The 57,111-nt window shown below is 64.6% G+C and carries 49 protein-coding genes and 2 tRNA genes (1 of these 51 running past the window's edge); 21 read left to right on the forward strand and 30 right to left on the reverse strand.

Annotated elements, in window-relative coordinates:
- The 7 genes from dusB to hflX all read left to right on the forward strand — a co-directional run.
- Nucleotides 1–87, forward strand: partial view of a tRNA dihydrouridine synthase DusB gene (gene dusB, locus L286_RS33755; RefSeq protein ID WP_020820861.1) — the 3' end only. 933 nt of this gene lie to the left of the window's left edge; the window shows 87 of its 1,020 coding nt (coding positions 934–1,020); its start codon lies off the left edge, out of view; it ends in the stop codon at nt 85–87.
- Nucleotides 84–1,193 carry a two-component system sensor histidine kinase NtrB gene (locus L286_RS33760; RefSeq protein ID WP_007689189.1) on the forward strand — a complete coding sequence of 370 codons (1,110 nt, stop codon included), beginning with the start codon at nt 84–86 and terminating at the stop codon, nt 1,191–1,193. The genes dusB and L286_RS33760 overlap by 4 nt, the downstream gene beginning before the upstream one ends.
- On the forward strand, nt 1,193–2,638 hold the full coding sequence (gene ntrC / locus L286_RS33765) for a nitrogen regulation protein NR(I) (RefSeq protein ID WP_020820862.1): 1,446 nt from the start codon (nt 1,193–1,195) through the stop codon (nt 2,636–2,638). Before L286_RS33760 ends, ntrC begins: the two co-directional genes overlap by 1 nt.
- A gap of 95 nt (nt 2,639–2,733) precedes the next feature.
- A complete protein-coding gene (locus L286_RS33770; protein WP_013040003.1) occupies nt 2,734–4,998 on the forward strand; it encodes a HAMP domain-containing histidine kinase in 2,265 nt (754 codons plus the stop codon).
- The gene (gene ntrX / locus L286_RS33775) at nt 4,988–6,361 is read left to right on the forward strand and encodes a nitrogen assimilation response regulator NtrX (RefSeq protein ID WP_007689171.1); all 1,374 of its coding nucleotides are present in this window, start codon (nt 4,988–4,990) and stop codon (nt 6,359–6,361) included. Before L286_RS33770 ends, ntrX begins: the two co-directional genes overlap by 11 nt.
- 143 nt (nt 6,362–6,504) lie before the next feature.
- Complete coding sequence (gene hfq, locus L286_RS33780; RefSeq protein WP_013040002.1) at nt 6,505–6,999, forward strand: RNA chaperone Hfq; 495 nt, start codon at nt 6,505–6,507, stop codon at nt 6,997–6,999.
- Between the two features lie 65 nt (nt 7,000–7,064).
- Nucleotides 7,065–8,396 carry a GTPase HflX gene (gene hflX, locus L286_RS33785; protein ID WP_020820863.1) on the forward strand — a complete coding sequence of 444 codons (1,332 nt, stop codon included), beginning with the start codon at nt 7,065–7,067 and terminating at the stop codon, nt 8,394–8,396.
- A 42-nt stretch (nt 8,397–8,438) separates the two neighbouring features.
- On the opposite strand, the gene mazG is transcribed toward hflX, so the two are convergent.
- The 10 genes from mazG to L286_RS33835 form a co-directional block, all read right to left on the reverse strand.
- Nucleotides 8,439–9,230, reverse strand: coding sequence for a nucleoside triphosphate pyrophosphohydrolase (mazG, locus tag L286_RS33790; RefSeq protein WP_020820864.1), 792 nt, complete (start codon nt 9,228–9,230; stop codon nt 8,439–8,441).
- Nucleotides 9,231–9,360: 130 nt separating this feature from the next.
- Entirely contained in the window at nt 9,361–10,656 is a 1,296-nt protein-coding gene (locus L286_RS33795) for an MFS transporter (RefSeq protein ID WP_020820865.1), read from the reverse strand.
- On the reverse strand, nt 10,653–11,288 hold the full coding sequence (locus L286_RS33800; protein WP_020820866.1) for a retropepsin-like aspartic protease family protein: 636 nt from the start codon (nt 11,286–11,288) through the stop codon (nt 10,653–10,655). The genes L286_RS33795 and L286_RS33800 overlap by 4 nt, the downstream gene beginning before the upstream one ends.
- 16 nt (nt 11,289–11,304) lie before the next feature.
- Nucleotides 11,305–12,084, reverse strand: a complete 780-nt coding sequence (locus tag L286_RS33805) for an MBL fold metallo-hydrolase (protein ID WP_020820867.1) — start codon at nt 12,082–12,084, stop codon at nt 11,305–11,307.
- Entirely contained in the window at nt 12,081–12,854 is a 774-nt protein-coding gene (locus L286_RS33810; RefSeq protein ID WP_020820868.1) for a TatD family hydrolase, read from the reverse strand. Before L286_RS33810 ends, L286_RS33805 begins: the two co-directional genes overlap by 4 nt.
- A 1-nt stretch (nt 12,855) precedes the next feature.
- Nucleotides 12,856–14,418, reverse strand: a complete 1,563-nt coding sequence (gene metG / locus L286_RS33815; RefSeq protein ID WP_020820869.1) for a methionine--tRNA ligase — start codon at nt 14,416–14,418, stop codon at nt 12,856–12,858.
- A 43-nt stretch (nt 14,419–14,461) separates the two neighbouring features.
- Nucleotides 14,462–15,424 carry an AAA family ATPase gene (locus L286_RS33820; protein ID WP_020820870.1) on the reverse strand — a complete coding sequence of 321 codons (963 nt, stop codon included), beginning with the start codon at nt 15,422–15,424 and terminating at the stop codon, nt 14,462–14,464.
- Nucleotides 15,421–16,044, reverse strand: coding sequence for a dTMP kinase (gene tmk / locus L286_RS33825; RefSeq protein ID WP_025160486.1), 624 nt, complete (start codon nt 16,042–16,044; stop codon nt 15,421–15,423). Before tmk ends, L286_RS33820 begins: the two co-directional genes overlap by 4 nt.
- 14 nt (nt 16,045–16,058) lie before the next feature.
- Complete coding sequence (locus tag L286_RS33830; RefSeq protein ID WP_007689136.1) at nt 16,059–17,222, reverse strand: D-alanyl-D-alanine carboxypeptidase family protein; 1,164 nt, start codon at nt 17,220–17,222, stop codon at nt 16,059–16,061.
- Nucleotides 17,223–17,302: 80 nt separating this feature from the next.
- On the reverse strand, nt 17,303–18,340 hold the full coding sequence (locus L286_RS33835) for a lytic murein transglycosylase (RefSeq protein ID WP_020820872.1): 1,038 nt from the start codon (nt 18,338–18,340) through the stop codon (nt 17,303–17,305).
- Between the two features lie 250 nt (nt 18,341–18,590).
- On the opposite strand from L286_RS33835, the gene L286_RS33840 reads away from it, so the two are divergent.
- The 3 genes from L286_RS33840 to L286_RS33850 all read left to right on the forward strand — a co-directional run bounded on the left by L286_RS33840 (nt 18,591) and on the right by L286_RS33850 (nt 19,711).
- Nucleotides 18,591–18,680, forward strand: a tRNA-Ser gene (locus L286_RS33840).
- 74 nt (nt 18,681–18,754) lie between these two features.
- The gene (locus L286_RS33845; RefSeq protein ID WP_013039990.1) at nt 18,755–18,955 is read left to right on the forward strand and encodes a hypothetical protein; all 201 of its coding nucleotides are present in this window, start codon (nt 18,755–18,757) and stop codon (nt 18,953–18,955) included.
- Nucleotides 18,956–19,258: 303 nt separating this feature from the next.
- On the forward strand, nt 19,259–19,711 hold the full coding sequence (locus L286_RS33850) for a DUF983 domain-containing protein (RefSeq protein ID WP_197532073.1): 453 nt from the start codon (nt 19,259–19,261) through the stop codon (nt 19,709–19,711).
- Nucleotides 19,712–19,865: 154 nt separating this feature from the next.
- Here the strand turns inward: L286_RS33850 and secA are convergent, their stop codons facing one another.
- Nucleotides 19,866–22,595, reverse strand: a complete 2,730-nt coding sequence (secA, locus tag L286_RS33855) for a preprotein translocase subunit SecA (RefSeq protein WP_020820874.1) — start codon at nt 22,593–22,595, stop codon at nt 19,866–19,868.
- A gap of 216 nt (nt 22,596–22,811) precedes the next feature.
- Here secA and L286_RS33860 point away from each other — a divergent pair, with 216 nt between their 5' ends.
- Genes L286_RS33860 through L286_RS33875 form a run of 4 tightly spaced genes read left to right on the forward strand, consistent with a single transcriptional unit; the run spans nt 22,812 to nt 27,024 of the window.
- Nucleotides 22,812–24,323 (forward strand): ArnT family glycosyltransferase, encoded by a 1,512-nt coding sequence (locus L286_RS33860; protein ID WP_020820875.1) that lies wholly within the window; start codon nt 22,812–22,814, stop codon nt 24,321–24,323.
- A gap of 30 nt (nt 24,324–24,353) precedes the next feature.
- A complete protein-coding gene (gene argJ / locus L286_RS33865) occupies nt 24,354–25,580 on the forward strand; it encodes a bifunctional glutamate N-acetyltransferase/amino-acid acetyltransferase ArgJ (protein ID WP_020820876.1) in 1,227 nt (408 codons plus the stop codon).
- Nucleotides 25,581–25,596: 16 nt separating this feature from the next.
- Nucleotides 25,597–26,394 carry an inositol monophosphatase family protein gene (locus L286_RS33870; protein ID WP_020820877.1) on the forward strand — a complete coding sequence of 266 codons (798 nt, stop codon included), beginning with the start codon at nt 25,597–25,599 and terminating at the stop codon, nt 26,392–26,394.
- 18 nt (nt 26,395–26,412) lie between these two features.
- Nucleotides 26,413–27,024 carry a glutathione S-transferase family protein gene (locus tag L286_RS33875; RefSeq protein WP_020820878.1) on the forward strand — a complete coding sequence of 204 codons (612 nt, stop codon included), beginning with the start codon at nt 26,413–26,415 and terminating at the stop codon, nt 27,022–27,024.
- 106 nt (nt 27,025–27,130) lie between these two features.
- Here L286_RS33875 and trxA read toward each other — a convergent pair whose 3' ends face one another.
- The 8 genes from trxA to ettA all read right to left on the reverse strand — a co-directional run bounded on the left by trxA (nt 27,131) and on the right by ettA (nt 40,767).
- Nucleotides 27,131–27,451 (reverse strand): thioredoxin TrxA, encoded by a 321-nt coding sequence (gene trxA / locus L286_RS33880; protein WP_013039986.1) that lies wholly within the window; start codon nt 27,449–27,451, stop codon nt 27,131–27,133.
- Nucleotides 27,452–27,480: 29 nt separating this feature from the next.
- Nucleotides 27,481–30,924, reverse strand: a complete 3,444-nt coding sequence (gene addA / locus L286_RS33885; protein ID WP_020820879.1) for a double-strand break repair helicase AddA — start codon at nt 30,922–30,924, stop codon at nt 27,481–27,483.
- On the reverse strand, nt 30,905–33,880 hold the full coding sequence (gene addB, locus L286_RS33890) for a double-strand break repair protein AddB (RefSeq protein WP_021223331.1): 2,976 nt from the start codon (nt 33,878–33,880) through the stop codon (nt 30,905–30,907). Before addB ends, addA begins: the two co-directional genes overlap by 20 nt.
- The gene (locus tag L286_RS33895) at nt 33,873–34,583 is read right to left on the reverse strand and encodes a nucleotidyltransferase family protein (protein WP_007689105.1); all 711 of its coding nucleotides are present in this window, start codon (nt 34,581–34,583) and stop codon (nt 33,873–33,875) included. Before L286_RS33895 ends, addB begins: the two co-directional genes overlap by 8 nt.
- Nucleotides 34,580–35,566 (reverse strand): aminoglycoside phosphotransferase family protein, encoded by a 987-nt coding sequence (locus tag L286_RS33900; RefSeq protein ID WP_020820881.1) that lies wholly within the window; start codon nt 35,564–35,566, stop codon nt 34,580–34,582. The genes L286_RS33895 and L286_RS33900 overlap by 4 nt, the downstream gene beginning before the upstream one ends.
- The gene (gene tsaE, locus L286_RS33905; RefSeq protein WP_020820882.1) at nt 35,563–36,021 is read right to left on the reverse strand and encodes a tRNA (adenosine(37)-N6)-threonylcarbamoyltransferase complex ATPase subunit type 1 TsaE; all 459 of its coding nucleotides are present in this window, start codon (nt 36,019–36,021) and stop codon (nt 35,563–35,565) included. The genes L286_RS33900 and tsaE overlap by 4 nt, the downstream gene beginning before the upstream one ends.
- Nucleotides 36,014–38,359 (reverse strand): sensor histidine kinase, encoded by a 2,346-nt coding sequence (locus L286_RS33910; RefSeq protein WP_020820883.1) that lies wholly within the window; start codon nt 38,357–38,359, stop codon nt 36,014–36,016. Before L286_RS33910 ends, tsaE begins: the two co-directional genes overlap by 8 nt.
- 722 nt (nt 38,360–39,081) lie before the next feature.
- Entirely contained in the window at nt 39,082–40,767 is a 1,686-nt protein-coding gene (ettA, locus tag L286_RS33915) for an energy-dependent translational throttle protein EttA (protein WP_021223332.1), read from the reverse strand.
- A 102-nt stretch (nt 40,768–40,869) separates the two neighbouring features.
- Between ettA and L286_RS33920 the strand changes: the two genes are divergently transcribed.
- The 5 genes from L286_RS33920 to L286_RS33940 all read left to right on the forward strand — a co-directional run bounded on the left by L286_RS33920 (nt 40,870) and on the right by L286_RS33940 (nt 44,964).
- A complete protein-coding gene (locus L286_RS33920; RefSeq protein WP_020820885.1) occupies nt 40,870–42,240 on the forward strand; it encodes a M28 family peptidase in 1,371 nt (456 codons plus the stop codon).
- Between the two features lie 155 nt (nt 42,241–42,395).
- Nucleotides 42,396–42,608 carry a hypothetical protein gene (locus L286_RS33925; protein ID WP_007689093.1) on the forward strand — a complete coding sequence of 71 codons (213 nt, stop codon included), beginning with the start codon at nt 42,396–42,398 and terminating at the stop codon, nt 42,606–42,608.
- A 134-nt stretch (nt 42,609–42,742) separates the two neighbouring features.
- Nucleotides 42,743–42,819: transfer RNA gene (locus L286_RS33930), tRNA-Pro, on the forward strand.
- Nucleotides 42,820–42,977: 158 nt separating this feature from the next.
- Nucleotides 42,978–44,234: a tyrosine-type recombinase/integrase gene (locus tag L286_RS33935; RefSeq protein WP_020820886.1), complete on the forward strand. Its 1,257-nt coding sequence runs from the start codon at nt 42,978–42,980 to the stop codon at nt 44,232–44,234.
- Between the two features lie 19 nt (nt 44,235–44,253).
- Nucleotides 44,254–44,964, forward strand: a complete 711-nt coding sequence (locus L286_RS33940) for a hypothetical protein (RefSeq protein ID WP_020820887.1) — start codon at nt 44,254–44,256, stop codon at nt 44,962–44,964.
- 184 nt (nt 44,965–45,148) lie between these two features.
- Here the strand turns inward: L286_RS33940 and L286_RS33945 are convergent, their stop codons facing one another.
- Together L286_RS33945 and L286_RS33950 are read right to left on the reverse strand one after the other, a co-directional pair.
- On the reverse strand, nt 45,149–45,970 hold the full coding sequence (locus tag L286_RS33945) for a DNA adenine methylase (protein ID WP_020820888.1): 822 nt from the start codon (nt 45,968–45,970) through the stop codon (nt 45,149–45,151).
- Between the two features lie 162 nt (nt 45,971–46,132).
- Nucleotides 46,133–47,311 carry a tyrosine-type recombinase/integrase gene (locus L286_RS33950; RefSeq protein WP_020820889.1) on the reverse strand — a complete coding sequence of 393 codons (1,179 nt, stop codon included), beginning with the start codon at nt 47,309–47,311 and terminating at the stop codon, nt 46,133–46,135.
- 173 nt (nt 47,312–47,484) lie between these two features.
- Here L286_RS33950 and L286_RS48465 point away from each other — a divergent pair, with 173 nt between their 5' ends.
- Nucleotides 47,485–47,832 carry a hypothetical protein gene (locus L286_RS48465; RefSeq protein ID WP_125445791.1) on the forward strand — a complete coding sequence of 116 codons (348 nt, stop codon included), beginning with the start codon at nt 47,485–47,487 and terminating at the stop codon, nt 47,830–47,832.
- Between the two features lie 242 nt (nt 47,833–48,074).
- On the opposite strand, the gene L286_RS48955 is transcribed toward L286_RS48465, so the two are convergent.
- The 3 genes from L286_RS48955 to L286_RS33965 are packed head-to-tail and all read right to left on the reverse strand — an operon-like array spanning nt 48,075 to nt 48,969.
- A complete protein-coding gene (locus L286_RS48955) occupies nt 48,075–48,212 on the reverse strand; it encodes a hypothetical protein (protein WP_020820891.1) in 138 nt (45 codons plus the stop codon).
- Complete coding sequence (locus L286_RS33960) at nt 48,209–48,793, reverse strand: glycoside hydrolase family 108 protein (RefSeq protein WP_020820892.1); 585 nt, start codon at nt 48,791–48,793, stop codon at nt 48,209–48,211. Before L286_RS33960 ends, L286_RS48955 begins: the two co-directional genes overlap by 4 nt.
- A 5-nt stretch (nt 48,794–48,798) precedes the next feature.
- On the reverse strand, nt 48,799–48,969 hold the full coding sequence (locus tag L286_RS33965) for a hypothetical protein (RefSeq protein WP_020820893.1): 171 nt from the start codon (nt 48,967–48,969) through the stop codon (nt 48,799–48,801).
- Between the two features lie 271 nt (nt 48,970–49,240).
- Between L286_RS33965 and L286_RS33970 the strand changes: the two genes are divergently transcribed.
- Nucleotides 49,241–50,188 (forward strand): acyltransferase family protein, encoded by a 948-nt coding sequence (locus L286_RS33970; protein WP_020820894.1) that lies wholly within the window; start codon nt 49,241–49,243, stop codon nt 50,186–50,188.
- Here the strand turns inward: L286_RS33970 and L286_RS33975 are convergent.
- From L286_RS33975 to L286_RS0124500, 6 genes are read right to left on the reverse strand one after another with little or no spacing between them, the layout of a single operon-like run.
- A complete protein-coding gene (locus tag L286_RS33975; RefSeq protein WP_020820895.1) occupies nt 50,151–51,596 on the reverse strand; it encodes a LamG domain-containing protein in 1,446 nt (481 codons plus the stop codon). The genes L286_RS33970 and L286_RS33975 overlap by 38 nt on opposite strands.
- Nucleotides 51,593–52,120, reverse strand: a complete 528-nt coding sequence (locus tag L286_RS0124495; protein WP_020820896.1) for a hypothetical protein — start codon at nt 52,118–52,120, stop codon at nt 51,593–51,595. The genes L286_RS33975 and L286_RS0124495 overlap by 4 nt, the downstream gene beginning before the upstream one ends.
- Nucleotides 52,121–52,131: 11 nt before the next feature.
- Entirely contained in the window at nt 52,132–52,956 is an 825-nt protein-coding gene (locus L286_RS33980; RefSeq protein ID WP_020820897.1) for a hypothetical protein, read from the reverse strand.
- Nucleotides 52,956–54,005, reverse strand: a complete 1,050-nt coding sequence (locus tag L286_RS33985; protein ID WP_020820898.1) for a hypothetical protein — start codon at nt 54,003–54,005, stop codon at nt 52,956–52,958. The genes L286_RS33980 and L286_RS33985 overlap by 1 nt, the downstream gene beginning before the upstream one ends.
- Nucleotides 54,002–56,722, reverse strand: a complete 2,721-nt coding sequence (locus L286_RS33990; protein WP_020820899.1) for a hypothetical protein — start codon at nt 56,720–56,722, stop codon at nt 54,002–54,004. The genes L286_RS33985 and L286_RS33990 overlap by 4 nt, the downstream gene beginning before the upstream one ends.
- Nucleotides 56,723–56,731: 9 nt before the next feature.
- Nucleotides 56,732–57,091 (reverse strand): hypothetical protein, encoded by a 360-nt coding sequence (locus tag L286_RS0124500; protein WP_020820900.1) that lies wholly within the window; start codon nt 57,089–57,091, stop codon nt 56,732–56,734.
- Nucleotides 57,092–57,111 lie beyond the last annotated feature (20 nt).

Here is a 57,111-nt window from a genome sequence, read left to right on the forward strand (position 1 = left end):
GGCGATGTCGTGCTGGACATGCTGGCGCGCTTCTACGAACCGCTGATTGCCGACGATGAGCCGGTCGAGACGCGCAAGGCGGCATGACGGCGACCATGACGACCATCCCGTCGCTTCGACCGCAACAGGATGGGCCTTCGCTTTCCGAACTGATGACGGCGCTGCCCGTCGCGACCCTGGTGGTGCGGCCGGACAACAGCATCGCCGATGCCAATGTGCGCGCCGAAACGCTGCTCAACATGGCGCGGTCGGCCATCGTGGGCAGCGACATAGCGCGAACCATCCGCATGGCGGAAATGGGCGCGCGCTTCGATATATGGCACAGCAACAAGCCGATCGCCGCCTATGACATCCGCGTGCATGCCGGGCGCACGGCGGAGATGGAAATCGACCTGATGATCGCGCCCATCGTCGACCATGAAGGCTGGCGCGTGGTATCGATCCACACGCAGAGCCAGGCGCGCAAGATCGGCCATCGCGGCACGGCCGGCGGCGCGCGCTCCGCCATCGGCGCGGCGGCGATCCTGGCGCATGAGATCAAGAATCCGCTGTCGGGCATCAGGGGCGCGGCGCAGTTGCTGGAATCGGGCAATGACGGGCGGGATGCCGCCCTTACGCAACTCATCTGCAATGAGGTCGACCGGATCGCCGCGCTGATCGACAGGATGCAGGACTTCACCACCGACCGGACGCTGGAGTGCCGCAGCGGCAACATCTATCCACTGATCGACAGGGCGGCGAATATCGCGGCCGCCGGATTTGCAAAAGACATAAGAATCATAAAGAGTTATGATCCATCCCTGCCATTCGCCAACATCAACGAAGATGCCCTGGTGCAGGTGATGATCAACCTGCTCAAAAATGCTGCGGAGGCGCTGGAGCATAGCAGGAAGCCGAGAATAAGGGTCGAAACGGCGTTCCGCCATGGCGTTTCGGTGGTGGTCGGCAAGGGGAAGGGCAGCGCGGTGCTACCCATCGAAATCCTGGTCGTCGACAATGGGCCGGGCGTGCCGGAGCATATATTGGACCATCTGTTCAACCCCTTCATCACCGGAAGGCGGGATGGGACGGGGCTGGGGCTGGCGCTGGTGGACAAGCTGGTGCGCGACATGAGCGGGTTCGTGCAATATTCCCGCGATCATGAGGCGGGGGAATCGACCTTCCGAATCCTTCTGCCGATGGGAACGGGCTGATGGCGGCAACGGGCGCGATCTTGGTGGTGGATGACGATCCGGCGATCTGCGTGGTCGTCGGGGAAGCGCTGCGTCGGCAGGGATACAGGGTCAAGACGGCAGCCTCCATCCGGGAGCGCAGCGCCCTGCTGGAGAGTTTTTCGCCGGACGTCCTGATCACCGACGTCATGCTGCCGGACGGCGACGGACTGGACGGGATCGCGGAGATACTGGAACGGCGCCCCGCGCTCAGCATCATCATCCTGTCGGCCCAGAACACGCTGAACACCGCCATCCGCGCCACGGAGAAGGGGGCGTTCGAATATCTGCCCAAGCCCTTCGACCTCAACGAACTGACGCGGGCCGTGTCCGACGCGCTGGGATCGGGAAAGGGAGCAGACGAGGAGGCGGCCGATGCCGGCCTGCCGCATGACGGACTGCCGCTGGTGGGTCGTTCGCCGGCCATGCAGGAGGTCTATCGGACCATCGCGCGCGTGCTGTCGAACGACCTCAGCATATTGGTGCTGGGCGAATCCGGGACCGGCAAGGAACTGGTGGCGGAGGCGATCCACAGCCTGGGGCAGCGGCGGACCAAGCCCTTCGTGCCGATCAACATGGCCGCCATCCCCCGCGAACTGATCGAAGCGGAACTGTTCGGTTACGAAAAAGGGGCCTTCACCGGCGCCCATGCCCGCACCGCCGGCAAGTTCGAGCAGGCGCAGGGCGGCACGCTGTTCCTGGACGAGATCGGCGACATGCCGATGGAGGCGCAGACCCGGCTGCTGCGCGTCCTTCAGTCCGGAGAGGTCACGACCGTCGGCGGCTCCAAATCGGTCAAGGTGAACGTCCGCATCATCGCGGCCACCAACAAGGATCTGCCGAAGCTGATCGAGGACAATCGTTTCCGGCAGGATCTCTATTATCGGCTGAACGTGGTCCCCATCGCGCTGCCGGCGCTGCGCGAGCGGCGGGAGGACGTGATCCTGCTGGCGCGCCATTTCCTCGACCGCGCAGCGCAGGAGGGGCTGCCGCGCAAGTCGTTGTCCGACGACGCGGCGCAACTGCTGATGGCCTATCACTGGCCCGGCAATGTGCGCGAGCTGCAAAACCTCATGCAGCGGCTGGCGGTGCTGAGCCGCGAGAATATGATCACCGCCGACATGCTGCGCAACAGCCTGCCGCTGGAGGCCGTGCCCGCCGATTACGCCGCCCCCGGCGACCTGCTGGGCCAGGCGGTGCGGGAATGGGCCAAGCGGCAACTGGGCATTGGCCTCACCCAGCCGAACCGAAACCTGCACGACGACCTGCTGGCCGTGGTGGAACCCATATTGTTCCAGGAAACGCTGGCGAGCGTTGACGGAAACCAGATTCGCGCCGCCGGATTGCTGGGCATCAACCGCAACACGCTGCGCAAGAAGCTGACGGATTACGGGCTCGATCCGCTTCAGCTTCGGATCGCGGAATGAAGGGGCGACGAACCGACCGCCCTTTTCGACCGGAAGCGCCGTGCCGATCAATTACTGTGTTTGATCGGGCACATTAATGTTGTAACCAAGCCACTATGGAAGGCGCAGTGACTCTCCCGGCGCGGGGCCGGGCATGGAAAAGGCATTTTCCCCTTTTCCTGCGCCGCCGCCTTGCCGCGGTGGTGGAGGCGGTGACGCTTGTCCTGTTCCTGGGCATGGCGGGCATCACCTATTTCCTGCTGACGGTTCAGGGGCAATCATACACATTGCTGACGCCGCCCATCGTGGCGCTGCTGCTGGTCGCCAATCTGGTGCCGGCCATCGCCCTGCTCGTGCTGCTGGGGCGGCGGGTGGCGAAGCGGCGGGCCGCGCAATCGGCCATCGGCAGCGACGGGCAGCTGCACGTCCGGCTGGTCGCGATCTTCTCCATCGTGGCCAGCGTGCCGATGCTGCTGGTGGTGATCTTCGCGTCCCTGCTGTTCCAATATGGCGTGCAGTTCTGGTTTTCCGACAGCGCGCGGGGCATGCTGCAAAATGCGAGCGACCTGGCGCGGGGCTATTATGAGCAGAACCTGCGCGACGTGCGCGACGAAACCGTCACCATGGCGAGCGACCTGCGCGACTATCTGAGCCAGTCCAACGTCTCCAGCCCGCGCTTTGCGGAGGGCTATATCTATCAGGTGGTGACGCGGAAGCTGAACCGTTCCGCGATCATAGAAATCGGCAAGGACGGCGTGGCGCGCACGGCGGCGACGGTCGACCCGGAAAGCCGGCCCGCTTCGGAAATGCTGACGCCCGACGTGGTGAAGCGGCTAGCGTCGGGCGAGGACGTGGTGGTCGCGGCCAAGCCCAACCAGATCGAGGCGGTGACGCTGCTCTACCCCAATGCGAAAATCTATCTCTACGCCACCCGCGATTCCGGCTCGACGGCGTTCAGCAATGTGGAACGGGCGCAGAAGGTGTTGTCAGATTACGACATTTTCGCCGCGCAGTCCCGCGCCTTGCAGTTGCGCTTCAACATATTGCTGTTCGTGGGGTCGCTGCTGCTGGTGGGCGTGGCGGTCTATATCGCGCTGAAGGTCGCCGACTGGATGGTGCGGCCGGTGAACGAACTGGTGATGGCGGCGCGACGGATCACGGCGGGCGACCTGTCGGCGCGCGTGACCAGCCCGCAGAGCCGGGACGAGATCGGGACGCTGGCCGCCGCCTTCAACCGCATGACGCAGCGGCTGGAGGCGCAGACCGGCGCTCTGGTGGCGGCGAACAGCCAGCTGGATGAACGCCGCGCCTTCATAGAGGCGATCCTGTCGGGCGTGTCGGCCGGCGTGCTGTCGGTGGACCGCGACGGCATCGTCCTGCTGCTCAACAGTTCGGCCGCCGCCATATTGGTGCGGGAGGGCGACGATCCTGTGGGCCGGCCGCTGACCGAAGTGTCGCCCGAACTGGCGGCCCTGATCGCTTCGGAGGAGGATGCGGGCATCGTCCAGATCCGGGCCCATGGCGATGTGCGGACGCTGGCGGTCAAGGTTTCGGAGGACGCGTCGCGCCACATCCTGACCTTCGACGACATCACGCAGCAGCTTTCCGACCAACGTCGCGCCGCCTGGTCCGACGTGGCGCGGCGTATCGCGCATGAGATCAAGAACCCGCTGACCCCGATCCAGCTTGCCGCCGAACGGCTGCAACGCCGCTATGCCGAGGAGGTGACGAGCGACAAGGCCACCTTTACGCGCCTGACCGGCACCATCGTGCGCCAGGTTGGCGACCTGCGGCGGATCGTGGACGAATTCTCCTCCTTCGCGCGTATGCCAAAGCCCGTGTTCCGGCGCGAGCGGATCGACGACATCGCCCGCCATGCGCTGTTCCTGCACGAAGTCGCGCATCCCGACATCCGTTTCGAATATCATTCGACGGACGGCGAGGCGGAACTGGTCTGCGACCGCCGGCAATTGGGGCAGGCGCTCACCAACATCGTCAAGAATGCCGTGGAAGCCATCGAGCCCAAGCCTGCCGCGGATGACGGCGATTGGCGCGGTCAGGTGTCCATGACGGTGGAGCATGACGACGGCAATCTGCTGATCGCGGTGCAGGACAATGGCATCGGCCTGCCGCCGGAACGCGAACGCATATTGGAACCTTATATGACGACCCGGACCAAGGGCACGGGCCTGGGCCTCGCCATCGTGAAGAAGATCGTCGAGGAACATATGGGCGAAATCCGCTTCGACGATGCCGACGGCGGGGGCGCTCGCGTGACGCTGCGCTTCCCGGTGGCGGCGCTCGAGAAACTGGAAGAGGGGCAGGTGATCGCCATGCCCCATGGAAAAACCGCTGGAAAAGTGACGGCCAATGGCTCTTGATATTCTGATAGTCGATGATGAGGAGGACATTCGCGACCTGGTGGCGGGCGTGCTGGAGGATGAGGGCTTCACCACCCGCACCGCCGCCAACAGCGACAGCGCGATAGAGGCGCTGGACGCGCGGCGGCCTTCGCTGGTGCTGCTGGACGTGTGGTTGCAGGGATCGAAGCTCGACGGGCTGGAACTGCTGGACGAGATCAAGCGGCGGGACGCGACCATTCCGGTGCTGATGATCTCCGGCCACGGCAATATCGACACGGCCGTCGCCGCCATCCGGAAGGGGGCGGCGGACTTCATCGAAAAGCCGTTCGAAGCCGACCGGCTGCTGCATCTGGTGTCGCGAGCGACCGAGACGGAACGGCTGCGACGCGAGAACCAGGTGCTGCGGGCGCGTTTCGGGCAGGATGACGAGCTGACGGGCACCTCCGCCGCGATCAACGCCGTTCGCGCCACGATCAAGAAGGTGGCGGGCACGGGCAGCCGGGTGCTGATTTCCGGCCCCGCCGGCGTCGGCAAGGAAGTCGCGGCGCGCATGCTGCATAGCTGGAGCGGGCGGGCCGACGCGCCCTTCATCATCGTCGCCGCCGCACGGATGGACCCGGACCGCGTCGAGGAAGAATTGTTCGGCGTGGAGGACCCGAGCGGGCTGGTGCGTCCGGGCTATCTGGAGCAGGCGCATGGCGGCACGCTCTATCTCGACGAGATCGCCGACATGCCGCTCACGACGCAGGCGAAGATCCTGCGCGTGCTGACCGACCAGAGCTTCACCCGCGTCAGCGGACAGCGGCAGGTGAAGGTGGACGTGCGCGTCATTTCCTCGACCGCGCTCAACCTGGCGACCGAGATAGAGGAACGGCGTTTCCGCGAGGATCTCTTCTACCGGCTGAACGTCGTACCCCTGGTGATTCCCCCGCTGGCCGAGCGGCGAGACGATATTCCCCCGCTGGTCGAGCATTATCTCGCCCGTTTCGCGGCGGAACGCCGGGTGCCGCCGCCGGAGATCGCGAGCGACGCCATGGCCGCGTTGCAGGCCAATGAATGGCCGGGCAATGTCCGTCAGCTCCGCAACGTCATCGAACGCACGATGATACTGGCGCCGGGCGAGCGGATCGGGCGGATCGAACTCGACATGCTGCCCGCCGAACTGACGAGCAATGGCGGTTCGGAAGGGATCGGCCAGTCCGCGATCATGGGCGCACCGCTGCGCGAGGCGCGGGAGAGCTTCGAGCGCGAATATCTGCGCATCCAGATCCGCCGCTTTTCAGGCAATATCTCCCGCACGGCGACCTTCATCGGCATGGAACGTTCGGCGCTGCACCGCAAGTTGAAGCTGCTGGGTATCACCGATGGGAAGGACGGTTGAGGCGAACCGAACGATCTTCACCCAAACAGGGCATGGACGCCTCTTCGCAATTGCGGTAGGCTTGCCTTGCTTCCGACAGGCGGGGGCAGGCAAGACACTCTGCTTAAGGGTGCGAGAGCGGGTAACGTCCCGCCAATAAAGGAATGGTGAAGACCATGGCCGAGAAAGTGAACAACCTTCAGGACATATTCCTGAACAGCCTGCGCAAGAGCAAGACGCCGGTGACCATGTTCCTGGTCAAGGGCGTGAAATTGCAGGGCATCATCACCTGGTTCGACAATTTCTCCGTCCTGCTGCGGCGCGACGGGCAGTCGCAACTGGTGTACAAGCATGCGATTTCGACCGTCATGCCCGCCCAGTCGATGGACCTTACCGACCTGCGCAAGGCCAGCGACGGCAACGGCAAGTCGAAGCTGCTCCAGGAAATCTTCCTGAGCGCAGTGCGCAAGTCGGGCAGCCCGGTGACGATGTTCCTGGTGAACGGCGTCATGTTGCAGGGCGAAATCGCCGCCTTCGACCTTTTCTGCATGCTGCTGGAGCGGGACGGCATGATCCAGCTCGTCTACAAGCATGCCATTTCCACCGTGCAGCCGCTGCATGCCCTGGATCTGACCGGCGAGGGCGAGGGGGAGGATTGAGCGCTTTTTCTTGTCTCCGGCCGGTTTCCGGTGAAGCCGGCGGAGGCGCGAAGCGTTAAGCCCCCATGGCTGTCTTCAACAGAGATTCCGCTGACGAGGTGTCGCGCGGCGCGCGCGCCATCGTCGTGCGCGCCGATGTCCATGGGCCGGAGCGTCGCGACAGCGATGCGCGGCTGGAGGAGGCGAGGGGCCTTGCGCTCGCCATCGGCATCGACGTGCGCGCCGCCCAGGCCTTCCGCGTGCGCGACCGCAAGCCCGCGACCCTGTTCGGCAGCGGGCAGGTGGACCAGATCGCGACGCTGGCGCGGATGGAAGAGGCCGAACTGGTCATCGTCGACAACGCGCTGAGCCCCGTGCAGCAGAGCAATCTGGAAAAGGCCACCGAGACCAAGGTCATCGACCGGACCGGATTGATCCTGGAGATTTTCGGGGAACGGGCCGCGACCAATGAGGGGCGGTTGCAGGTCGAACTGGCGCATCTCGACTATCAGGCGGGGCGGCTGGTGCGAAGCTGGACCCACCTGGAGCGGCAGCGCGGTGGCTTCGGCTTTCTGGGCGGGCCGGGCGAGACGCAGATCGAGGCTGACCGGCGGATGATCCGCGATCGGATGGCGAAAATCCGCCGCGAACTGGACCAGGTGACGAAAACCCGTGGCCTGCACAGGGCGCGGCGTCAGCGGGCGCCCTGGCCGGTGATCGCGCTGGTCGGCTATACCAATGCGGGCAAGTCGACGCTGTTCAACCGGATGACCGGCGCCGACGTCATGGCCGAAGACCTGCTGTTCGCGACGCTCGACCCCACCATGCGGCAGATCGCCTTGCCGGGGCTGGACAAGGCCATTCTTTCCGACACGGTGGGGTTCGTTTCCGACCTGCCGACGCAGTTGATCGCCGCCTTTCGGGCCACGTTGGAAGAGGTGCTGTCGGCCGATCTGATCGTCCACGTCCGCGACATCGCGCATCCCGACAGCGATGCGCAGCGCGATGACGTCATGGACGTGCTTGGCGAACTGGGCATAGCCGGGGAAGGGGCGTTCGAAGCGGGAGAGGGCGAAGAACCGCCGCCGATCATCGAGGCATGGAACAAGCTGGACCTGCTGGATGAAGATGCGGCCACGCTGGCGCGGGAGACGGCGGCGCGGCGGAGCGATGTGGTGGTCCTGTCGGCCTTGACCGGCGAGGGCGTCGATGACCTTCAGCGCGCCGTCAGCGCCCGGCTGACCGCCGGGGCGCAGGTCCATCGGCTGCATGTGCCGCTGGCCGATGGCGCGGCGATGGCATGGCTGCACGAACATGGCGAAGTGATCGGCAGCAGGGCGGAGGGCGAGGATATGCTGGTGGATGTCCGGCTGTCCGACTCCGCGCTGGCGCGGTTCCTCAAGCGCCGGGGGAATTAGCTTTTCCTGATCGCCCTGCGCTGGCGGGAGGGCCATGTCGCGCTATCGCGGCGGCTGCAACTGCCTTTTTGCCTGCTGCCACAAACCTTCCTTCTCATCCAGGGAAAGGGCAGCGAAATTGTCGCCCGCCAGGGTCTCCATGATGCGGAAGCGCTTGTCGAACTTGCCGTTGGCGATACGCAGGGCGACCTCCGGATCGACTTTCAGATGACGGGCGAGGTTGACCACGGCGAAGAGAAGGTCGCCCACCTCCTCCTCCCGTTCCGCCTGGGAAGCGGCCGCCCGCACTTCGCCCAGTTCCTCCTCGATCTTGTCGATGACGCCGCCTAGGTCGGGCCAATCGAACCCCGTGCGGGCGGCGCGTTTCTGGAGCTTTTCGGCGCGGAGCAGGGCGGGCAACGCAATGGCGACGCCCGCCAGCGCGCTTTGATCCGGCTCCTTTTCGGCTCGCTCGGCCGCCTTGATGGCTTCCCATTGGGCGTGGCCGTCCTTGCGGTCGGTCCCTTCGCCAAAGACATGGGGGTGGCGGCGGATCATCTTTTCGGTGATGCCGTCGATGACGTCCTGAAGAGTGAAATGGCCAGCCTGTTCCGCCATGCGGCTATGGAAGGCCACTTGCAGCAGCAGGTCGCCCAATTCATCGCGCAGCGCCGCCATATCGTCGCGCTCTATGGCGTCGGCAACCTCATAGGCTTCCTCAATCGTATAGGGCGCGATGCTCGCGAAATCCTGTTCGATGTCCCAGGGACAGCCCGTTTCAGGATCGCGCAGGCGCGCCATGACATTGGCGAGCGGCATGATGTCGGCGGGGCTCGCCTTGTTGTTGAATGACATGGGAAACTCTGGATCAGTGGGTGGGATGATGATGGATAGGGCGTCGGAAGGGTGAAGGCCAGCTTTCGACCATGAATATGAAAGTCCGATAATAAGGATTATGTTAAATCACAGCTGATCCTTGCGGCCCTCAATCTTCCAATATCCGGCTATGCCGCTGCGTATCGCGCATGCGGATATAGACGATCAGCGAAATGCCGATCATTCCCGACACATAGATGTAGAACGCCTGTTCGACGTCAGCCTGCTTGAACCAGAGCGCGACGAATTCCGCCGTGCCGCCGAACAGCGTGTTGGCCAGCGCATAGGGCAAGGCCACGCCCAATGCGCGGATATGGGCCGGAAACAGCTCCGCCTTCACCACCGCGTTGATCGAAGTGTAGCCCGTCACGATCACCAGGCCGGCCATCACGAGCAGCCCCGCCACCCACGGATCCCTGGTGACGGCCAGCGTCGCGAAGATGGGATAGGTGCAGACGACGCCCATCAGGCCGAAGCCGATCATCAGCGGCTTGCGCCCGATCCGGTCGGAAAGCGCGCCGGCGATAGGTTGAAGCAGCATGAAAAGAAAGAGCGTTATCCCATTGATCTGAGACGCGGTTTCCCGGCTGAGACCGCTGGTATTGACCAGGAATTTTTGCATGTAGATGGAATAGGCATAGAAAGCGATCGTGCCGCCCGCCGTCAGCAACATCACCGTCAGCGTCTCGCGCGGGTGCCGGGTTACGAGTTCCACGAAGCCGGATCTGGGCGCGCCCTCCGCCTTGGCCACGGCAAAGCTCTGGGTTTCGGCCAGTCCGCGCCGCAACCAGAAGACGACGATCGCCAGCGCGCCGCCGATCAGGAAAGGAATGCGCCAACCCCAGGCGTCCAGTTCAGCCTCTGTGAGCATGGCCTGGAGCGCGAGCAGGACGCAGATGGCGACAAGCTGTCCGGCGATCAGCGTCACATATTGGAAGCTGGAGAAAAAGCCGCGATGGTTGCGTCCCGCCATTTCGGACAGGTAGGTGGCGCTGGCGCCATATTCGCCGCCGATCGACAGGCCCTGCATCAGGCGCGCAAGCACCAGCAGCAACGGCGCGGCGACCCCTACGCGGTCATAGGATGGCGTGACGGCGATCAGCAAAGAGCCGGCGCACATCAGCGCCACGGAGAGCGTCAGGCCGCGTTTCCGGCCGTGGCGATCGGCATAGACGCCCATCAGCCAGGCGCCGATGGGTCGCATCAGGAAACCGACCGCGAAAATGCCCGCGGCGCTCAGCAATTGAGCGGTGCGGTCTTCGCTGGGGAAGAAATGCTGGGCGAAATAGAGGGTGAAGGCCGAATAGGCATACCAGTCATACCATTCCACCAGATTGCCGGTGGAACCGCCGATGATCGCCTTCAGGCGCTGGCGCTGATCGGGTGGCGCAATCGATGATGTCATGGGGTCAGCACCATCTCTCCATTCTGCACGGACCAGCTTTTCAGCCGGGACAGCATGTTCATTCCGATCACATTGACCTCCCCGAAAGCCGGCGAAACGACGATGTCGAGGTCGCTCGCCCGGATCGGGCCGACGACGAGCGTGGCGATGGTCGAGCGCTTGACGTCGATCTTGCCGTTCGCGGTCATCATGCTGAGGCCGGGCGCGTTCAGGTCGAAATTAAGGCCCGATGTCCGGGCCGCGTTCACCGACAGGGCGGTGACGCTGGCGCCGCTGTCGATCAGAAAGCGCGTCGGGTTGCCGTTGACCATTCCCTCGACCCAATAATGGCCGTCCGGCGCGACGGGTATGCGCAGCGCCTGCCCCTCCACTCGCGCGGACGGCAAGGCCTTCTGCGCGTCATGGGTCGACGATGACGGGGCCTCGCCCCCTTCCCCATATATGCGGCTGGAAAACAGGCCGAATTTTTCGCCGGCCTTGAACAGCCCCAACAATATGGCGAAGATGACGATCCAGAGCACGGCCATGCGCAGGAGGCCGCCTGTCGGCGCCCGTCGAGCGAGCAGGGCCGATCCGACCAGGACAAGCGCCAGCACGTACCAGAGACTGGACATCGCCTGATCGCCATCCATCGCCTGCCCCCGCCCCCTATGCCGCGCCCAATTCGGCCACCAGCCCGTCATAACCCGGTTCGACGCCTTCCGGGAGTGTCCGGCACAGCGTCGCATAATCCATGCTCTGGTCCATATGGATCAATATGGCGCGGCGGGGCCGTACCGCCTGCACGGCGTCCAGGGTAAGCGCCAGATGTGCATGCGTTGGATGCGGCCTTTCCCGCAGGGCGTCGACCACCCAGATGTCCAACCCGTCGTACAGCGCCAGCATATCGGCCGTTATATCGTGGAAATCAGTGGCATATCCAATGGAATGGCTATCATGCGTGAAGCGGAATCCGGTGGAGAATATCTCGCCATGGGGCTGATCGGTGCAGGCGATGCTGATGTCCCCGATGCGCAGTCCGTCGGGCAGCGCATGGGGTTCGATCGTCGGGTGATAGCCATGGCGTCCTTCGAAGGCATAGCCGAAGCGTTCCCGGAGCAGGCGCAGGGTCTGCGGGCGCGCATAGCCGGGCACGGGCGTGCCGCGATGGTGGTAAAGCTGACGGACGTCGTCCAGGCCATGGCTATGGTCGGCATGGTCATGCGTCCACAATATGGCGTCGATCCGCACCACGTCGGCCGCCAGCAACTGGGCGCGCATGTCCGGCGACGTGTCGATGAGCAGCCGGGTCGTGGGGCTTTCGACCAGGATCGATGCGCGGGTGCGGCGGTTCTTCGGTTCCTGGGGATCGCAGGCGCCCCAGTCATTGCCGATCCGCGGAACGCCGGAGGAAGTGCCGCTGCCCAGAATGGTGAGCTTCAGGCTCATGCCGCCTTGCTGAACAATTTGCGGAAATTGGCGGAGGTCGCCTCGGCCAGTTGCTCGACGCTCTCACCCCGCAAATTCGCCAGGAAACGGGCCGTGTCGGCCACGAAAGCCGGTTCGCAAGGCCTGCCGCGATGGGGAACCGGAGCAAGGAAGGGAGAGTCTGTTTCGATGAGCAGCCTGTCCAGCGGCAGGCGAGCCGCCGTTTCCTGCAAATCCCTGGCGCTCTTGAAGGTCACGATGCCGGAAATGCTGATATGGAAACCCAGTTCCATCGCGGCATCGGCAAAGGCGCCGCTGGCGGTGAAGCAATGGATGACGCCGCCATAGGCCCCCTTCCCCATCTCATCGCGCATGATGGCGAGCGTGTCCTCCTCCGCATCGCGGGTGTGGACGATCAGCGGCAGGCCGGTTTCGCGGGACGCGGCGATATGGGCGCGGAAGCTGCGTTGCTGCCGTTCCCGGTCGCTATGGTCGTAATAATAATCCAGGCCGGTCTCGCCTATGCCGACGATGCGCGGATGGGCTGCGCGCTCGACGAGCTTCGCGGTATCGACATGCGGATGCTCGTCCGCCTCATGCGGATGGATGCCGACGGTCGCCCAGACGTCTGGTTCGCGCAACGCGGTGTCCAGCACATCGTCCCACTCGCTTTCGCGTGTGGCGATGTTGAGCATCAGGCCGACCCCGGCGCCACGCGCCCGTTCGAGCACATTCTGCTGATCCTCGACCAACCCTTTGTAATTCAAGTGGCAATGGCTGTCGATGAACATATTACGCCTCTTCGACGGGCAGTTCGAGGCGCGGGAAAAGCGGCTTGGGCGCGTTAAGGGTGAAGCCGGAAGCGCGAAGATCGGCATACCATGGGCTATTCAATCCAGCGATATTCCTAGCTTCTTGCGGAACTCCCATTTGATCCAGCAACGCTGATGCGCTTCCGGGAATGATGGGCTGGATCAGGATGGCAAGATTGCCGATAGCTGCATACAAAGTTGCAAGTACGGCTTCCATACGCACAGGATCGGTCTTTCGTAGCGTCCAGGGCGCTTGCGCATCAATATACGCGTTGCAGGCAAAAACGGCCCGCATCCAAAGCTCAATAGCGACCGAGGGTGCTAAATCGTTCATACGGATCGTCATGTTCCGATCCGTATCTTCGATAAGGGTCAGCAACTCGGCATCGACATCTTGAGAATTAGGTTCCGGCAGGCGACCTTCCAGATTCTTGGCGATGAAGCTCAGCGTCCGTTGGGCCAGATTGCCGAAGCTGTTGGCGAGGTCGCTGTTCGAACGGGCGACGATCGCCTCCGCGCTGTAGCTGCCGTCATTGCCGAAGGTGACTTCCGACAGCAGGAAATAGCGAAGCTGGTCCACGCCGAAACGCTCCGCCAGTTCCATCGGATCGGCCACATTGCCGAGCGACTTCGACATCTTCTCCCCCCGGTTGAGGAGAAAGCCATGGCCGAAGACCTGTTTGGGCAGGGGCAGCTTCGCGCTCATCAGGAAGGCCGGCCAGTAAACGGTATGAAAACGCACGATGTCCTTGCCGATGATGTGCGTGATGTCGCCCCCTTCCGACCAGTATCGGGCCATGCGTTCGGTATCGTCGGGATAGCCGCAGCCAGTGATGTAGTTGGTGAGCGCATCCACCCACACATACATGACATGGCCGTCGCTGCCCGGCACCTTCACGCCCCAGTCGAAGCTGGTGCGCGACACGCTGAGGTCGGACAGTCCTCCCTCGACGAAGCGCATGATCTCATTGCGGCGGCTGTCGGGCTGAATGAAGTCCGGCTGGTTGGCGTAGAGGTCCAGCAGCTTCTGCTGATAGGCGGACAGGCGGAAGAACCAGCTTTCCTCCACCGTCCATTCCACCGGCGTGCCCTGGGGCGAGAGCTTCTGGCCGCCCTCTCCCTCCGTCAGTTCCTTTTCATCGTAAAAGGCCTCGTCCCGGACGGAATACCAGCCTTCATAACGGCCGAGATAGAGGTCGCCATTGGCCTCCATCGCCTGCCAGATCGCCTGGCTGGCGCAATGGTGATCCGGCTCGCTGGTGCGGATGAAACGATCATAGCTGATATTCAATCCATCGTTCATAGCCTTGAAATATCCCGACATTTCATCGGCAAGCGCGCGCGGTTCCATGTCCCGGTTGCGCGCGGTCTGGGCCATTTTCAGCCCATGTTCGTCCGTGCCGGTCTGGAAGAAGACGTCGCGGCCCATCATCCGCTGGAAACGGGCGATCGCGTCGGTGGCGATCACTTCATAGGCGTGGCCGATATGCGGGCGGCCATTGGGGTAGCTGATGGCGGTCGTGATGGTATAGGGCTTGGACATGGGCCTTCCCTAGCGGGTGTTAGCCCTTGCGCAAAGCCGCTTTTCAGCGGGCGAGGGCCGCGACATGCCCGGCCAGTTCGAAAACCACCGCCCCCGGCTCGAGCGACAGGATGATGGCTCCGCCCGCAAGCTGGCGGGCGGCTTCCCAATGGTCCAGCGCCTTGCCGAGATCGCTCCCCTGCCGCTGGCGCGCCGCCGCCGCGATGAAGGCCGGTGCACGCTCCAGAAAGGCCTCGTAACGGGGCCGCGCCGCCTTGGACGCCAGCATCCTGGCCAGCATCAGCCGCTGGCGATTGCCGGGGTCGCCGTCAGCCGCGATGGCGGCCAGCGAATTTTCCATGTCCGCCATGTTGAGGCCGGCATAGCGCAATGCCTTGCCGGGAGAGCCCTCGCCTGCGCGAACCAGCGCCGTCAGTTCGTCCGGAGACAGGCTCGCGTCCGCCTGGCGCAGGATGCTGCGCATGGCATCCTCGCCCAAGCTGTCGAAGCGCAGCGTGCGGCAGCGGGAGCGGATGGTCGGCAGCAGCCGGCCGGGCGCATGGCTGACCAGCAGGAACAGCATGTCGGCCGGCGGCTCCTCCAGATTCTTGAGCAGCGCATTGGCCGCGCCGCGCTCCAGATCGTCAGCGCTGTCGATCACCACGATCCGCCGCGTGGACAGGGAAGGAGCCGACTGGATCAGGCGCTGGAGGCCCCGGACCTGATCGACCGTGATGTTGCGCGCCGTGCCGCTTTCCTTTTCCAGGCAGAAAAGATCGGCATAGTCGGGATGGGCGTCGGCCTCGAACAGGCGGCGGATCGGGTGGTCCTGCGGCACCTCCAGCCCGTCCGCCGCCATAGGCGGCCCCGCCGCCTCCGCCAGCAGGCGCAGCGCGATGGCGCGGGCGAAGCTCGCCTTGCCGATGCCGCGTGGGCCGACGAGGATCCAGCCATGGTGCAGACGGCCGCTCCGCGCCGCGCCCAGCAAAGTATGGGCCTGCTCGTCATGGCCGAGAAGTGACGTCATGGCAGCAAGTCCCGCACCGCCTCAATCAGCCGAGCCGTCACCGCCCCGGCTTCGCCCGAGGCGTCGACGGCAAGGAAGCGCGTCGGTTCCTGCGCCGCGAACCGATGGAAGGCGGTGGAGACGGCCAGGTGAAAATCCCGGTCGCGCCCGCCGATCCTGTCCGCAGCATCCCCATCGCGGGACCGTGCGCGAGCGCTCGCCTCCTCCTCCGGCAGGGTGAGGAAGAGGGTCCGGTCGGGCAGGAAACCGTCGCTGCCGATCCGGTGAAGCGCCAATATGTCCGCGTCGGTCAGCGCCCCCATGCCCTGATAGGCACGGCTGCTGTCCAGGAAACGGTCGGAGAGCACCCATGCCCCCCCCTCCAGCGCCGGGCGGATCGTCTTTTCGACATGATCGGCGCGAGCGGCGGCGAACAGCAGCGCTTCGGCCCGCGGACTCCAGCGGTCGGCGCCCCCGGTCAGCAGCAGGGCGCGAATGGCCTCCGCCCCTTGGCTGCCGCCCGGCTCGCGGGTTTCCACCACGTCCAGGCCACGCGCGCGCAGGGCGGCGGCAAGCGCCCGCAACTGGGTCGACTTGCCCGCCCCCTCCCCCCCTTCCAGGGAGATGAAGCGGCCCCGCATCTTTCCCGCGGCCGTCACCCGAAAAACGACTTCAGCCCGTTCCACAATCGGCCGAATATCCCGGCTTCGGAGACATCCTCCCCGGCGACGAGCGGCAGGATTTGCGGTGGGGTATCAGGGGTGGAGACGATCAGTTGCGCGATCCGCTGCCCCTTGGCGATGGGGGCCTTGATCGGGCCGGTATAGGCGACCTTGACCGAGATGTTGGACGACGCGGCGCGGGGCAGGGTCACGGCCATGTCCTGCGGCGCCACCAGGGGCACGCTGGTCGCGCTGCCAAGCTGCACTTCGGCGGTCTCGACCGTCTGGCCCTTCTTGAACAGCGGCTGCGCCTTCCATGCGCGGAAGCCCCAGTCCATGAAGCGCACGGATTCGGCGATCCGCTGATTGAAGCTGGTGAGGCCGGCGACGACCATGACCAGGCGGCGTCCCTCCTGCTCGGCCGATCCGGTGAAGCCGAATCCCGCCTCCTGCGTATGTCCGGTCTTGAGCCCGTCGGCCCCGGCCACCTTGCCCAATATGGGGTTGCGGTTGCCCTGTTCGATGTCCGCGCCGCCCATCGTCTTGCCCCAGGTGAAGCTGCGCGTGGCATAGAATTTCTTGTAGAGGTTCGGCGTTTCCTCGATCGTCGCTTCGGCCAGCGCCGCCAGGTCGGCGGCGGTGACATAGGTCACGCCTTCGTCCGGCCAGCCATTGCTGGTGCCGAAATTGCTGTTCTTGAGGCCCAGGCGCTTCGCCTCCTGGTTCATCAGCGCGACGAAGGCCTGCTCGGTCCCGGCGATCCCCTCCGCCAGCACGACGCAGGCGTCGTTGCCCGAAAGGGTGACGATGCCGTGCAGCAGGTTTTCCACCGACACCTGCTCGCCGGGCGACAGGAACATGGTCGAACCGGCCTGGGGGCCGTGCCATTGCTGCCAGGTTTCCGGCCGGACGGTGAATTTCTGGTCCAGTTTCAGGTCGCCCTTCTGGATCAGGCGGAAGGCGACATGGGCCGTCATCATCTTCGCCATGGAGGCCGGCGGTATCCGCGTGTCGCCACCCTTGTTGTAGAGCACCGCGCCTGACGAGAGGTCCTTCATATAGGCGATCGGCGCCTCGCTGCTATAGGGCGGCGCGGCGGCGGTCAGCGGCGCGGAGAGCAACCCGACGAACAGGAGGGCGGCGATGGACTTCTTCATGCAGGATTGCCTTCGGACTGGTGGATTCTTCGAGTGCCTAGCGCTTTCATTAGCCATGGCAGGACCAATAGCAAAGCGCTCTATTGCTTCACCGCGTCGGCGAGCAGGCCGACCGACAAGGCGTAGAAATTCGAGCAGTTATAGTCGAGGATCGCCCGGTAATTGCTGGTGAGCAGATAGGCGGTCTTGCCCGGACCATCGGGTTCCAGCAGCGTCGCCATCACCCGGTCGGCGGGCCATCCGCCCCCGCTCGGCACTATCCCCATGCGCCGCCATTCCGCCATGCTGAGCCAGCGGCTGTGCCGGTTGAACACGCGGGGGCAGCGGGCGGGGCTGGTGCGAGCGGCAAGGGCGGACCGATCAAGACCGGCGGGCACGGACACCGCGATGCCCCACGGCTGGCCGCGCCGCCATCCGGCATGGACGAAATAATTGGCAATGGAGGCCAGCGCGTCGGCCTCGCTGTTCCAGATGTCGACGCGGCCGTCGCCGTCGCCGTCCCTGCCCAGCCGCAGATAGACGCTGGGCAGGAACTGGGGATAGCCCGTCGCCCCCGCCCAACTGCCCACCAGGCGGCTGCGCGGCACGCCATTGTCCAGCATCTTGAGCGTCGCCAGCAATTCCGGTTCGAACAAGGCGCGGCGGCGCCCCTCATAGGAAAGGGTGGCGAGCGAGCGGATCAGGTCGAAATCGCCGGTATAGGCGCCATAATTGGTCTCATGGCCGTAAATGGCGACCATGATCTCCTCCGGCACGCCGGTTTCCGCCTCGATCCGCGCGAGCCTGGCGCGGTTTGCGAGATAGGTCGTGCGGCCGCGGCCGATACGCGCCGCGTCGACATGCTGGCGGCGATACGGCTCGAAATTGGGAATGGGGGCGTATGCGCCGCCGCCGGGCTGGTTCTGGTCGAGCTGGATGACGCGGGGATTGGGCGTCAGGCCCGGAAACACACTGTCCAGCGTCATGTCCCGGATGCCCATCGCCCGCGCCTTCGGGCGGAGGGATTCGAGATAGGCGCGAAAGGCGACATCCTCCTGCGCGCTGACGCTGTCCGCCGTCAGGCCGCCTGCCATCACGGCGGCGAGCCCCAGCAACAGCGACATGATCGACGAACGCATTGAAGAATCTCCTTAACCCCTTTTGTTGCACAGGGATGGCGCGGCGTGAATCCCCTTATTGGCGCGCCGCGCCATTCCGGCGATGAAACCGCGCACCCGCCATTTTACGCTTGGCAAGGCCGTCGGCTTCGCTAGAGCGGGTTTCGATCTGGTTGAATCAGATCGCCGCTCTAGATTCTGTGTTTTCCGCGATCTCTTAACCGGCGATCGGTTCCGATCGCTTGGAAATCGCTCTAGGAAGCGTGGCGACGGACAGGTGGCCGAGTGGTTTAAGGCAGCGGTCTTGAAAACCGCCGTGGGTTCACGCTCACCGTGGGTTCGAATCCCACCCTGTCCGCCATCCAATTTGATCCCCGTTAAAGCGGGACGGTTTTCTTCGTGCTAGGAAGCGGTCGACTATCATCGGAGGTGACGATGTCTGCCGATACCGACGCCCGCTACCTGTTTCGGCGTGCAAGAGAAGAAGCCGCGAAAGCCGACGCCGCGCAAAGGCGCAGCGCGTCGTCGCAGGAGATTGCCGCCCATCGCGAACTCGCGCTGCGCTACAAGGTCAGGGCCCTTGCCATGTCCTGCCCCGATCAGGTGCTTCACGATGCGATGGAGCGGGAGCCCTGATCGGCTTCATGCGCCTTGTCGACCGACCCGGCTTTCCGGAACTTTCACCGGCATCTTGAATTACGAATAAAAAAGCGCTCCCGAGCAAGGGAAAGCCGGGAGCGCGATTTGTTTGCTGTCGGGCATCCAAATCCTGGCCGGATTATCAGGCGCGGATGTCCCTGGCAATCTATCCAAAGCTAGACACGCGCTTTCCGTAACGTCAATCCCGTGATCCGGCGCCCACGGCCCCTGGGGCAAAAAGCCCAATTGAAAATCCGCAGGATATGGCGACATTTCTGCGATAGGCAGAATGGCATGACGATGAGCGACACAGACAGAATATCAGCGATGCAACCGGCAACCCAGGAGGGAGGCCGCTGGAAGCGGCTGTCGCCGATGGAGACCGGCCCGTTCGGTCGGTGCCCCCGCTGCGGCGCTGGGCATATTTTCCGCGGCTTCCTCACAGTGCGCGATCATTGCGAGATTTGCGGGCTGAACTACGACTTTGCCGATCCGGCGGATGGGCCAGCCGTGTTCGTGCAGCTATTCGCCTGCGTCCCCGGCGTGATCTTCATCATCATGCTGGAGATTTTGGCGCGTCCGGGAATTTGGGTGCATCTGGCCGTGGGTGTTCCGGTGCTGATCCTGACGACCGTGCTTCCCTTGCGTCCGATCAAGGGCTGGCTGATTGCCGCGCAATATGTGAACAAGGCGCAGGAAGCCGGGACCGCCGCATTATGGGCGAAACTGCACGATGGCCGGCCCGGCGAATAGGCGCGGGCCGGCCGATTACATGTTCCGGATGGAAGAGTCCCGGCGCGCCTAGAGCGGGTTTCGATCTGATTGGATCAGATCGAAACCCGCTCCGGATTCTTCGTTTTCCGCGATTTCTTGATCAGCGATCGGTGCCGATCGCCTGGAAATCGCTCTAGCTGAGCGCGCCGTGGCAATGCTTGTATTTCTGGCCCGAACCGCAGGGGCATGGCGCGTTGCGGCTGATGTCCAGATTGGCGAACTCTCCAGCCTGCCCGCCTGCGGGAGGACGCGGCAGGGTGGTCGTGATACCGCTGATCTGCCCGCCGTCGATGTCGCCGCTATTATCCTCGCCCGAAAAGGGGTCGATATGGGTGGTGATGAAGTCGGGCAGCACCGGCAGGTCGAATTCCGGCAGCGGTTCTTCCATGCGGAACTGGACGCGGGCGATGGAGCCGGTCACATCCTCGCGGATATTGCCCAGCATGCGCTCGAACAAAGCGAAGGCTTCCTGCTTATATTCGTTGATCGGCGTCTTCTGCGCATAGGCGCGCAGATGGACGACCTGGCGGAGCGCGTCGAGGGTCGACAGATGCTCCTTCCAGTGATGATCCAGGCTCTGGAGCAGGATCGACTTCTCGATCATATGCCAGTTTTCGGGGTCGAGTTCCTTGACCTTGTCCGCCACGGCCTCGTCGGCCAGCGCCCTCAGCCGTTCCTCGATCATCTCCGGATCGACATGATCCTCCGCCAGCCAGGCGTCGAAATCGGGCGCCAGGTTCAGCACCTCGGCCGTCCGCGCCTTCAGCCGCTCCATGTCCCACTGTTCAGGATAGGTGCCCGGCGGGCAGGACGCGCCGACCAGATCGTTGACCGTCTCATGCCGCATGTCGGTGACGACATCGTCCACCGTCTCCGCATCCATGATGTCGCTGCGCTGTTCGTAGATGACCTTGCGCTGGTCGTTCATCACGTCGTCATATTCGACGACCTGCTTGCGGATGTCGTAGTTGCGCGCCTCGACCTTCTTCTGCGCGGTCTCGATGGCCTTGCTGAGCCACTTCGAAGGCGGCAACGCCTCGCCATCCTCCAGATTGGAGCGGATCATCTTCGCGAACATCGTGTCCGGCCCGAAGATCCGCATCAGATCGTCGTCGAGGCTGAGGTAGAAGCGCGACAGGCCGGGATCGCCCTGACGGCCCGAGCGGCCGCGAAGCTGGTTGTCGATGCGGCGGCTCTCATGGCGCTCAGTCGCCAGCACGAACAGGCCCCCGGCAGCCAGCACTTCCTGCTTTTCCGCCTCGATCTCCGCCTCGATCCGGGCAATCGCCGCTTCCCGTTCCGGCCCCTCCGGCATGTCGCGCAATTCGTCCTCGACGCGCATCTCCAGATTGCCGCCCAATTTGATGTCGGTGCCGCGCCCCGCCATGTTGGTGGCGATGGTGACGGCGCCCTTGCGGCCTGCCTGCGCCACGATATGCGCTTCGCTCTCATGGAAGCGGGCGTTGAGCACCGCGTGCTTCACGCCCTCCTGGTTGAGGAATTCGGACAGCATTTCCGACTTTTCGATCGACACCGTGCCGACCAGGACCGGCTGGCCCTTTTCCTGATGCTCGCGGATGGTGCGGGCGATGCCGCGGAACTTGTCTTCCAGATTCTTGTAGAAACTGTCTTCCTCATCGACGCGCTGCACCGGCCGGTTGGTCGGGATGGTGACGACGTTCATCTTGTAGATTTCGAAGAATTCGGTCGCTTCGGTCGCGGCCGTGCCGGTCATGCCGCCCAGCTTGGGGTACATGCGGAAATAATTCTGGAAGGTGATGGAGGCCAGCGTCTGGTTCTCCGGCTCGATATTCACGCCTTCCTTGGCTTCCACCGCCTGGTGCAGGCCGTCCGACCAGCGGCGGCCGTCCATCATGCGGCCGGTGAACTCGTCGATGATGATGACCTTGCCGTCCTTGACGATATAGTCGATGTCGCGGCGGAACATGACGTTCGCCCGCAGCGCCTGATTGACGTGGTGGACGACGGCGGTGTTCTCGAAATCATAGAGGTTGGCGCCTTGCAGCAGCCCCGCCTCCTCCAGCATCCGCTCGATCTTCTCGGTCCCGTCCTCGGTCAGGGTGACGGTGCGCTGCTTTTCGTCCTTCTCATAATCGGCCTCGTCCAGCCGCTTCACGATAGCGTCGACGGCGACATACAGCTCCGACTTGTCGTCGGTCGGGCCGGAGATGATCAACGGCGTGCGCGCCTCGTCGATCAGGATCGAGTCCACCTCGTCGACGATGGCGAAGTTGAAGGGCCGCTGCACCATCGATGCGCGGTCATACTTCATGTTGTCGCGCAGATAATCGAAGCCAAGCTCGTTGTTCGTCGCATAGGTGATGTCGGCATTATACGCCTCCCGCCGCTGATCCTCCGACAGGTTCGGCACGATCACCCCGGTGGTGAGGCCCAGGAAGCGATAGACCTGCCCCATCCATTCGCAGTCGCGGCTGGCCAGATAGTCGTTCACGGTGACGACATGGACGCCCTTCCCCTCCAGCGCATTCAGATAGGTGGCGAGCGTCGCGACCAGCGTCTTGCCCTCGCCCGTGCGCATTTCCGCGATCTCGCCGCGATGAAGCACGATGCCGCCGACCATCTGCACGTCATAATGGCGCTGACCCAGAGTCCGCTTCGCCGCCTCGCGCACCGTGGCGAAGGCTTCGGGCAGCAGGTCGTCCAGCGTCTCGCCCTGCGCCAGCCGCTCGCGGAATCGCACGGTCTGCGCCGCCAGTTCCTCGTCGGTCATGGCGGAGATGGTGGGTTCGAAAGACGCGATCTGTTCGACGGTCTTGCCCAGCGACTTCACATAGCGGTCGTTGGAGGAGCCGAAAATGGACTTGGCGAGTGCGCCGAACATGCAAGTTCCTGACAAAAGGGGACGCGCACGCCTTTGGAGCGATGCACGCGGACATGCGCGGCGATTTAGGGCGCGTACGGGCGATAGTCAATCAGAGCAGCCATGTCGGCGAGGGGCGACGCGGCGCTTGCGACGGATATTCCGACGCGAGAAGGTCTTGATATTGGCGGCTCGCGACATGTTGTGCCAAAGCTCGACGAAATGAGACCCTTGACGATGATTGCCGATTCTGCCCGCAAGAAGTTGCGTGGCGCGACTTTCCTGGCGATGGCGGTTGCCGGAACCCTTCTCTGGTTCGGGATCGCCGGCCTCGCCACGCCCTTCGATCATGACGAAAGCCAATATATAGCGGGCGCCTGGTTCAGTTCGCACATGCTGATCTACCGGGATTTCCTCTATTTGCAGCCGCCTCTGCATGCCTGGCTGTTCGCCCCCCTGGCCTGGGCGTTTCCGGGAGGAATGCTGGCGGCGATGCGGCTCGTCACGGCGGCCTGCGCCGCGGTTGCGCTGATGCTGTTATATCTGGCGCAGCGCCAAGCGGGGGTATCCCGTGGCAGCGCGGTCATCGCAGCCGCCTTCATGGCCGCGACGGCCGCGTTCCAGTTCACCGCCAGCGTGACGCGGAACGACATGCTGCCGACCATGTTGGCTGCGCTGGCGATGCTGTCGACGCTGACGGCATTGAAAGCCGGGCGGCGGCGCTACTGGTTCGCGGCCGGGCTATCCTTCGGGCTAGCGATTGCCGCGAAGCTCAATTTCATTCCTCTTGGCGCGGCCGTTGGCGGCTTTGCCCTGCTTGACCATCGCCGCCACGCGTCCTGGCTGGCGCTTGGCGCCCTGGTCGGCATCGCGCCGATGCTTCTCGCTTGGATGGTGGCCCCCGCCGCCTTTTCCTATGGCGTCGTCACCTTTGCCGCGAGCGGCCCCTTCGCCTGGTATGCGGCCAACGGAGCGGGCCACGAACTGGGATGGGGAGAGAAATTCGGGGATCTGGCGAAATATCTCTGGAGAGGCCCGGCGTTGATCAGCCTGCTGGTGATCATTGCCCATGGATGGGCAAGTCGCGACCGCAGATGTCCGCCCGAAAGGCAGCTGGCCTATTGGATGATCGGCGGCGGTTTGATCGGCGTTGCATTGCCCACGCCGTCGCAGCTTCAATATGTGATGCCATTGCTCCCGCCGCTGGGTCTTGCACTCGGCCTGGTGCTCGACGATGCACGGGCATGGCGGCGGCGCGCCCGCGCGATCCTGATAGCATCGCTATGCCTTGCCGCCGTGCCGGGCATGCTGCCGACCACCCGCCATGTCATCGCCATGGCGCGTCGTGGATCGCCCGTCCTGGCCGCAAGCGACCATGCGCGCTGGGCCGGCGCGCAAGTACGCAGGCTGACGGGCGATGACGAGATCGTCAGCCTCTCTCCTCAGCAACTGGTCGACAGCGGCCTGAACATTGACCCGCGTTTCGCGCCGGGGCCTTTCGTCTACCGGACCGGGTGGACGATGCGGAGTGGGGAAGCCCGACGCATCCACGCCATGATACCGGCGATTCTGACCGATCTGGACCGCGATCCACCCGAGGCGATCCTGGTCGGTTATGAAATGGGTACGCGCAAGCTGCCCCTGCGGCCCGACGACAGCCTGATCGCCTATGCGAAGCGGCGCGCCTATCGAATGCTGGCCATGCCGGACGGTGTCGGAAAGCTCTATGTCCGCCCATCTCGCCGTTGACGGGCGGGCATATTGCGCTAAGCGACGGGCATGACCGAACGTTCGCCCCTTGCCCCCGCCTTTTTCCCCGATCTTCCGCCCATCGCGGGCGTCACGGCGCGCGTGGCGCGGGCGCGCTACAAGAATTGGGACCGCTGCGACCTCACCTATGTCGAACTGGTCGAAGGCACGGCGGTCGCGGGCGTCACGACGCAGAGCAAATGCCCCTCCCCCGAAGTCGAATGGTGCCGGGACGCGATTCCGCTGGGATCGGCGCGGGCCTTGGTGGTGAATGCCGGCAACGCCAACGCCTTCACCGGCCATCGCGGCCGCGCCGCCGTGGAGGCCATCGCCGCCAAGGTCGCCAATCATCTCGACTGCCTGCCTTCGGACATCTTCATCTCCTCGACCGGGGTGATCGGCGTTCCGCTGCCGGTGGACAAGGCCGAATCCGGGCTGGAAGCCGCCTTCACCGCCGCCCCCTGCGGCTGGGAGGATGCGGCGACGACCATCGGCACGACCGACACCTATGCCAAGGGCGCCCATGCCTCCGCCATGATCGGCGGCACGCGGGTCGAACTGGTCGGCATCATCAAGGGATCCGGCATGATCGCGCCCGACATGGCGACGATGCTGGGCTATATCTTCACCGACGCGGCCATCGATCCCAAATTGTTGCAGCAGATGCTGTCCGCCGCCAACAAGCGGACCTTCTCCTGCATCACGGTCGACAGCGACACGTCGACCAGCGACACGGTGCTGGCCTTCGCGACGGGCAAGGCGGGCAATGCGCCGCTGACCTCCATGGACGATGCCGGGGCGGACGCCTTTGCGGCGGCCTTGGGCGATCTCTGCCGCCAGCTTGCGCATCTGGTGGTGCGCGACGGCGAGGGCGCGACGAAATTCGTGGAGATCGCGGTCGAGGGCGCGGAAAGCGACGCCAGCGCCCACCGCATCGCCCTTTCCATCGCCAATTCGCCGCTGGTGAAGACCGCCATCGCGGGCGAGGACGCCAATTGGGGCCGCGTGGTCGCCGCCATCGGTAAGGCGGGCGAACCTGCCGACCGCGACAGGCTCTCCATCCGCTTCGGCACGACCCAGGTGGCGTCGGGCGGCCTGGCGGTCGAGGGATATGACGAAGCGCCGGTCGCCGCCCATCTGAAGGGGCAGGACATAGCGATTGGCGTCGACCTGGGTCTTGGCGATGGCCGGGCGACGGTTTGGACCTGCGACCTGACCCACGGCTATATCTCGATCAACGCGGATTATCGTAGCTGAGAATAGGGCGGACCCGATGCCGACGGAATTGCACGAACCAGTCGTCGCGCTGATGCGCGAAGTGGGACGGGACATCGTCATGCCGCGCTACCGGAATCTCGCCAGCCATGAGGTCAGCGAGAAGGCCGCCGACGATTTCGTCACCATCGCCGACAAGGAAAGCGAGATCCGGCTGGCCGAAGGGCTGTCCGCCATCCTGCCCGAAGCGGGCATCATCGGGGAGGAAGCCTGCGCCGCCGACCCCGCCATATTGGACCGGGCGGGCGAAGGGCTGAACTGGATCGTCGATCCCATCGACGGCACCGGCAATTTCGCGGCAGGCAAGCCGCCCTTCGGCATCATCGTCGCGCTGGCCGATGCGGGGACGATCCTGGCCGGATGGATATTGGACCCGCTGACGGGCCGCCTGTGCCATGCGATTCTGGGCGCTGGCAGCCATATCGACGGCGAGCAGGTTCATGCAAAGGAGAGCGGAGAGCCGCTGCCTGTCGCCGCCCTTGCCGTCTATTTCATGACGGAGGAGGAGCGCGCCGACGTCAGGCGCCGGTCGGACGCCATTTTCCGACTGGTGGATATTCCCCGCTGCGCGGCCGAGCAATATCCGCGCCTGGTGCTGGGGCAGAATGACATTTCGGTCTTCGCGCGCACTTTGCCCTGGGATCATGCGGCGGGAACGCTGTTCGTGAACGAAGCGGGCGGGCGGTGCCAGCGGCTGGACGGTTCGCCCTATATGGTGGGCGACCTGCGGCGCGGGCTGCTTGGGGCTTCATCCCCCCGGCTGTGGGACTTGGCGGCGGATCGGCTGTTCCGCTGAAGAAGGAAAGGGACGGACATGCTGACGATCTGGGGGCGTCTCAACTCGCATAATGTGAAGAAGGTCGCCTGGTTCGCGGGGGAGATCGGCCTGCCCTATGTCCGCCACGATGTCGGCGGCCGGTTCGGGATGAGCGCCGCCTATGTGGCGATGAACCCCAACCGGCTGATCCCCACCATCGAGGATGGCGACGTCGTGCTGTGGGAATCCAACGCGATCCTGCGCTATCTGGCCGCGCGTTACGCGCCGGAAAGCATGTGGCCCGCCGATCCGGCGGCGCGGGCGCAGGGCGACAAGTGGATGGACTGGCAGTTCAGCTTTGCCGACGCGCAGCGGGGCGCCTTTTTCAACCTGGTCCGCAGGAAGGCGGAACACCGCAATGCCGCCGCCATCGCGGATTCGGCGCGGGAATCGGGAGAGGCCATGCTGATCCTGAACCGCGCGCTGGCCGCGCAGCCCTGGCTTTCCGGGGACAGCTTCGGTGTCGCGGACGTGCCGATGGGCGTCTATGCCCACAGTTTCTTCACGCTGGCGATGAACCGACCCGACGTGCCGCATGTGCGCGCCTGGTATGACAGGCTGCGCCAAAGGCCGGCCTATGCCGAGACGGTCATGATCCCGCTGACGTAGACATCGTGCAATGACGGAGCGGCGACCCGATTGAATCGGATCGCCGCTCCGGCATGAGAAAAGCTGCTCGCGCGAAGGCGTGAGCACGGCATGGACGTGGAAGGCCTTAGAGGACGCTTTCGATCCAGCCCTTGAGGGCGCTCTTGGGCGCAGCGCCGACCTTGGTGGCGGCGGCTTCGCCATTCTTGAAGAGGATCATCGTCGGAATGCCGCGCACGCCGTAACGGCCGGGCGCATCGGGATTTTCGTCGATATTGATCTTCGCGATGACGACCTTGTCCGCCAGTTCGTCCGAAATCTCTTCCAGCGCCGGGCCGATCATCTTGCACGGGCCGCACCATTCCGCCCAGAAATCGACGAGGACGGGCTTGTCCGCGTTGATGACGTCCTGCTGGAAGCTGAGGTCGGTGACTGCCTTGGTAGCCATTTTGGGAATCTCCTTCGGTTGGCGGATATTTAGGATGGTGACGCATCCGTCTCAACGGGCGGGAGCGGCAAATTCTCCTGCGCGGGCGGAAAGCCGGGCTTGTGCCGGGCCAGCAATTCCGCCGGCAGGGCGATCAGCCGCGGCGCTGACGTGTAGAGCAGCCCGGCCTCGATCCGGCGGCCGGGGAAGATCACCTGAAGCGCGGCGGCATAGGCGGCCATCTGCCGGACATGAGCCAGCGGCACCTCCTCCACCGCGAGCGGCGATATGCGGCCGGTCTTGAAATCGACCAGTTGCACCAGATCGTCGCCGATGCGCAGCCGGTCGACGGTTCCGGCGATCACCGCCTCGCCCACGACTGCGGCGATAGGCGCCTCGGCCAGCGCGTCCGGCCCGAACAGCCCGGCATATTGCGGGTCTTCGATCACGCGCAACGCCTGTTCGATGACGTCATGCCGCCGCGCCTCATCGCCCAGCCCCTGCTGCGCCAGCCATTTGTCGGCGCGGGCGCGGCGGTCGCCGGGCGGCACATCGGCCAGCCGCTCGAACAGCCGGTGCAGCCAACGCCCCCGCTCGGCCGCATCGCGCATCGCAGGGGTTGGCGGCGGATAGGGCACATCGTCCTCCACGGCGGCGGAGGGAGCCAGCGGGCGCGGCGGGCGCGCTTCTGCGGGAGCGGGCTTGCGAAGCCAGACAGGCTCGTCGTGATCAGCGCCGTTTTCGGCAACGTCCGCATCCGCGGCCTTCGGGGGAAGCGTCTCATGGCCACGCCAACGGCGCCGCGCGCCCCAGAGCGGATCGGCCTCCCACTCCGCATCGAGGGAGATCAGCGCCCCCTCGACAGCGGCATACCAGCTCTCCGGCTTGACCTCCCCCTTGGCCCTGGGACCGAGCGATCCGGTCACGACCAGTTTTTCCTCCGCCCGCGTCAGCGCGACATAGAGCAGGCGCCAATGTTCGGCCCGTTCGACGGCGCTCGCTTCCTCCGCCACCCGTCCGATCTCCCCATGCCGTTCCCCCTTGCGCGGCGCGATGATCGGCAGGCCGTTCCACTCCAGCGAGCCGGCGCGGTTGCCCGCGTCCGGATCGAGACAGGCGTCGGCAAGGATGACGATGGGCGCCTGCAATCCCTTCGCGCCATGCACGGTCAGCAGGCGGAGCGAGTCGCCCTGCGCGGCGGCGTCGCGCACGATCTCCACCTCCCCCCGGTCGAACCAGTCGATGAACCGCTGGAGCGAGGGATAATCGTCATTCTCGAAGTCGAGCGCGGCGTTGAGCAATTCCTCGATGGGATCGGCGGCCTCGGCTCCCAGCCGCTCGACCAGGCGGCGGCGGCCATCCATCGGCCCGGACAATATGGCTTCCAGATAGCGATAGGGCGTGGTGAAATCCGCCTGCCCCAGCAACCCCCGCAACGGCTCCAGCAGCGCGCCGTCCAGCGTCTGCGTCAGATGCTGCCACAGCCCGACGCGGCGGCCGATCAGGCGATCCATCAACTCGTCCTGCGTCCACCCGATCAGCGGCGACACCAGCAAAGCGGCCAGGTTCAGATCATCCTCCGGCTGCACGGCGAAGCGCAGCGCCGCCAGCAGATCGCGCACCGCCAGCGGCGCATTCAGGCGCAGCCGGTCGATCCCCGCCACCGCCACCTTCTCCTCATAAAGCCGCGCCACGATCAGCCGCGCCAGTTCGCTGCGGCGGCGCACCAGGATCATGATGTCGCCCGCCGTCACCGGGCGGCCCCGGCTTTCCAGCATCAGTCCGTCATCGATCCACTGCCTGATCTGCCGCGCGATGGTCTGCGCCAGCACCCGCTCCTGATCGGCGGCCCAATCCTCCTCCCCCTCGGCCTCTTCGGCGAAGCCCGCGATCACCGGCTTCCACAGCAGCACTTCGCCCGGAAAGCGGTTCGCGCTGACATGCCGGACTTCGCCCGCCTCCAGCCCTAAACGCTCGGCGCTCAGCGTCTTTATGGTGCGGTCGACCACATCCAGCACGGCGGGCGTGGAGCGGAAGCTGTGCTGGAGCGAGAGGTCATGGAACATCTGGCTCGCATCCTCCGCATGACGCTGGAAGACGATCTGCGCGGCGCGGAAGGCTTCGGGGCTGGTGCCCTGAAATCCGAAGATCGCCTGCTTGAAGTCGCCGACCGTGAACAGGGTGCGGACCCTGTCGCCCTTGGCTCCCTCGCCAGCGAAGAATTCCGCCGCAAGCGCGCCGACGATCTGCCATTGGCTGACATTGGTGTCCTGCGCCTCGTCCACCAAAATATGGTCGATCCGCTGGTCGAGCTTGTAGCGAATCCAGTCGGCGATGCCGGGCTGGGACAGAAGCTGGGCGGTGTTGGCGATCAGGTCGTCGAAATCGACCGCGCCTGCAAGTCGCTTCGCCTCCGCATAGGCGCGGGCATAGGCGCGCCCCGCATGCAATGCCCTGGCGAGCAGGGCGGCATAGGCGGTCCGAACCCGAAGGCCCAGCAGTTCGGAACAGCATTCGTGCATCCGTGCGATGGCGTCGCCATATCCGTCCACCGAAGGCGCCCAGCCCTTGCCGGTCGAAATCAGTTCGCCGTCCGCCTTCGCCCATACCGCATGGAGATCGAACAGCGCAGCCGCCCTCCCCGCCGGATCGAGAGTCCGCCAGCGCGCTATCCGGTCGCAGCGTTCCAGCGCCCGTCCCGTGCCCCAATCCGCATTGGCCTGCGCGATCCAGACGAGCGTGCGCATGTCGAACGACTCGTCCCCGCACTGCTCCGCGATATGCGCGTCGATGTCGCCTTCCGGCAGCCCCAGTTCCCCCAGCAGCCAGGGGGCGATATCCCCAGGCAAGGCTTCCAGCGCATCCAGCCGGGCGGCGCAGCGCAGCAGGAAATTCTCGGCCCCGCCCTCCCCCATGCGCAGGCTCAGCGCCTGCAAGGCATCCATCAGGGCCTTATCGTCCTGCTCCTGCGCGACCACCACCATGTCGGCCAGCGTCTGGCGCGCCAGCGTCGCCTGCTCGCGCTGGTCGAGCGGGCGGAAACCGGGCGGCAGGTCCGCCTCCAACGGAAAGGCCGTCAGCAATTGCTGGCAAAAGCCATGGATCGTCTGGATGCGCAGCCCGCCGCCGGTCGATTCCAGCACCTCGGCGAAAAGGCGGCGGGCGCGGTCCCGGGCTTCCGGGCCGGACTCCTCGCCCAGCGCCTCCAGATCGTGGAAAAGGTCCGCCTCGTCCATCAGCACCCAGGCGGCGAGCCGGTCATGGACGCGATCCGCCATTTCCGCCGCGCCCGCCTTGGTGAAGGTGAGGCACAGGATATTTTCCGGCCGCACGCCCTGAAGCAGCAGGCGGAAGACGCGGGCGGTCAGCACATGGGTCTTGCCCGTGCCCGCTGAGGCCGACAACCACACATGGGCGTCGGGCGCGGCCGCCTGCGCCTGAGCGCCCGCCAGCGGTTGCAGGGCCTTCGCCTTTTTAGCCATCGTCCCGGCCATACCATTCCTCCAGCCGCATGAGCTGGTCATAATCGCCATAATTGGCGACTTCCGGGTTCACCTGCGCGTCGAAGGGCGCCTGTCCGGTAAGCCAGGCGGCGGCAACATCCTCGAACTGCGAATAGACCTGGGACGTGAAGTCGGCGGTGACGATCTTGTCCCGCTTGCCCAGGGGATCGACCGGGCTTTCGCGATAGCCAAAGGAATCGCCCTTCTTGGCGAGCGACCAATATTCGAAGCCGCCCGCGACCGGGGCCGGATGGGTGCCCGGAAAGCCGTCATGCTCCGCGATCAGCCCCAGCAGGCCGAGTTGCAGCGCATAGCCCGCCTTGACCTGGCGCGCGCTGGGCGGCTTGCCGGTCTTATAGTCGACGATGCCCAGCTTCCCGTCCGGCAGCAGGTCGATGCGGTCCGCCTTGCCGGTCAGCGTCACCCCGGCGATCTCCGCCCGGCCTTCGATCTCCACGGCGAGGATCTTGCGCCCCGCCGCAAGGTCGCTCGCCACCTCGGCGGCGATCCAGCGGATGGCCTCGATCAGGCGCGGCTGCCAGAGCGCCTTCAGCAGCGGATGCACGTCGGGCCGGTCGAACATCGCCCGCGCCCGCGCCTCCAGATCGGCGAGGTCGCCGCTGCCCGCCTCCGCCCATTGTTGCAGGATTTCATGCACCGCCGTGCCGCGCCAGGCCGGTCCCGCATCGGCATCCACCGGATCGAGCCGCGCCAGACGCAGGATGCGCTTGGCGTAGAAGGCATAGGGGTCGGCCTTCAACCGGTCGACATCGGTGACGGGAATGACCTTCGGCCGCACCGACAGCGGCGGCACCGGCGCGGGCCGGCTGGCGGGCCTGTGCTCCGCCGCAAGATCGATCGCCTGCGCCAGCGCGGCATAGCGGTCGGCGATCTTCCATTGCGGCCCGGCCATCGCCTTCAACCGCAGCCAGAAGCGCGATGCGACCGCCGGACCGCCCGATCCCCGCCGCGCCCGCGTGATCAGGATTTGCGGTGCGCCCAACGCACTCGCGAAATCATGGGCGGCAAGGCCGATGCGGCTTTCCAGCCCCGGCAGGCCGATCTCCCGCCGGATGCGCGGCGCCAGCCAGGGATCGGGCGCGGGCAGCCCCGGCCATGTGCCCTCATTGAGCCCGCCCAGGATCATGAGGTCCGTCTGCACCAGCCGCGCTTCGATGAGGCCCAGAATGGCGATGCGCGGATGCCCGCCCTGCGGCGGACGGACGGACACGCCGCCCAGAAGATGGTCGAACAGGGCAGGCAGGGCGCGAATGTCGGCCTGACGCGGCCCTTCGCTGGCGGCCTCCTCCATCTCGGCGAAGAGGTCGGCGGCGGCATGGCCCTGATGCCCGGCCCAGACCGCATCATGCGACAGGCGACCGGCATGTTCGCGAATGGCCGCCAATTGCGCCGCAAGGCCGGGGGCGGCCAGAAAGGCCTGCTCCAACGGTTGCAGCAGGGCGCGGGCCTCCGCCCACCAGAGCCGGGTGCGCCCGCGCAGGACGCGCTGCCGGTCTTCGCCGTCCCGCTCCGCCAGCAACAGATCGATCCCATGGATGCCCGCCTGCGGCCGTGGCCCGCGCAGCAGCAGGTCCAGCCCGCGCACTCCCTCCAGCCAGCCAAGCCGTTCTTCCCCCCGCATGACCAGCGGATGCTTGAGCAGGGTCAGCAGCGCAACCGGCGCGAACCGTTCCGCCAGAGCCTCCGCCATGGCGATCAGCAGGGTTCCGGGCGGCAGGCGCGACAGCGGCAGGCCTGCGGAATCGTCGGCCTCTATGCCCCAGCGCCGCAGATGCGCGGACACGCGGGTCGCCAATTGCCGGTCCGGCGTCACCAGCGCGGCGGTGCGCCCTGGCGTCTCGACAGCTTCGCGCAGGGCGATGGCGATGGCCTGCGCTTCCTCTCCGGGCGTCGCGACCTCCAGCGCCTCCACCCCGGCCAGCGAGCGGTCGGCGGTCTTCAGGTCGCGCCAACGGCTGGTCAGCCGAGGCGGCAGCATGGCGTTGGAGATGTTGCGCCCCCGAACGGCGCGGGCGTCATGCTCGCTGCCCCAACGCCAGAGCGCCACATCGTCGCGGGTGGCGCTCATCCGGTCGAGCAGCCGCTTCAGCGCATATTGCGGATGGGTTTCATGCCCGGCGGGCGCCCGGCCGGTCAGCGGATCGGCGTCGAAGGGACCGATGGCGTCCCACGCATCCCTGTCCATCTCCTGATCCAGACCGGCAAAGACGACCGCCCCTCTGGGCATCAGCGCGATCCGGCGCAACAATCCGGCAATCGCCGGGGCGGTGGTAGACATGCCCGCCGCAATCACGAAGCCCTCCGGCGGCGCCTTCGCCCAGCGCGCCGCCACCCGTTCCAGCAGCCGGTTGCGCCGGTCCGCCAGGTCGATGCAGCCGAGCCGCGCCAGTTCCTGCGGCCATTGCGCCAGCAATATGCCGAACAGCTTGAGCGACGTCTGCCAATGCCGCGACAATTCGTCCGACAGGGTGAGGTCGGCCAGCGCGGCGACGGAAAGCCGCTCGACCTGAATCTGGTCCAGCACCGCGCCAAGCGCCTGGGCGAGCTTCAACGCCTGCCCCGCGTCCACCGGATGCGCGGACGCCTGCTGCACCATCCGCGCCAGGATCATCTGGCGGCGCATCGGCGCTATGGCGGGGGGGATGGAGTCGTCCTCCCCCAAGGGATCGAGCGCGCCGCCCACCTGTTCGCCCAGATCGGGATCGCCCAGCGCGACAAGGCGCGGCAGCAGCAGCCCACCCCCGGATTTCCGCACGAAAGCATCGCTGACCGACCGGATGGCGCGATTGTTGGGCAACAGGATCATGCCCTGCGCCAGCCGCATCGGGTCGTCGCCATGTTGTGCCAGGACGCCTGTCACCAGCGCATCGGAAAAGGCGCGATGCGCGGGAATGTTGAACAAAGCCGGGCGGGTGCGATCACCCATGGGCCAGCATCGTCTCCACTACTGGAATGGCCTGCGGCGTGCCGACGTCGAACCACAGTCCCTGATGCGATACGCCATAGAGACGCCCCGCCTCTATCGCCCGGTTCCAGAATACGTTGGTGGAAAAGACGTCCGACGGCGGATCGACCAGCAGGCTGGGCGACATGATCTGCACGCCGGTGAAGACGAAGGGCGCGACATGGGCGGTCCTGCGCCGCGTCAGGCGGCCGTTCGCGTCCATGTGGAAATCGCCCGGCCCGCGGTGGCAATGGGCGCGGGCAAGCGGCACCAGCAGCAGCAGCGCATCCATCCGCTCCGGATTCCAGAGCTTCCGCATCATGCCCAGCGTCTCTTGCGGCCCGTCGATCCACAGATTGTCGCTATTGGCGCAGAAGAAGGGCGCGTCGCCCAACTGCTCCTTTGCATGGATCAGCCCGCCGCCGGTCTCCAGCAATTTCCCGCGCTCGTCGGAAATGGCGATCCGCATGCCATTATGGTGCGCGGCCAGATGCGCCTCGACCGTATCGGCCAGATAATGGACATTGACCACCACCTTCCGGATGCCGCCCGCCGCCAGCCGGTCCAGCGCATGGTCCATCAGCGGCTTGCCCGCCACCTTGACCAGCGGCTTGGGGCGGGTCGCCGTCAGCGGCCGCATGCGCTTGCCCAGTCCGGCCGCCATCAGCATCGCCGTGTCGATCATGCGGGGGCATAGTCCTCTAGAGCATGGTGGCGCTTGTCGGCCGGGATATTGGCCGCGAACCACGCCGCCACGGGCGCCAGCGCCGGATGGGCGAGGTCACGCTCCAGCAAGTCCCACATGCGCGGCAGGAAGCTCAGGTAACGCGGCTTGCCGTCGCGCTTCCAGAGGCGGGTGAAGATGCCGATGATCTTCGCGTTGCGCTGCGCACCCAGCACGGCATAGGCCGCGTCGAAATCGGCGGGCGGGTCGGCGACGGCGCGATAATGAGCGAGCATCGCCGCCTCCAGCGCGGGGGACACGTCGCGCCGGGCATCCTGCAACAGCGAAACGAGGTCATAGGCCGGATGCCCCGCCAGCGCGTCCTGAAAGTCGAGCAGGCCCAGCCCATGCGATTCCGCCCGGTCGATCAGCATGATATTTTCCGCATGATAATCGCGCAGCACCGTGACGACGGGGCTGGCCGATCGCTCCACGACCGGCAGCACCGCATCCCATGCCGCGACATAGCCCGGCTCATCCACCGGCAGGCCGATGGCGGGGCAATACCATTCCGTCAGCAATCCCGCTTCCCGCTGATAGACGGCACGGTCATAGGGCGGCACATCGGCGGGAGGCAGGCGATGCAGGGCGGCCAGCAGGTCGACGGCGCGGCGATATACGTCGCTTTCAGCCTCCGGCGCGTCCTCGACATGTTCCTTGACGCGCAGGTCGCCGAAATCCTCGATCAGGACCAGCCCTTCGTCCAGATCCTGCGCCAATATCCGGGGCGCGGCAAAGCCCTTCTCCGTCAGATGCCGGGCAATGGCGATGAAGGGGCGCGGGTCTTCATGCGGCGGCGGCGCATCCATCAGCACCGCCCGGCGGGCGCCGTCGATCACCCGGAAATAGCGGCGGAAGGACGCATCCCCGGCCAGCGGCACGATGGCGGCATGCTCCCACCCCGCTTGCGCGAGAAAGGCGGGAGCGGCGGCGGGCGGGATCATATCTGTGACCATCGCTCCGTCCAAGCGCCCGGCACGTCCGCTGTCAAGCGCCGTGCGCCGCCGGGTTCGATCGCGATGTGGAAGCGCAGGGCATCGGGCCACGCCTGCTCGCCCAGCCGGTCGGGCCATTCGACGATCAGCAGGCTGTCCATCAGATATTCGTCCAGCGCCAGTTCCTCGGCCTCCTCCGGCCCGTCGAGCCGGTAGAGGTCGACATGAGCGACCGGCAGGCTGACTTCCGGAATGTCATAGGGCTGGACGATGGCGAAGCTGGGGCTGGGCGCTTCCCCCTCCAGCCCCAATCCTTCCAACAGGCCCCGTGCCAGCGTCGTCTTGCCCGCGCCCAGCCCGCCCTCCAGCGCGATGACGTCGCCGATGCGGACGAAAGCGGCCAGCCGACGCCCGAACGCCAGCATCTCCCCCTCGCCGGTCAGGACGATCTCGCTCTCAGCCACGGGGCAGCTCGATCACGACCATGGTGCCCTGCCCCGGCTCAGAAACCAGTTGCAGCGTCCCGCCATGAGCCTGCGCCAACTGCCGGGCCAGCGGCAGGCCGATCCCCGCCTTGCCGCCGTTGCGTGCCTGCTCCGTCCGGGAGGATGCATCGAAGATCGTCGCCTGCCGCTTGGCGTCGATGCCCGGCCCATTGTCCGACACGACGAGCCGGGCGTTGTCCGTCGTCCCGTCGCCATGCAGCAGCACTCGCCCGCCCCGGCTGCAATAGCGCACCGCATTTTCCAGCAGATGGTCCAGCGCCTGCCCGATCCGCCGCTTGTCCCCCTGTATCGTGCCCAGGCTGGCCTGGAGCGACAGGGCAAGGTCGATCCCCTTGGCGGTGGCGTCGCCCTTTATTCGCGCCACGGCGTCGCGGGCCTCCACCGCCAGGTCCACCGGAGCCTTTTCGATGGGCAGCATGCCCGCCTCGCCCTGGGTCAGGTCCAGCACATTGTCGATCAGCATGGAAAGCCGGTTGGTGCTCTGCAGGATGCCGTCGACATATTCTTTCGCGGATGCGCTGAGTTCCCCCGCATATCCCGCGCTCATCATCTCGGCGAAACCGGCGATGGTGGTCAGCGGCGTGCGCAGTTCATAGCTCATATTGGTGACGAAGGCGGTCTTCACCTTGTCCGCCTGCTCCAGCGCGTCGTTGCGGTCGCGCAGCACCTGCTCCACGCGGCGGCTGTCGGTGACGTCCAGCATGGTGAACAGCGCATTGCCGTCCGGCAGCGGGATCGCGGCGAATTCGAAGATGCGCCCGTCCGCGAAGCCGACATGGCCGACGCGCTGCTTGCGCTCCACCGTGGCGGCGCGCACCAGTTCGCGGACGAGATTGCCCTGCTGCGGCTTGGCCAGCCGCGATTGGACCGTCCGCATCAGTTCGTCGATGCGCGGATGCTGGGCCAGCAGATCCTCCGAAACGTCCCAGATCGTCCGGAAACGGCTGTTCCACAGGTGCAGGCGACCGTCCGAGGAAAAGACGCCGATCGATTCGAACAGATTGTCGAACGTCGCTGTGCGGACGCGGAGCAGCGTGTCGCGGGCGCTCGACAACTGGACCTGCTCGGTCCGATCCTCGAAGATCAGCAGCAGGCCCCCGTCAGGCAAAGGCTGTGCATAGACGCGCAAATGGGTGCCGTCGGCCAGCAGCCAATTCTCCTCGCGCGGATCGGGCGAGAGGAACCAGTCGCGCCGCTCCGCCCGCCATGCCGGAAAATCGCGATTTTCCGGCAGCCGCCGCGCCTCGCGCATCTGGTCCAGCACCCGTTCGAACGGCGGATTGTCGGCCAATCGCTCCTGATCCAGCCCGAACAGGCTCATGAAGGGCTGGTTCCAGAAGCGCAGCGCCCGGTCGGACCCGAAACGCGCCACGCCCGCGGACAGGCGGTCCAGCAGGTCGCGCTGCGCCGCCTCCAGCCGCCGATGCTCGACGCGGGCCTGTTCCAGTTCATTCTGGTCCAGGGCGAAACCGGCCACCCCCGCCGCGCCCAGCGGAACATCGACCACGCGGATGGTCCGCCTTTCGCCGTCGATGGTCGCGGGAACCATGCGCTCGACAGGCGTGCCGTCGGCAAGGGTCTGGGCGGCGGCGGCCTGCGGCGTCAGTCCGCCGACCGTCTCGACCAGTTCGGTGCCGTTGGCGATGACCTCGCGGGCGTTCTCTCCATCCACCGCCCGGACATAGGCCGTGTTGACCAGGCTGAGCCGCATGTCCGCCGTGCGATGCCACATGGGAAAGGGCGCCGCCTCCACCAGGCCCGCCAGCGCCTCCAGGGCTTCCCGAAGCTGCTCCACCCGGCCCTTGAGGGTCTGGATTTCCGACTGGCTGTCGGTCGCGTCGAAGATCCAGAGGACGACCCCGCCGCTTTCGGCCAGCACCGGCCCGGCCGGCGCGCCGCGGACCAGCAGCAACCGCGACGAATCGACGCCCCGCACCGGCAGCGCGAAACTGCGCCCTGCGCGCTGGGCGGCCGCGATCTCCTGCGCCAGCGCGGCCGCGTCATCGGGTTCCAGGCCGCCGTCCGGCGCGGTCAGTTCGGACACGAAGGCCGGCACCCGCTCCTTGCCCAGCCATTTGGCGAGCCGGTCGGCCGCTTCCAGCCGTCCGTCGGAATGGATTACGATGGGCGCGGCGGGCGCGGAGGCGATCAGGGCGGACAGCCGGTCCAGCTTTCCCTGCGCCTGCATGCCTTCGCGGCGCCGGCGCTGGCCGCTCGACAGGGCCCAGATCGCCGCGCCCAGCCACAAGGCCAGCACGACGCCCAGGATCACGGCAGCAAGAGGGGTCAACGCCATTAAACCTGCTTCGCCCTCATTGCCGAATGTCTGCCCCCGTCGCTGGTCCAGAGGGGACTAACCCAAGTCAGATGCAGCGTGAAGCACCGAGATGGAAAGAATCATGCTTTGCCGCGAATTCGCCCTTCGGGCATCGGGCAATAATTCGGAATTATTCGCGCTGAGAAGGACTGAGCCCTTCGATGGGCTCAGGAACAGCGTGCATTTGATTGAACACGGTGTGTCGCAGGCGGCGTGGACAAATGCGGATGTCGGGAAATGGCCAATAGCGGACATTCCCCACCGTCACCCCGGACTTGATCCGGGGTCCCGCTTTTGCCTCTACACCGCGCCCAGCCCAAGGCAGCGGGACCCCGGATCAAGTCCGGGGTGACGAATAGGGGGGAGGGGTGACGAATAGGGGAATGGCCGCTTTCCACCCAAAATCGCTCAGTCCGGGTCTTGAATTTGTCCACGCCGTCTTAGGGATAAGGCCGCATGGGTGGGTGCATCGGCGGAATATGCCGCCGGAATATCCGCATCGCGGAACAGGCCCATGAATGAGGCGCCCATCACCAAAAAAAAGGCCGATCCCAGAAGGACCGGCCTGAAAGTTTTAGGAGAGGATGCCTGAAAGGCCTTTTCTATGTGCAGTGCAGCACGTCATTTTGCAATTGCGAAAAACACGCCACCCATTGCAATGTTTGCAATTCGTTGGCGGTTTTCGCGCCGCATCGCTGGAATCAGCGCGTCAGCTTCTTGTAGGCGAGCCGCGTGGGACGATCCGCCGCATCGCCCAGGCGACGCCGCTTATCCTCCTCATACATGGCGAAATTGCCCTCGAACCATTCGACATGGCTGTCGCCTTCGAAGGCCAGGATATGCGTCGCCAGCCGGTCGAGGAAGAAGCGGTCGTGGCTGATCACCACGGCGCAGCCCGCGAAATTCTCGATCGCCTCTTCCAGCGCCGCCAGCGTTTCGACGTCCAGATCGTTGGTCGGTTCGTCGAGCAGCAGGACGTTGCCGCCCTTCTTCAGCATCTTGGCGATGTGGACGCGGTTGCGCTCGCCGCCCGACAGCTTGCCGACATTCTTCTGCTGGTCCTGCCCCTTGAAGTTGAAGGCGCCGACATAGGCGCGCGTCGACATGTCGTGCCCGTTGACCTTCACATAATCCAGGCCATCCGAAACCTCTTCCCAGACATTCTTCGACGGGTCGAGATGATCGCGGCTCTGGTCGACATAGCCCAGGCGCACGGTCGAACCGATGTCGATCTCGCCCGAATCGGGCTGTTCCTGCCCGGTAATGATCTTGAACAGGGTGGACTTGCCCGCGCCGTTCGGCCCGATGACGCCGACGATGCCGCCCGGCGGCAGCATGAAAGAGAGGTTTTCAAACAGCAGCTTGTCGCCATAGGCCTTCGAGATATTCTTCGCCTCGATCACCTTGCCGCCCAGGCGCTCAGGCACCTGGATGACGATCTGCGCCTTGCCCGGCGTGCGACTTTCCTGGCTGGCGACCAGTTCCTCGAACTTCTTGATGCGCGCCTTGGACTTGGTCTGGCGGCCCTTGGTGCCTGCCCTGATCCATTCCAGCTCGTCGTTGATCGCCTTCTGGCGGCCGGTCGCCTCGCGGTCTTCCTGCTCCAGGCGCTTGGCCTTCTTCTCCAGATAGGTGGAGTAGTTACCCTCATAGGGGAAATATTTGCCCCGATCGAGTTCCAGGATCCAACCGACCACATTGTCCAGGAAGTAGCGGTCGTGGGTGATCATCAGCACCGCGCCCGCATATTCCTTCAGGTGGTTTTCCAGCCACTCGACGCTCTCTGCATCCAGATGGTTGGTCGGTTCATCGAGCAGCAATATGTCCGGCTTCTGGATCAGCAGGCGCGTGAGCGCGATGCGGCGCTTCTCACCGCCCGACAGGCTGTCCACCGGCCAGTCCGAAGGCGGGCAGCGCAGCGCCTCCATCGCAATTTCAAGCTGGTTGTCGAGCGTCCAGCCGTCCACGGCGTCGATCTGCTCCTGCAGCGTGCCCATTTCCTCCATGAGTGCGTCGAAATCGACGTCCTCCGGCGGGTCGGCCAGCTCCAAGCTGATCTCGTTGAAGCGGTCCAGCTTGTCCGCAATCTCCCGCGCGCCGTCCTTGACGTTCTCCAGAACCGTCTTGTTCGGGTCCAGTTGCGGCTCCTGCGGCAGATAGCCGACCGTGATATTCTCGCCCGGCCATGCCTCCCCGCTATAATCGGTATCGATGCCGGCCATGATCTTCATCAGGGTCGACTTGCCCGCGCCGTTGGGGCCGACGATGCCGATCTTCGCCCCGCGATAGAATTGCAGGTTGATCTGGTTGAGCACCGGCTTGGCGGCGCCGGGAAAGCTCTTGGTCATGCTCTTCATGACGAAGGCGTATTGGGACGAGGCGGACATGGCTTGAAGCTGCTCCGAAAGGACAATCGTTGGAAATCGGCGCCGGGTTAGCGGAGGCGGAACGCGTTGGCAAATGGGGGATGCCCCGCTAAGCCTTCATCCATGCAGAAAATCCGACCGGGCACGCTTGCCGCCCTCCTCCTCGGCAGCATCCTCACCCCCTCCCCCCTCCTGGCCGCGTCCAGCATCGATGCGATTCGCGCCGCCGCCCTGACGGACACGGTTGCGATGGACTTCACCGAAGGCCTCACCACCGAAGTCGGCCCCCGCCCCGCCGGCACCCCGCAGGAGGCCCGCGCCCGCGACTGGACAGTGGCGAAGCTGAAAAGCCTGGGCTTCTCCAACGTCCGCGCCGAACCTTACACCATGGCCGTCTGGCTGCGCGGCCATGACGAAGCCCGCGTGATCGCGCCCTTCCCGCAAAATCTGGTCCTCGCCGCGCTGGGCAACAGCGCATCCACCCCGGACAAGGGAATAGAGGGGGAGGTCGCCTATTTCCCCACGCTGGCCGATCTGGAGGCCGCGCCCGAAGGCAGCCTGAAGGGCAGGATCGCCTTCGTCAGCCATTCGATGCATGCGACCCAGGACGGCAGTTCCTACGGCTATTTCGGCGCGACCCGCCGCCAGGGGCCAAGCATCGCGTCGAAAAAGGGCGCCATCGCCATATTGATCCGTTCCATCGGCACCGACAACCACCGCCAGCCCCATACGGGCGTTCAGATGTGGGCCGATGGCGTGAAGCCCATTCCCGCCGCCGCGCTCAGCGTGCCGGACGCCGAACAGCTTGCCCGCATGGTCTCGCGGGGACAGCCCGTGCGGCTGCACCTGACGCTCACCTCCAAAATGCTGAAGGACCAGCCGTCGGGCAACGTCATCGCCGAAATCCCCGGCCGCGATCCCAAGGCGGGCGTCGTCGTCGCCGCATGCCATCTCGATAGCTGGGATCAGGGCACGGGCGCGATAGACGATGGCGCGGGCTGCGGCATCGTGGCCGCCGCGGCGCTCCAGGCCGCCAAGGCCGGGCCGCTACGCCGCACCATCCGTCTGCTGATGGCCGGTGCGGAGGAGGTCGGCGGCAATGGCGGCCGCGCCTATTTCGACGCCCATGGCAAGGAAGCGCATGCCATGGCGATGGAATCGGATTTCGGGGCCGACCGCGTCTGGCGCGTGGATTTCAGGCTGCCGCAGGGCCATGACGCGCTCGCCCGCCGGGTCGCGGCCGGGCTGGCTCCGCTCGGCATCGGCGCCAGCCGCCTGCCCGCCGGCGGGGGTTCCGACATAGAGCCGCTGGTGAAGGCGGGCGTCCCTGTGGTCGATCTCCAGCAGGACGGCACCCGCTATTTCGACATTCATCACACGCCGGACGACACGCTGGACAAGATCGACCCGGCACAGCTTCGGCAGAATGTCGCCGCCTGGGCGGTTGCGCTTTTCGAAATCGCGAATGCGCCGGAATCGTTAGGCGTTAACTGAACTTTTATTGTAGACAACTGCTTGTCGCGTGATTCTGTCGCTTCACCGACGCAGAAAAGCATTGATTTGTGCAGCGCACACGTTAATGCGGGTCGCTCGCGTAAGTCACGATTTTGGCGTGGCAACGCGGCAAAATGCTATGGGAGCCGTACACAATGAAGAAGATCGCTGTTGTTTTCGCTTCGGCCGGCCTGATGGCCCTCGCCGCTTGCGGTGAGAAGCCGGCCAACGAGACCGCGAACGCTTCGAACGCTGTTGTTGAGAACGTTGTCGAAAACGCCACCAACGCTGCCGACAACGCCGCGAACGCTGCCGACAACGCCGCCAACGCTGCGAACGTCGCTGGCAACGCCGCGAACGCCGAATAATCTTCGCTTCAGCGGGATTTTCGAAAGGGCGGATCGTCTTCGTACGATCCGCCCTTTTTCCATGCGGTGAACGGCGGAGGAAACAAAAGCGCGATTGACGCGCCGGTTGCTTCACCGCTAAGGCCCGCGAGCGCCGGGGAGTAGCGCAGTCTGGTAGCGCGCCTGCTTTGGGAGCAGGATGTCGCAGGTTCGAATCCTGTCTCCCCGACCACCCACCCTTCTCTTGGGTTTTCCGGAATGCTCAAGATGCGGAAAAATCCGCGATACGGCGCGGTTTTCACTTGCCATGGCTTCTCACTGCTTGCCATCTAAGCACATGGCACGGGGAGTCATCCAAGGGGCATCAAATCGCGGCGCGGGAGTCATCGCGTGCTGACCGATGCGAAATGCCGCACGGCCAAGGCCGCCGAATCCGACTACAAGATGACCGACGCGCTGGGTCTGCATCTGTATGTGACGAAGGCCGGCTACAAGAGCTGGCGATTGTCGTACAGCTTCCACGGAAAGAAGAAGCGGATAGTCTTCGGACCCTATCCCGAGATCTCGCTTCGCGAAGCCAGGGACATGCGGGACGAAGCGCGCCGCCTGATCGTGCGGGGCATAGATCCGGCCGTCGACCGCCAACAGAGGAAAGCCGCGGCGCTAGCAGCGACGGAAACGACTGTCGAGATCGTCGGGCGCGCCTGGTACCACGAGCGATCGGCCATGTGGAGCAAATCGCACTCCGATCGGACGCTCAACATGTTGGAGCGGGAGGTGTTCAAGCCGATCGGCAAACTGCCGATCACGGCCGTCACGCGCCCGATGATCGTACAGCAGGTCAAGGAAATCGAAGCGCGCGGCGCGCTGGAAATGGCGCGTCGCTATCGCACCACTCTGGCGTCGGTGTTCGACTATGCGAAGGGCATGGGCTACGCACTGGACAATCCGGCGGCCGAGAACATCCCCGTCAAATCTGCTCCGTTGAAGCGGTATCCGGCGCTGACGGAGATCGAGCGGCTTCGATCAATGCTCTGGAAAGTCGAGAACACGTCCGGCCATCCAATAGTCAAATTTGCGTCCCGCCTTATAGCGCTGACCGCCGTGCGCCCCGGCGCGGTGCAAGCAGCGCCTTGGTTGGAATTCGCGGATCTCGATCCAGACGAGCCGACCTGGATCATTCCTCCCGAGCGGATGAAGCTCTCGGTGCAGGAGAAATTGCACAGCCTGCTCGAACATCCTGTGCCCCTATCTCGGCAAGCCGTGGAGGTGCTGGACAGCCTTCGGCTGCTCACAGCGCATTCGCCGTACGCTTTTGCCAGCCCCAACAGCCCGAGGAAGCATATCAGCGACGCCTCTGTATCGAAGCTGTATCGCAACGCCGGCTTCACCGACGTCCACGTGCCTCATGGCTGGCGGAGCGCCTTCTCCACGATCATGAACGAGATCGCCATGAGGGAGGAACGGCCCGGCGATCGCATCGTCATCGATCTGATGCTGGCGCACCGACAGCCAGGAATCGAGCCGATCTACAACCGCGCCGCATACATGAAGCGGCGGCGGGAAATAGCCCAGGAATGGGCAGACTTGCTCCTGAAGGGTTTTCCTCCGGTTTCGTCAATCCTGTCGACGCCGCGGTTGGCGTAACCCAGCGGGAGGCCCGGGCATGACGGCCCGGACGTTCGGCGCGATCGCCGGCCGCCTCGTCGCCAACAAAAAGCCCGGCCGGCGCACCGAGCAGCCGGTCCGGCGCAACAGCTATGACGTCGACGATCGCCGCGCTCAAGTCTTCAGGCCGATCGGCGACGGAACAAAGGTCGGCGCCATGCGATGGCGCGACCGGTATCTGCAGGTGGCCGAGGAATATGATCGGCAGATGAAGAAACCCGGCGCACGCCACCCGATCGGCGCCAACGCGCTGCGCGTCCTGAAAACGCTGCTCTGGCTGCCCGGCCTGGACTTCAAGTCCGGTCGCCTTGAGCCGGCGATCGCCACCATCCAGGAAATGACGGGCTTCGCACGGAAGACCGTGGTGGACGCTCTGCGCCGGCTGAAGGAACACGGATTCCTGAATTGGGTGCGGCGCACCGAAAAGACCGGCAACGAGGACGGCCCGCGCGTGAAGCAGGCGACAAATGCCTATTTCTTCGATCTGGCTCGTCTGCACAAGCGCGCCCTCATGCGCCTCCAGCAGCTTCTGCGAAGATGCATGCCGCAACCCGACTCCCCCCAGTCTGACGGCCAGGAAGGCGCCAAAATCGCCTCTAAACGCGCCTACGACCCCATACTCGAAGGCGTTTTGGCTCGCATGGGCACGGCCTTCGAAGAGCCGAGTGCGAGTTCAGAGAGCGGTCGGAATCACGGGGAAGGAGATTAAGGGCAAAAGGTCTGCCTACGGCAGGCGCTGTTAGTGGACTAGCGACGCACCCTCACCTCGTCATTTGACACCCTTGGCGCTTCACCGCAGCGCCGAGGGCGGGGAGGCTGTGGCCTCCCCGCGTGCTCTCCAGGGGGAGCACGAGGTTGGGATCGCCCTCCCCCGCCCCCGCGGCGCCTGCGGCTCAGTCGAAGGCGAAATTGCTGATCAAAAGCTCCCCGGCCTTCTTGGCATTGTCCTTCGCGGAAAGCGTGTACGTCACATCGACTTCCCGCATGGGGAACGAAGAAAAGACCGCGCGCGCGCCTGCCGTATCATTGATCGAGAGAAGGAACTTGCCGCGGATCCCGGCGAGCTGCTCGGCCAGGCGCTGGAAATCGGCGCGATCGAAGACGCCGGCGCCATAATCGGTCTCGCAATCCCAATAGGGCGGATCCAGGAAGAACAGCATGCCCGGCCGGTCATAGCGCGCGATGAAATTTCCATAAGGCAGCTGCTCGATGACGACGCCGGCGAGCCGGTCGTGAATATCGGCCAGCATCGGCTCCAGCTTGGTGATGTTGAAGCGGGCGCCCTGCGTCTTGTCGACCCCGAACGCCCGGCCGGTGACCTTGCCACCGAAGGCCAGGCGCTGGACGTAAAGGAAGCGCGCTGCGCGCTGCAGATCCGTCAAAAGCGCCGGATCCTTGGCCAGCAGCCGGTTGAATTCCGATCGGCTGGCGACGCGCCACCGCATCATGTCGATGAAATAGGGATAGTGCTCCTGGAGCACGCGGAAGAACGTCGCAACGTCCCCCGAAATGTCGTTGATGATTTCGGCCTTCGGCCGGGTCGATCGACGAAGGAATATCCCGCCCATACCGACGAACGGCTCAGCATAGCCGTCATGTTCGTCGCGATCTATGATCGCGCAGATCCGGCGCGCCAGGTTGCGCTTGCCGCCCATATAACCAGCGGCCGGCGCGACGGGACGAACAGAATCGACAGAATCGGTTGACGAATGCATGGGAATTTCTCCACTTATCCCTGCCCGTATGCGCGGGTGCGGGGCGGCCAGTCGGCCAACTGTGTCGTGGCGAGTGCCTGCTCGTCGGTTTCCGGTGGAGAAGACCGGCAACCCCCGCTCCCGGCGCCGATCGGCGGCTGGGGCGACGGGAAACACATTAAATTATGTGATCAGCAATTCTCCCCAGCGCTGGAAGAGCTCGCGCCGGCGGTCGAGCAGCTGGGCGCGATTGTATGCGCCCTCGCTTTCGCTTTCCCCCTTCGGGGTGTGGGCCAGCGCCATGTCGATCGCTGCGCGATCGCTGCGGAAGAGTTCGTTCAGGATAGTCGAGAAAGTCGCCCGCCAACCGTGCGGCACATGCCGGCCAGCATAGCCAGCGCGAGCATAGAGCGCGCCGATCGCCGCCGGCCGGATCGGAAAAACGAGCGAGGAATGGGTATCATACCCATTCTCCTTTACCGCCTTCAGCACCGCGACTGCCGCGGCCGAGAGCGGCACCAAATGGTCGTTCGCGCGATCGCCCTTCTTTGCCCGCGCCAGTTTCATGCGCGCCGCTGGCACGCGCCATAGCGGCGTATCACCGTCCAGGCCCTCGAACTCGTCCCAGGTTGCGCCCAGCAACGCCCCCATCCGGACAGCCGTCAATGCCAGGAATAGGGAAGCGAGCCGCACGATCGGCGGGCCGCCGGCGCGCTCGGCCGCATCGAGGAGCCCGCGTGCGTCCTCAATCGACAACAGCGCAGGCTGGCGCCTGGTCGGCGCCGGGGCGCGCAGCGCCTTACCGACAATGGCGGCCGGATCATTTTCTACCAGGCCCTCCGCGATGGCGAACGAAAACACGGCCGAGATCCGCTGGCGGATTCGCCGCGCGGTTTCGATCGAGCCGCGGCGTTCGACATCGCGCAACACCTGCAGGACCGCCGGCGCGCCGATCGCGCCGATCGGCAGGGTACCGATTTCCGAAAACACGTCGCGCGCCAGGCTGTCCAGGACGTCGGCCGCGTGCCGATCGGTCCATCTTTCCAGCTGCAGGGCATGCCATTCACGCGCCACGGATTCGAACGTGCGGATCTGTCGCGCCGCTCGGTTCGTTCCCGAAGGATCGACGCCCTGGCCGATCAGCCCCCTCGCCTCCTCCGCGCGATCGCGCGCATCGATCAGCTGCACGTCGGGCCATTGCCCCAGGCAGAGCAGCTTCTCCCGCCCATCGATGCGATATTTGAGGCGCCAGCTCCGCAGGCCGCCAGGCGTGACGAACAGGAACAGCCCCCGTTCGTCGAACATCTTGTAGGCGCGCGATCGCGGCCGCGCGGCTTTCACCGCGGCGTTGGAGAGAGGCATGGATCCTCGCTTTGATTTTCGATGCTGGAAATGAGGGTGTTTTGGGCTAGACTCGCGCCATAACCCACGGCAGGGACGGGGTGGCGACAGGATGGATACGGCTCGCGAGGCCCTCGGTCTTGGTCGCTTTTGGGCGACCTAATCCACCCCATTTTGTAAACGGAAGAGCCACAATGGCCGGATCAATAGTCGAGCAGGCCACCCGAGCGGCTGTCGCTGAACTGTATCGCCAGGCCGAAAAGGGAAAGCCTGGTCCGTATGTCGACGACGAAGCCGACAAAGGCATCCAGGGCGTTATCGTCGACGGAATCGTCGACATGGTCGCTGTTACCCGCGCTGTCCTTACTGCAATTCGGGAGCCGAGCGCCGCCGTCCGCCAAGCCTTGCGCGACAATGTGCCGGTAGATGGCCACGAATGGGACTATGTCGAACGGGAAGAGCTGTCAAACGGACGGGTTCTCGACCCCGAAGCCGATTGTTGGCGCGCAATGATAGACGCTATCCTCCAAGAAGGCGGATGACCTGCCCTGGCACCGTTGCTAAAGTGGCGTTGGCGGCCGGTGCGTGAGCCGGGTTAAACGTGAGCCAATGCAAGACTCTGGGGCCTTAAAGGCATTGGGATTGTTGACCCCGGAGCCGGAAGTTCGAATCCTCCTCGGCCGCCACATGACGGACAACCCCTCCGTCGCGCAATCGGCAAAAGTAGCGGTTTCGCGCCATTTTCCGCCGACGCGGAAAATGGGCGATACCCCACGCGATACCCCTATTCGGCGGGCGTCGGCGGATCCTTCCTCGCGGCTTTCTCCTGCACCTTGCTGAGCCGATCGACGGCTTCCTGGGCCAGGGCGGCCGCGACGACGCGGCCGAGCCAGGACGCGATCTTTCCAATGCGAATTTTCATGAGCACTTCTCCCTTGAAACATTGCCGATACGGCGGTTGACCCAGCCGCGGTGAAAGACCTTCAGGGCCGGGTTCACGCGAATGAGCCGGTCATATTCCGCCCGCTGTTTCGCATCGAGGCGGTCCAACATGGCGATGCACAGCCGGGTGCTGCCGAGCCTGATCTGGCATGAGCTGAAGGTGCCGATCGTCGCCGGTCCCACCCGGCCGTCGACCTTCAGCCTGGTCGCGCAGATCTCGTTGATCGATTCCTGGAAGAACCGGCCAGGCCGGGCCTGGCCCATATTGACGGTCGTATCGAACAGCTCTTCGGTCACCGCAGCGTCGATCGGGATCAGCGGCGCGTAACCCGGCTCTACGAGGTAGCCCTGATAATAGATGCTCTCCGCCACCGCGCGAGGCAGCTGGCGCATGGGCCCCGTATAACCGCGCTTCCGCGCGACATCGACGGTGATACCCATGTTCGTCTCACCGCCAGGATCGCTTCGATGGTTCACATAGCCGCCCTCCAGGTCGATCGTGGGCGCAATGATAGCCAGCGCCGCAGCGCTAACCGCAGCGGCAATCTTCAGCTTGTTCATGGGAGCTAGTCCTTCCGGCCGGTCAGCCGCTTGCAGGTTTCGGTTTCCCAGATCCGGATGGCCGTCCAGATGATCGTCATGCCGGCAGCGATCGACGGCAGGAGGTTCGCGAACGTGCCGACCAGGACGCCGATCGACAGCCCGTCGGCCGCATGCTTGAGGTCAGCCTGATCCATCCAGTTCATTGCTTTGCTCCCGATAAAAGGGGGCGCCGAAGCGCCACATTTCCGATTCCCCGGAGCTACGGTTGTCCGCCACCCGGTTACTTTAAGTCCCCATCACAGGACCGATGATCCCTGCCCGGGCCTGGAGCCGGTCCTGGCCGCTGGTGCGCCTTCTTGCTAAATGTCCAATTCTGAATGATTAGGTGTAGCTCGCTTGCCCGTGTTGACGACTGGCAAAGGCTCTTAGTTGAACATCAACTTGGCGCTGTAAGGATGCGCTCTGATGAATGACCGCTTGACTGGCCTGGATACGCTCAGGGGAATTGCCGCACTGGTGGTTCTCTACATGCACGCCATAGGTTTCGCCGGTGGGCATCTCGCGGTTGATTTCTTTTTCATGCTTTCCGGCTTCGTGATGGCGCGCACATATGAGCACCGCCTTGCAAGCGGGAAGATTTCGGCCACAGACTTCTTGCTCGCACGTTTCAGGCGGCTCTGGCCCTGGATGGCAGTAGGGGCGACCCTTGGACTGCTCGTCCACCTTTATGCATACGGCCCGACCGCAGCGGTTGCGCTGACATATGTCGGCGCGCTGACATTGCTCCCGATCAGCGCAGTGGCTCCTTATCTCCTCAACCTGCCCGCATGGTCGATCTTCTATGAACTGCTCGCCAATGCCCTGCACGGCGCGATTTTCGCCAAGTTGGATACGAAGCGCTTGTGGGGCCTGTTCGGGGTGGCTGTGGCCGCGTTCCTGGCCGCATACTGGTTGATCGGATACCCGCGCATCCTTCCGGCTACCTCTCTTGCCATGCAGGTCGCTGTGATATTCCGGGCGCTTACGGCCTATCTCATGGGCGTTCTGGTTTTCCGCCTTTTCGGAGAACGCCCGCCCGTCGATGTTCCGCTCTGGGCCGCTGCTGCTATGCTCCCCGCCTATTGTGTGGTCGTAGCGCTTTATCCATTCCCAGGCTGGCCGCTGCCGTTCTTTTTCCTCTGCGGCCCCTTGATGCTAATGACAGGCATCCGATCTACAGGGAACAACCCTGCGTCCTTCTTGGGCGACATTTCGTTCCCGCTGTACGCCATCCATATGCCTGTGCTGCACCTCGCGGGGCTGCTCGGCGCCCCTCATTTGGCAGGTGCGGCGGTTGCTGTCGGGATAGTCAGCCTATGGCGCGCCCACACACACATTAGGCCGCGAGTGGATATGGAACGCTCGGCGGCGTGAAGCCCGAAGTGCTGTATCGAGTGTGACCAACCGTCATCCGCAGGAAGTTGAGGTTGCCGCGCATGTATCGGGTGGTGTTTGCATTGTCATGGCCTATCTGGAGCGGCTCCGCGCTTTCCGTTCGCGTGCCAGTATAGGTGCCGTTGGCGTCCGCCGCGCCGTTGACGAACAGATAGAGTTTGTTGTCCGAGATCGTGCGGATCGCGCAGAGGTGATAGAGCGTATTGGTGGACAGTGTGGTCGCTCCGGTCACGGTCCCTACCGCGCTGGAGCCGTTGAAGAAGTCCCAGCGGAACTTACCGGCGTTGATACCGAAGTAGAAGTTGTTGCTGGTCCCACCTCTGCGCCCGATCATCATGTTCCACACCGCGCCATCGGTGTGTTTAACCCATGCTTCTATGCAAAAGTCCTTGCCCGCCAGTAATAGGTCGGCGGAGTAGGTGCCGCGCACCCAGTTGGCATCGGCGTCGAACTTGATGGATGGGACGCCATTAACGTTGACGCCGGTGTCGTTCTCCACCGCGCCCTGCGCCGTCAATCTGCGATCCTTGGGGCTATAATCGCGGAACGACTGGCTTCCATCCGCGCCTTCGCCCCACAGGACGAGGCGGGTATAGCGGAAATAGGGGTCCGAGGTCGTGCCGCTGGTGGCCAGAGGTAAAGCGTGACGGGTGTAGACCGTCTCTGAAACCATCCTCGCCTTACCGCGAGTCAGGCGGATTGCTGCAATGCGACCGTCAAGAAATTCGGTGTCCGCGCCCTCAAAACGATGTGATCCTATGCGGAAATTCTGCGTCGTTGATGGAACGGTTGATCGCGTGGTGCTCGCTACCTTGGCCTTGAACACGCCATCGATATAGAGGCGAATATAGGAACCGTCCCACGACCAGCCTATGTCATGGGCTGTCGCGGCGGCGGGCGTCCAAGCAACCTTCGCTTCATACACCGTACCAGCGTTCAACCCGCTCGGTACAACCTGCACCATCAATTCGTGTGTGGTGCCGTCATAAACCAGTCGCCAGTCTCTGGCGTTGTCAATGGTCTGATGGTTGTCAAAGCCGCAGATAAATTGGCGCGTTGAGGTGGAGTCTATCTCTAGGCCGAACACCTCACAGGTGAACTCACTGGTGGGCGTGAAGTCGAAGCTGTCGCCCGACAGACGGGGAACGACTACAAAATCGGTCGTCCCGTTCAGTTCTAGCTTGTTCGACTGAATCTGCGCGCTGCCGTTTGCCGTGATGGAGCCATGCGCCCAATCGCTCGCATCGGTGAAGCTGGTTGACCCATTCGCACCGCTGAAGGTCATCATCAGCGAATTGTGATGGAAATAGGGATCGTCGGTCACGACGACAGGAGAGGGCGCAACCAACCCTGAGGAGAATCGATAGGGCGCGACCATCATGCTCATGATTGATGGCCGATCAGATAGACCTTAAGCCCAGCCCCAGCGATGGTCGAACCCACCCCGTCTATGTCGATGGTTATCTCCGCGTCGTCAGCCAGTGCGCTATCGGAAATGACGGCTGGCGTTGCCGCCGTGGAGGAGGTCTTTTCACTCGCATCAATCGTCAGTTTGGTCGATAGGATGGACGATCCACCCTCGTTAATATCAACCGTCAAAACCGATCCGGTGGGCGCTGTCGTGACGCTTGCCCGCACCCCCGTCAGCGTGAAAGCATAGGGCATGCGGAAGGTGATCTTGGCCGCGCCAACGGTCAGCGCGGTCGTTTCGTCCGAGCAGGCCACGATAAGAGATTCCGTGCGCGTTTCCGGCGTCAGCCCCAGGCTGTTGATATAATCACCGAACGCATTGATCTCCGTGACCATCTGCGGCAGGGATTCTACAAAGGTCTCCGCCGTTCCCGAAAAAGTCGTCGGGCTTTGCGACCGGAGCGGCGGATCGGGAAGTTCGGTGATTGTCGGTGCTGGCATCCGTCAGTTCCTCAATTCCCAAAGCCAATGACGATTGGCGCGATGCCGTCCGTCCAGTCGCCGCCGCCATAGCGCTGCATCTGGAGCGTAACGGAGGCGGCGCCGGGCGTGCCGACAAGCTGGTAGGCCATGTCCGCCGCGATCCCGGACGATGCGATCTTGGTTCCCGGCAATGCCCAGAGACATGCGGTCGGAAATGTGACCGGCCATGTCAGCGATGTCGTGCCCTCGGTGGTGGTGAAGCTGCTGCCCGTCACCATCTGGAGATAATAGGTCGAACCCTCGATTGGGATGCCGACCGCCATCCCGTTGGCGTTGCTGGTGAAGGATAGTCCCGCCTGCGCACCCAGCGTCGTTCGCGCCGCCCCCGCATCCGCGTCATCCAGGAGGCCCATGATGAAGGACGAGACGGCGCTCTTCAACAGATATTGTGCGTGCGGATCGCCCGCCGCGAGATGGGAAGCAATCGCCACCGCAGCCGTCCCGGCGACATCTACGTTGAGCGTCGTTCGTGCCGCCGCCGCATCCGCGTCATCCAGGAGCGAGCGGGCGAAGGACGTCAGCGTGGTCAGAGCCGATGTGGTGGTTCCCGTGAAATAGGCCAGCTTGTCGGCCGCCGGCGTGAGCCCCGCCAGCGCCTTCAGGCCCGGATCGGCATAAGCAGGTGCCGCAGCGATCAGTGCCGCCGCCGTCTCCAATTCCGTCTTGAAGACGTTGAGCTGCTCGGAGAACGTCTGCATCGCGACAACGAAAATATCGGCGAGGTCAGCGAATGAGTCCGGATCGCCATCCCGTTGGGGCGGGTTTGGCAGGGTATCGATCGCGCTGAATGGCATCAGACAAGCCCTTCAAGTTCAAGCATGAGGTAGGATTCGTTGGGGCCTGCGAACTGCCAGGACCAATCCTTCATGAAACCGAAAATCCATGTGGATCGGTAGTTCTCGACCCCCACAATGACGATGGGTGTCGCGCGCAGCGGCTTCAGGAAATTGGTGATCGCATCGACCTGGCGCTCGTCGACGGACGTCTTGTAGGATCCGCGATTGGCATAGCCGCGCTCGACGATGGTGAAGGCGCCGAACTCATCAGCCTCCTTGCGGCTGTAATCCTGAATCCCTATGGAGGACGGATAAACGAGACGTCCTATATCGCGTGACAGGCCCGCCGCGACCGTGCCGACCTTGGCAATCCCATTTGGCTCGGTGACGATCACCCGGATGGTGGGATTGCGATTGACCGGCAAATCGGTGAAGGTCCAGTCGCCATAGCGCGACACGGGCAGGAAGAAATATTCCCACCAGTTCGTCACGCCGCCGCTGGACACCAGGCTGACCGTCTCATTGTAGATTTCGCCGTCTTCCGCCGTCGACATGATCAGCTGCACCGTGGCGGCGGTCATATTCAGCACCGAGACGGCGTTGACCCGCCCGGTGACGTCAAAGGTGACGTCGATGCTTTCGCCGTTCAGCGTCTGCGAACTGCTTGCCCGATCGAACATCTTGAAGCGGTTGGTCGGCCCAAGATCCAGCCACCACGACTGGTCGGTCAGGCTATGGCCGATATTGCCGGCCTGCAGGGACTGATAGGCATGATCGCTCGCCGTGCTGATGACGATGTGATCGACGGCATAGGTGGTGCCAACGTTCCACTCGGCATAGGTGTCGGCTAGATACAGCCAGAAGTTGCCATCGGTTACGGGGTTGCCGATATTGCCGCCGACCAGGCTCTCGTAGATTTTGTAGGTGAAGCCGTCGCCCTGGACTACGGAGGCCCGGTCGCCATCCGCATAGGTGGTGCCGCCAGCATAGGCCGCCGGCGGCACGTCGGGCACATTGCTGGCGACCAGGTTGGCTCTCGTCACCTCGGCCGGCGGGATAAGCCTCATGCGGCCTCCGTGAAGATCGGGGTGGTGGAATCGTTCTGAATTCGGATGCCTTCGCTGTCCCAGCGGCGGAACTGGCGCTGCACCCATTCCCCCTGTTCGACCAGGCGCTGCTGATAGACCGCCAGTTCCGCCTTCAGCCCGGAGAGGACATTGGTGTTCGCCGCGATCGCGTCGATCTGCATCTGTGCATATTCGACCTGGCTTTCGGCCGCGAATATGCCGCCATCGGTCGCCGCCAGAACCTCGCCCAACGCTCGGCGATATTCGAGCTCCGACGCCGCATTGGCGCGCGCGGCATCGAGGAAGGCCGTGGCGTCGCTCTGAAGCGCTGCCAGCGCATCCGCGTCGCCCGATCGCGCCGAGGAGGCCGTGGCGCGGAACTTGCTGGTGACGAATGCCAGGCTATCGCTGGTACCGCCGAGCAGCTCGTCCCTGAACGCCCGCAGATTGGCGGCCAGCGGCCCGAATTTCTCGATGACGCCGCGGGCATCCTCCAACTGGTAGATCATCGCCTGCATGGGGCGCAGGCTCCCCTTCATCGCCGCCAGCTCGCGCAGGCGGGATAGCGCCAGCGCATCCTGGTCGCGGCCGATCAGCTCCAGGAAGCGCGATTCCTGCGCGCTCTGGTTCGCCAGGTCATCAATGACCTTTTGCGAGGCCTCTTCCATGATGTCCTTTCGCTGCAGGGCGAGCAGCTGCTCGAGCTGCGCATATTCCTCCGTGGTGGCGCCGGCCTCCGCGAAGATTTCCCGCAACCCGTCGAACTTCTTGGTCAGCTGCTCCAGCGCATAGGCGGTAGGGTCCAGCCGCGCCCTGAGATCGCTGAACACCCCTTCGAACGACAGGGCCTTCGACAGCTTGGTCTGGAGGTCGCCGGTCGCCTGCAACAGCTTCTGCGTCGATGCGCGGATGCCGGTGATGGCGCCCCGCTCGATCGCGGTCTGGAGCGCGAAGGCGATTGCGCCCTCCACGTCATCGTCAAAATCGGTCGCGCCCTTCTTCTTCTTCAGCGACGTGCCGCCAGTGTTGACGCGCCAGTCGCCATGCCGCTGCCCGATGGTGATCCGGCCGAAATCGCCGATATCGCCGCCGAACGCCTCCGCGATCTGGTTGAGCGAGGACATGAAATTCTCGCCCACGGACACGGCGGCCTTCTCCGCCGTGCCGCTGTTGCCGCGAGAGGCGGAAACGCCGTCGGCCGAGAGGTCGACCGCGCCCCATTTCACCTTCTTGAACAGCCCGCCCACGACGCCGCCGATCAGCCCACCGGCAATGGAGCCGAGCGGACCGGCGAAATCGCCAAGCCCTTTCGTGAGGAATTTCTCACCCACCTTTCCGCCGATCGCGCCGCCGATCGACGAACCCAGTTCAGCGGTGGCGGACTTGTTGAGCCCGAACATCCCGGCGGCCAGATTGCCGGTGCCGGCGTCAGCCAGCACCGACGATAGGCCCTTGAAGAACTCGCTATCCTTGCCGAACACGTCCTTCAGTTCGTCGCCGATGGTCTTGGCGACCATGCGCCCGTCACGATCGACCGTCACGCCCACCGGCATGGAGAGCAAGGCGCCAATCGGCCCGGTGACGCGAGAAAAATCACCCGTGGCAATGCCGTGCAGCAGACCAGCAATGGTGCGGAACATCCCGCCCATCTGAGATATGGCGTCAAGTTGCTGGAGATAGATGTCCAGGATTTGACGGGCGCCCTCCCTTTCCGCCTCCTGGAGAGCCGCCTTTTCTTTTCGGGCCCTTAAATCAGCATCATTCCAGGTTTCCCAATCCTTGCCCCATTCCCGCTGGCGCTCGATCATGTCGTTGGCGAGCTTGCCGACGCCGCCCTGCGCCTCCGCACGGGCATCGCTGATCCATTTGACCAGCTTTTCATATTCTCGGGCCGCGTCCCGGGCAGCTTTCTCTGCTTCGCGCAGTTCCTTGTTATGCGCGCGCCTGGCGGCGGCCGCATCCTTTAGCGAGGCGGCATCCTGCTTCTGCAGATCATCGAGACGCTTTTGCGCCGCCACCGCTTTTTCAGTGCCCGCGATCGTAGCCTGGAGGTTGGATATCTGCTCGTCCAGGTCGCGACGGCGAAGCGCACGGCTGAGCATGTCGGCACGCGTGCCGCCCCTGGAGGCCATCGGGTCCGCGTCTGGATTGTCGCGCCATCCCTGCAGCTGGGCAAGCCGGACTTTGTTGAAGCCAATGTCGGCGGCCGTGGCGCGCCCCATGGCGTTCATCATGCGATTGAGGGCGGCCGTATAGATATCGACCTTCTTTGCTCCCTTTTCCGCGTCGTCACCGGAACTCAGGAACTGCGCGCCCAGGATCCCAAGCACGCTGACCGCCGCCATGATGGCAGCGCCCCACGGCCCCGCCAGGAAGGCCATGAACCCGGTCGCGGATCCGCGCATCATGCTGATAGCTGCGACGATCTGCGGTCCCTGCATGGCAAACGCATTCAGCACGCCCTTCAACACATTGCTGCTGCCGGCGGCCGACGTGATCTGGACGCCCAGATCCGAAAACTGGGCTGATAGCTGCTGAATCCCGGCCTTCTTCGCGCCGATCGAGGCGATATTGTCATTAGCCGCCCGTGTGCTCTTGCCGACGCCCGTCGCCATGTCGCCGACCGACTTCTGCACCTTGCGCATGTCTTCCTGCAGCTTGGCGATCTCGGCCACGATCTCGATCGAAAGCGTGCCCGCCGGAACACCACCCGCCATGCGCGCCTCCTATCGTTTCGTCTTGCCCTCACGGGCCTTCTGGTTGGCCGCCAGCCTGGCGAACATGCGCCGGAACTGGTCGGTGACCGCGGCGTCGTTATCGAGCCGCCCGACATAGGGCGGCGGGCAGTTGGGCTTCTTTGCCCACTGCATCTGGTGATGGAAATCGCGGGAGAGCCGGTGCAGCGTCCGGGCCTCCCACGGCGTTAGCTCGATTCCGATCAGCGATTGCCAGTCGCGGATCTCCGACCAGGCCAGGGAGGCCGGCCCCATGCCCGTGGCGCTGAGCGGCCCGACCTCGGACAGCCAGTCGACCAGATAGGGCGCCGGGTTATCGGGCAGGTCGATGGCGATGCCGTCGGCCCGCATGCGCTTGATGCGGGTCGGCG

Origin of the sequence: Sphingobium sp. HDIP04 (assembly GCF_000445085.1) — a bacterium.
Taxonomy (GTDB): Bacteria; Pseudomonadota; Alphaproteobacteria; order Sphingomonadales; family Sphingomonadaceae; genus Sphingobium; species Sphingobium indicum.

Excerpts from the sequence above, each read along its gene's own strand:
- L286_RS33760 (WP_007689189.1), top strand. The coding sequence starts at position 84 with ATGACGGCGACCATGACGACCATCCCGTCGCTTCGACCGCAACAGGAT.
- ntrC (WP_020820862.1), top strand. The coding sequence starts at position 1,193 with ATGGCGGCAACGGGCGCGATCTTGGTGGTGGATGACGATCCGGCGATC.
- L286_RS33770 (WP_013040003.1), top strand. The coding sequence starts at position 2,734 with ATGGAAGGCGCAGTGACTCTCCCGGCGCGGGGCCGGGCATGGAAAAGG.
- ntrX (WP_007689171.1), top strand. The coding sequence starts at position 4,988 with ATGGCTCTTGATATTCTGATAGTCGATGATGAGGAGGACATTCGCGAC.
- hfq (WP_013040002.1), top strand. The coding sequence starts at position 6,505 with ATGGTGAAGACCATGGCCGAGAAAGTGAACAACCTTCAGGACATATTC.
- hflX (WP_020820863.1), top strand. The coding sequence starts at position 7,065 with ATGGCTGTCTTCAACAGAGATTCCGCTGACGAGGTGTCGCGCGGCGCG.
- mazG (WP_020820864.1), bottom strand. The coding sequence starts at position 9,230 with ATGTCATTCAACAACAAGGCGAGCCCCGCCGACATCATGCCGCTCGCC.
- L286_RS33795 (WP_020820865.1), bottom strand. The coding sequence starts at position 10,656 with ATGACATCATCGATTGCGCCACCCGATCAGCGCCAGCGCCTGAAGGCG.
- L286_RS33800 (WP_020820866.1), bottom strand. The coding sequence starts at position 11,288 with ATGGATGGCGATCAGGCGATGTCCAGTCTCTGGTACGTGCTGGCGCTT.
- L286_RS33805 (WP_020820867.1), bottom strand. The coding sequence starts at position 12,084 with ATGAGCCTGAAGCTCACCATTCTGGGCAGCGGCACTTCCTCCGGCGTT.
- L286_RS33810 (WP_020820868.1), bottom strand. The coding sequence starts at position 12,854 with ATGTTCATCGACAGCCATTGCCACTTGAATTACAAAGGGTTGGTCGAG.
- metG (WP_020820869.1), bottom strand. The coding sequence starts at position 14,418 with ATGTCCAAGCCCTATACCATCACGACCGCCATCAGCTACCCCAATGGC.
- L286_RS33820 (WP_020820870.1), bottom strand. The coding sequence starts at position 15,424 with ATGACGTCACTTCTCGGCCATGACGAGCAGGCCCATACTTTGCTGGGC.
- tmk (WP_025160486.1), bottom strand. The coding sequence starts at position 16,044 with ATGCGGGGCCGCTTCATCTCCCTGGAAGGGGGGGAGGGGGCGGGCAAG.
- L286_RS33830 (WP_007689136.1), bottom strand. The coding sequence starts at position 17,222 with ATGAAGAAGTCCATCGCCGCCCTCCTGTTCGTCGGGTTGCTCTCCGCG.
- L286_RS33835 (WP_020820872.1), bottom strand. The coding sequence starts at position 18,340 with ATGCGTTCGTCGATCATGTCGCTGTTGCTGGGGCTCGCCGCCGTGATG.
- L286_RS33845 (WP_013039990.1), top strand. The coding sequence starts at position 18,755 with ATGTCTGCCGATACCGACGCCCGCTACCTGTTTCGGCGTGCAAGAGAA.
- L286_RS33850 (WP_197532073.1), top strand. The coding sequence starts at position 19,259 with ATGAGCGACACAGACAGAATATCAGCGATGCAACCGGCAACCCAGGAG.
- secA (WP_020820874.1), bottom strand. The coding sequence starts at position 22,595 with ATGTTCGGCGCACTCGCCAAGTCCATTTTCGGCTCCTCCAACGACCGC.
- L286_RS33860 (WP_020820875.1), top strand. The coding sequence starts at position 22,812 with ATGATTGCCGATTCTGCCCGCAAGAAGTTGCGTGGCGCGACTTTCCTG.
- argJ (WP_020820876.1), top strand. The coding sequence starts at position 24,354 with ATGACCGAACGTTCGCCCCTTGCCCCCGCCTTTTTCCCCGATCTTCCG.
- L286_RS33870 (WP_020820877.1), top strand. The coding sequence starts at position 25,597 with ATGCCGACGGAATTGCACGAACCAGTCGTCGCGCTGATGCGCGAAGTG.
- L286_RS33875 (WP_020820878.1), top strand. The coding sequence starts at position 26,413 with ATGCTGACGATCTGGGGGCGTCTCAACTCGCATAATGTGAAGAAGGTC.
- trxA (WP_013039986.1), bottom strand. The coding sequence starts at position 27,451 with ATGGCTACCAAGGCAGTCACCGACCTCAGCTTCCAGCAGGACGTCATC.
- addA (WP_020820879.1), bottom strand. The coding sequence starts at position 30,924 with ATGGCCGGGACGATGGCTAAAAAGGCGAAGGCCCTGCAACCGCTGGCG.
- addB (WP_021223331.1), bottom strand. The coding sequence starts at position 33,880 with ATGGGTGATCGCACCCGCCCGGCTTTGTTCAACATTCCCGCGCATCGC.
- L286_RS33895 (WP_007689105.1), bottom strand. The coding sequence starts at position 34,583 with ATGATCGACACGGCGATGCTGATGGCGGCCGGACTGGGCAAGCGCATG.
- L286_RS33900 (WP_020820881.1), bottom strand. The coding sequence starts at position 35,566 with ATGATCCCGCCCGCCGCCGCTCCCGCCTTTCTCGCGCAAGCGGGGTGG.
- L286_RS33910 (WP_020820883.1), bottom strand. The coding sequence starts at position 38,359 with ATGGCGTTGACCCCTCTTGCTGCCGTGATCCTGGGCGTCGTGCTGGCC.
- ettA (WP_021223332.1), bottom strand. The coding sequence starts at position 40,767 with ATGTCCGCCTCGTCCCAATACGCCTTCGTCATGAAGAGCATGACCAAG.
- L286_RS33920 (WP_020820885.1), top strand. The coding sequence starts at position 40,870 with ATGCAGAAAATCCGACCGGGCACGCTTGCCGCCCTCCTCCTCGGCAGC.
- L286_RS33925 (WP_007689093.1), top strand. The coding sequence starts at position 42,396 with ATGAAGAAGATCGCTGTTGTTTTCGCTTCGGCCGGCCTGATGGCCCTC.
- L286_RS33940 (WP_020820887.1), top strand. The coding sequence starts at position 44,254 with ATGACGGCCCGGACGTTCGGCGCGATCGCCGGCCGCCTCGTCGCCAAC.
- L286_RS33945 (WP_020820888.1), bottom strand. The coding sequence starts at position 45,970 with ATGCATTCGTCAACCGATTCTGTCGATTCTGTTCGTCCCGTCGCGCCG.
- L286_RS33950 (WP_020820889.1), bottom strand. The coding sequence starts at position 47,311 with ATGCCTCTCTCCAACGCCGCGGTGAAAGCCGCGCGGCCGCGATCGCGC.
- L286_RS48465 (WP_125445791.1), top strand. The coding sequence starts at position 47,485 with ATGGCCGGATCAATAGTCGAGCAGGCCACCCGAGCGGCTGTCGCTGAA.
- L286_RS48955 (WP_020820891.1), bottom strand. The coding sequence starts at position 48,212 with ATGAAAATTCGCATTGGAAAGATCGCGTCCTGGCTCGGCCGCGTCGTC.
- L286_RS33960 (WP_020820892.1), bottom strand. The coding sequence starts at position 48,793 with ATGAACAAGCTGAAGATTGCCGCTGCGGTTAGCGCTGCGGCGCTGGCT.
- L286_RS33965 (WP_020820893.1), bottom strand. The coding sequence starts at position 48,969 with ATGGATCAGGCTGACCTCAAGCATGCGGCCGACGGGCTGTCGATCGGC.
- L286_RS33970 (WP_020820894.1), top strand. The coding sequence starts at position 49,241 with ATGAATGACCGCTTGACTGGCCTGGATACGCTCAGGGGAATTGCCGCA.
- L286_RS33975 (WP_020820895.1), bottom strand. The coding sequence starts at position 51,596 with ATGAGCATGATGGTCGCGCCCTATCGATTCTCCTCAGGGTTGGTTGCG.
- L286_RS0124495 (WP_020820896.1), bottom strand. The coding sequence starts at position 52,120 with ATGCCAGCACCGACAATCACCGAACTTCCCGATCCGCCGCTCCGGTCG.
- L286_RS33980 (WP_020820897.1), bottom strand. The coding sequence starts at position 52,956 with ATGCCATTCAGCGCGATCGATACCCTGCCAAACCCGCCCCAACGGGAT.
- L286_RS33985 (WP_020820898.1), bottom strand. The coding sequence starts at position 54,005 with ATGAGGCTTATCCCGCCGGCCGAGGTGACGAGAGCCAACCTGGTCGCC.
- L286_RS33990 (WP_020820899.1), bottom strand. The coding sequence starts at position 56,722 with ATGGCGGGTGGTGTTCCGGCGGGCACGCTTTCGATCGAGATCGTGGCC.
- L286_RS0124500 (WP_020820900.1), bottom strand. The coding sequence starts at position 57,091 with ATGCGGGCCGACGGCATCGCCATCGACCTGCCCGATAACCCGGCGCCC.